Raw genomic sequence first — 57,149 nt, 5'->3', positions numbered from 1 at the left:
TTGTCGTGATGAACGCCAATGCCGGGACCGTCGACCTGTACCACCAGACGCTCACCGCGAAGGACGGCTGGGCGGCCTCCGGTACGGGGACCACCGGTGGCACGAAGGCTGACGCCGCCCACACCTTCACCGTCTCCAGCCGTGCGCAGCTTGTGAAGGCGCTGGGATCGGTCTCCGACACCACGCCCCGCATCATCAAGATCAACGGCATGATCGACGCCAACACCGATGACAGCGGAAAGAAGCTGACCTGCGCGGACTACGCCCTCGGTACCGGCTACTCGCTGTCGGCCTACCTCAAGGCCTACGACCCGGCCACCTACGGCCGCTCGAAGCTGCCCTCCGGCACCCAGGAGACGGCACGCGCCGCCGCCCAGGCCAAGCAGGGCAAGAACATCGTCTTCAAGGTCCCCGCCAACACGACCCTTGTGGGCGTCCCCGGCACGAACGCGGGCCTCACCGGGGCCATGCTCCAGATTCAGAACGTGGACAACGTCATCGTCCGCAACCTGACCTTCGCCGCCACTGAGGACTGCTTCCCGCAGTGGGACCCGACCGACGGCGACGACGGCAACTGGAACTCCAACTACGACTCGGTGTCACTGCGCGGCGCGACCCACGTATGGGCGGACCACAACACGTTCACCGACGCGCCGCACTTCGACACCGCCAACCCGAAGTACTTCGGCCGGGAGTACCAGATCCACGACGGAGCCCTCGACATCACCAAGGGATCCGACCTGGTGACCGTCTCGCGCAACCAGTTCACCAACCACGACAAGACGATGCTGATCGGCAGCAGCGACACCGACAGCGTCGGCAAGCTGCGCGTCTCCATCCACCACAACGTGTGGAAGGGCATCATGCAGCGTGCCCCGCTGGCCCGCATCGGCCAGATCCACATCTACAACAACTACTACGACGCCACGTCCCTCAACGGGTACACGCCGCAGTACAGCATCAACTCCCGCGCCAAGGCTCAGGTCGTCGCGGAGAACAACTACTGGAACCTGCCGTCCGGCGCGAAGGCCGCCAAGCTTCTCAGCGGTGACGGGACCGGCTCGGTCAAGGGCTCCGGCAACCTCGTCAACGGCACGGTGACCGACCTGGTCGCCGCCTACAACGCCGCCTCGTCCAAGGACCTGAAGACCACGGTCAACTGGACCCCGACCCTCACGACGGGCCTGGAGACTTCGGCGGGCAGCCTGCCGACGTCGCTGGCGACGACGACGGGCGCGGGCGTGCTCAAGTAGCACCCGAGACACGCGAGGGCCGGGGGGCCATGAGCCCGGGGCCTTCGCGTACTCGTGCCGCGCGGTCCGCCGCGCCACGGACCGTGAGGGGCCCGGGATGCGTTCCCGGGCCCCTCACGGCGTCTGCCGGGCATCAGCCCACAGGACGCTCCCGCAGGCCGCCTGCCCTCGTTCTCGGTGGCCAGAAGCGTAGATGCGCCACGAGCGTCGCCGGCCGCTGGACCAGCCGGGCCACGTGCTGGCGGCACCAGGAGCCGGATGTCGCCGGTTGGCCCCGGGTAGTCGCGCCGGCTCCGGTCCCGGCGGAACCGGATCGGCAACACGGCGCCGCGACGCCGGGGCGATGTTCACACGAGGCGATGGCCTGCGCAGCCCGGCTGTGCCGGGGACGAGTGCCGTCCTGCCGGGCCTGCGGTGTGGCGTCGTTACTGCGTCGTGGTGCGGCGGGCGTAGGCGCGGGCGGCGCGGGCGCGGTCGCCGCAGCGGGTGGAGCACCACTGGCGGCGGCCGTGCTTGAGCAGGAAGCGGTTGCAGGGCGGGGAGGCGCAGGCGGTCAGGCGGGCGGCGTCGGGGGCGGTGAGCAGGTCGGCGGTGTCGGTGGCGATGAGCGCCAGGGCGTGCTCGACGATCGCGGTGGTGGGGTGGGGCGTGGCGCGGTAAGGCCCGGTCTTCTCGTCCCACAGCAGGAGGGATGCGGTGGGGACGCGGCTCATCGCATCGTTGACCGCCCTGACGGCGGCGGGCAGGGCGGGCTGCCCGGCGACTCGGGAGGCCAGCAGCGACCTGACCTGTTCGCGCAACGAGCGCAGCTGCGTCGCGCATACCTCCGCCAAGCCGGCGTCGGCCGGGGCGAGGTCGCGCCGCGCCAGCCACTGCTCGGCCTGCGCCGGGGTGCCCAGCAGGTCGGCCGTGTGCCCGCCGGGCAGCGCGACAGCGCTGTTGGCCAGGGCCAGGGCGGGGTGCTCCGCCTCGCCCGGCGCCGACGGCAGGGCGGCTGCTTCCCTCACGAACTCTTCCATGCTTCTCATGGTACGGGTTGCATCCATCCGTGAGGTATGCCTACAGTCGAATCACGGTTAACACGCAATCTATCCGTGAGGAATCTACTTCGTGTCGTCCCCGACCCAGCAGACCGCCCCGTTCCCCGTCCGTGTCTTCGGCGGCCCGACCGCCCTCTTCGAGTACGGCGGCCTGCGCTTTCTCACCGACCCGACCTTCGACGGTCCCGGCGACCACCAGGCTCCGGGCGCCGTGCTGACCAAGACGGCGGCGGCTCACGGCAGCCCGAACGATCTCGGCCGCGTCGACGTGGTCCTGCTCTCGCACGACGAGCACGCCGACAATCTCGACACCTCCGGCCGGGCCCTGCTCGCCGATGTCCCGCTGACGCTCACCACCTCCGGCGGTGGGGAGCGTCTCGGAGAGGCGACGACCGGCCTCGCCGACTGGCGGTCGGTCGGGCTCGAGCGCCGGGACGGCGGGCCCGGCACGGTCACCGTGACCGGCGTGCCCGCCATCCACGGCCCCGGCCCGCGCGAGGAGGTCGAGCCGATCTGCGGCGAGGTCGTCGGGTTCGTTCTGACCGGCGAGGGCCTGCCCACCGTCTACGTCAGCGGCGACAACGCCTCGCTCGACGCGGTCAAGGACATCGCCGAGCGCTTCGCCCCGGTCGACACGGCCCTCCTCTTCGCCGGAGCACCCCGCTTCCCTGAGGTCTTCGACGGCGAGGTGATCGTCCTGGACAGCGCCCAGGCCGCAGAGGCCGCGAAGATCCTCGACGCCGGCCGCGTGGTCCCCGTCCACTACGACAGCTGGGCCCACTTCACCGAGGGCCGCACCGAGCTCGTCGCCGCCTTCGCCGCCGCCGGTCTCGCCGACCGCGTCGACTTCGGATTCCGCGGCTGACCCCACCTGCGTCGGGCGCGTGCGCCGGACACGGCCGGGCGCCGGACAGATGACCACCGCAGCTGTCGGCCGGTGCCCGGCCCCGCCCCACCCTCGCCTCCCGCACCACCAAGGACCGCACCACCAAGGACCGCACCACCAAGGACCGCACCACCATGACCGACCCGATCCGCGGCGCCCGCCAGGGCACCGCTCCCGCCGCCCTGTCCGTACTGGACTCCGCCATGACCGGCACCGGCCAGACCGCCGCGGAGGCGTTGGCCGGCAGCATCGAACTCGCCCGGCTCGCCGACCGGCGTGGCTTCAGCCGCTACTGGATGAACGAGCACCACGCCATGCCCGGCGTCTCCACCTCCAGCCCGCCCGTTCTGCTGTCCCGGCTCACCGCTGAGACCAGCAGGCTGCGGCTCGGCGCGGGCGGGATCATGCTGCCCAACCATCCGCCGCTGGTCGTCGCCGAACAGTTCGGCATGCTCAACGCCCTCGCCCCCGGCCGCATCGACCTGGGTCTGGGCCGCGCCCCGGGCACCGATCACGCCACGGCCACCGCCCTGCGCCGCGGCGCGAGCGACGCCGAGGACTTCCCCCAGCAGGTGGCCGAGCTGCTGCACTTCCTCGGCGACGACTTCCCCGCCGAGCACCCCTACGCCGACCGCGTGTACGCCGTGCCGGGGCCCGCCCAGGACCGGCTCAACGGCGTCACCTCGCGCACCGGACGCCTGCCGGTGTGGCTGCTCGGCTCGTCCGGCTACTCCGCGCAGCTCGCAGCCCGGCTCGGCCTGCCGTTCGCCTTCGCCGCGCACTTCAACCCGCGCGACGTCGTGGCCGCCCTGCGCCTGTACCGCGACCGGTTCGCTCCGTCCGAGGCCCTGGCCGAGCCGTACGCACTGGTCAGCTTCACCGTCGCGGCCTCCGACGACGAGGGGGAAGCCCGCCGCCAGGCCGGCACCCTCGCGCACGCCATGCTCCGCATGTTCCAGCGCAAGTCCTACCTGCTGCCGTCCCCCGAGGAAGTGGACGCCTACACCTACGACGCCCAGGAACGCCAGGCCGTCGACAGCTGGCTGAACCACGTCCCGCACGGCACCCCCGAGCAAGTCACCGCCCACCTGAACCAGGTCCAGCGGGACTCCGGCGCCGACGAGCTCATGATCGGGAGCGTCGGCCACTCCGTTCAGGCCCGGCTGCGTTCCACCGAGCTGATCGCCGACGCCTACGGCATGCCCGACAGCCCGCGCTGACCCGGGACCGGGCAGACCTCACCCGACCAACGCCGACCACCCTTCACCGCCAAGCCCCCTGATACTCAGGGTTCCCGAGGAGTCCTCGTGGCCACCGTCCTCGCCGTGTCCGGCAGTCCGTCCCGTACGTCCCGTACCGCACTCCTGGCCGAGCACACCGCCGCGGACCTCCGCTCCCGCGGCCACCGGACCCACCTGCTCGCCCTGCGCGACCTGCCCGCGACACCGCTGCTCACCGCGGACACCCACGACGCGTCCCTCGCCCGCGCCATGAGCCTGGTCGCGAAGGCCGACGCCCTCGTCGTGGCCACCCCCATCTACAAAGCCGCCTACTCCGGCCTGCTCAAGACCTTCCTCGACCTGCTGCCCCAGCACGCGTTCGCCGGGAAATCGGTGCTTCCCCTGGCCACCGGCGGCAGCCCGGCCCACGTCCTCGCCCTCGACTACGCCCTGCGCCCGGTTCTCACCGCGCTCGGCGCCCAGGTCTGTCAGGGCCGGTTCGTCCTGGACCGGCACATCACGACCGCCCCGGACGGCGCGATAGCCCTCGACCACGACGACGAGCGGCAACTGGCCCGCATCACCGACCAGTTCGCCCGCGCTCTCCCGTCCCGCACACACCTGACTGCCGCCTGACGAACACCGGACCGCCCCGCCCGGCAACCCGCCACCCCGGCCTCCCCCGAAAGTACGGATCACATGGGCCACTCGCCCCTCGCCTCCACACGCACCCCGCCCACCGCCGATTTCCCCTCCATATCCGCGGTGCAGAAGCGCACCCTGACCGTGCTGCTCGTCTCCCAGGTGCTCAGCGGCGTCGGCCTCGCTGCCGGTGTCACCGTCGCCGGGCTGCTGGCCGGGCAGATGCTCCACGACACCTCGCTGTCCGGACTGCCCGTCGCCCTGCTCACCGCGGGCTCCGCCGTCACCGCCGTCGCCGTCGGACGCGTCTCCCAGCGCCTCGGCCGCCGACCCGGACTGACCGCCGGATACCTCACCGGCGCCCTCGGCGGTGCCGGCGTCGTCGCCTCGGCCGCACTCGACAGCCCCGCGCTGCTGTTCGTCTCCCTCTTCCTCTACGGCGCCGGCACCACGTCCAACCTCCAAGCCCGCTACGCGGGAGCCGACCTCGCCGCACCCCGTCAGCGCGCCCGCGCCACCTCCACCGTCATCGTCGCCACCACCGCCGGCGGCATCGCCGGACCTCTGCTGACCACCCCCGCCGGGCACCTCGCGACCGCGCTCCACCTGCCCGTACTGACCGGTCTGTTCCTTCTCTCCACGGCCGCGTTCACCCTGGCCGCCCTCACCCTCCTCATATGGCTGCGCCCGGACCCGCTGGTGCTCGCCCGCACCCTGCCCGCGGCCTCGGACGAGGGCGCATCCGCGCACTCCTCGGCCCGGCCCGGCCCCGGCCTGCTCGTCGGCGTCGTGGTCCTCGTCCTCAGCCAGCTCGTCATGGTCGCCGTGATGACCATGACCCCCATCCACATGCATGCCCACGGCCTCGGCACCGCCGCATCCGGCCTGGTCATCGCCCTGCACACCGGTTCCATGTACTTGCCGTCGCCGCTGGCCGGCCGCCTCGTCGACCGCTTCGGCGCCACCGCCATGAGCGTGGTGACGGCCGGCACGCTGCTCACCGCGGGAGTAGTCGCCGCCCTCGCCCCCGGCCACTCCTTCACCCTGCTCACCCTCGCCCTCGTGCTGCTCGGCGTCGGCTGGAATTTCGGCCTGGTCACCGGCACCGCGATCGTCACCAACAGCACACCCCTGGCCACCCGCGCCAAGGTCCAGGGACTGGTCGACGTCGCCGTCGCCGTCGCGGGCGCCGTCGGCGGCCTGGCCTCCGGCATCGTCGTCGCCGCCACCGGCTACCCGATCCTCGCCGTCCTGTGCGGCGCCCTCGCCTTCGCGGCCGCTCCTGCGGCCGTCGTCGCGGCCCACAGGAGCCCGGCGCGCGCCTGGCCGACGTGGTCGGGATAGACCGGAATACGAGCGGAACGCACCACGCATCGGCGGCCCGGGCGATATCGGTCGCCGCGGGCCTTCACCACCCTGCCTCGATCGCACGGGCCTTGGGAGGTGTCGACGACCGTTCGCGGATTTGGCCGACGGTCTCGGTTGGACAGGGCTCGACGCGCGCGAGCTGGACTTCTCGGGCCCGACAGGGTCGGAGCGAAGGGACATCGAAACGCCATCGAGCCGCTCCCTCTCTTGTCCACGAGGGGCGGGGGTTCGGAGGCAGGCCGCACGAAGCGTGCGGAACAGCAGATGAAGAGGGCGACCGCTCCCTCCCCTGGCGTCGCGCGCGCATTCCCCCCAGATTCCCCCAGGGCCTCGAAACGACCCTCCCAGGTCATTCGTTATCGCGAATTTGATCAGTCGCGTCGGTCTGGCACCTACAGCCAGTCGCGCCGCTTGAAGATGACGTACAGACTCGAGCACACCACTGCCATCAGCAGGATCGCGAACGGATACCCGTAGACCCAGTGCAGCTCCGGCATGTGGTCGAAGTTCATGCCGTAGATGGTTCCCACCAGCGTGGGGGCGAAGAGGATGGCCGCCCACGACGAGATCTTCTTGATCTCCTCGTTCTGCTCGAAGCCCGCCTCCGCCAGCGCCCGCATCTCCGCGTTCTGCTGCTGCGTGACCAGGGTCGCGTTGACCGTGAGGATCTCGGTGAGGGCCTGGCGGAAACCGTCCACGCGCTCGCTGGTGTGGGTGACGTGGTCGGCGACGTCCCGCAGGTGCCGCTGGAGTTCCTCGTCCGTGCCGTACTTGGCGAAGCCGGCCATCAGGTTGTGCAGCATGCCGACCAATGGGCGGGTGGCGCGCTGGAACTCGACCATCTCGCGGGAGAGTTCGTAGATGCGGCGGGACACCTCCGGGTCGCCCCGGAAGACCTCGGTCTCGATCTCGTCGATGTCGTTCTGGACGCCCTCCACCACCGGGGCGTAGCCGTCGACGACCGCGTCGAGGATGGCGTACAGCACCGCCTCCGGGCCCAGGGCCAGGAGTTCCGGGGTCTCCTCCATGCGCCGGCGGACGGCGGAGAGGTCGGGGGCGGCGCCGTGCCGGACCGTGATGAGGAAATCCGGGCCGAGGAAGACGTGGAGTTCTCCGAAGTCGACCTCCTCCTGCGCGTCGAGGTACCGGGCGGCGCGCAGGACGACGAAGAGCGTGTCGCCGTACCGTTCCAGCTTGGGGCGCTGGTGGGCCTCCATGGCGTCCTCGACGGCCAGCTCGTGCAGGTCGAACTCCGCGGCCAGCGAGAGGAGTTCCTCCTCCGAGGGGCGGTGCAGCCCTATCCAGGCCATGCCGTCCGGCTCGTCGCGCAGCCGCCGGAACGTCTCGGCCAGGGAACTGGGGGAGGAGACCTTGCGGCCGTCCCGGTACAGCGACGCCTGCACCACGCTCCCCCGGTCGGGGGACGCGGCGGGCGGATCTGCGGGTACGCGGACGGGCTCGGGCGCCGTGGAGCGGCGCCGCCAGTTCGGCTTCTTCGAAGGCAGGGTCATCGGGGTCTCACCTCCCGGGTCGAACCATATACGTCCCGGTTTGCGGCGGCATGACCGGGCCGTGACGTCATCGAGGACGGTATCCGTCCTCAAGGGTGCGTAGCGTGCGGTGCATGGTCTCCCGGAACACGCCCGTGCTCTGCGCCCGCGCCCTCAACCGCGCCACTCTGGCACGGCAGCTCCTGCTGCGTCGTACCCCCATGCCGGCGAAGCAAGCCGTCGCCCACCTCGTCGGACTCCAGGCCCAGAACACCGCACCGCCCTACTACGCCCTCGCCGCCCGCCTCGCGGACTTCCGCCCCGAGCAGCTTTCGGCGGCGATGGAGTCGCGCGAGGTGGCGCGGATCGTCACCCTGCGGTCCACCCTCCACACGCACACCGCCGACGACGTCCTCGCGCTGCGCCCGTTCGCCCAGGCGGCCTGCGACCGGGAGCTCGGGGTGTTCCGTAAGGGGCTGGTGGGCGTGGACCTCCAGAGGCTCCGGGCGATCAGCCGCGACCTGGTGGAGGAGCGGCCCCGTACGCCGAAGGAGATCCGCCAGGCGCTGCTGAAGGAGTGGCCGGACGCCGATCCGCTCGGGCTGACCGTCGCCGCCCGCTGCCTGCTGCCCCTGGTGCAGGTCACCCCGCGCGGCCTGTGGGGGCGCAGCGGCCAGGTGGCCCTGACCACCGCCGAGGCGTGGCTCGGCAGGTCCGCCGAGCCGGCCGGCCAGGACGAAGCCGTCCTGCGCTATCTCGCCGCCTTCGGCCCCGCCTCCGTCAAGGACATGCAGACCTGGTCGGGCCTGACGGGGCTGCGCGCCGCCTTCGAACGGCTCCGGGCCCGGCTGACGGCCTTCCAGGACGAGTACGGTGCCGAGCTGTTCGACCTGCCCGACGCGCCCCGACCCGACCCGGACACCCCCGCGCCGCCGCGCCTCCTGCCCGAGTTCGACAACCTGCTGCTCTCGCACGCCGACCGCCGGCGCGTCGTGCCGCCGGAGTACAAGGACCGCACCTGGAAGGGCAACCAGGCGTACCGCACCTTCCTCGTCGACGGGTTCCTCGCCGGCGTCTGGCGCCCCGAGGAGACCACGAAGGGCCGGGTGACGGTGACGCTCCAGCCGTTCGGCACGCTTACCCGGGAGCAGCGCGCCGCCCTGGCGCAGGAGGCGGAACGGACGATGACGCTGCTGGCCCCGGAGAAGGCGAGCGACGTGCGGTACGGGACGGTCCAGGCGGCGGCACGGGGCTGACCCGGCGCACCGCGAGGAGCCCGGGACGACGTGTCCGGTGCGTCGGCCCGCCGCTCCGGCCCGGCGGGGGGTGTCGTCCCGGCCGGGGCCGGGGAGGTTGGGCGCCGCCGCACCTGCGCGGCCGGGCGGCCCGTACCGCCTCGGGCCGAACCCGTACCGCCCGCACGGCATCGGGGGCCGGCCCCCGGCCTTCCGGCCCCCGGCCTTCCGGCCGCCGGCCCCCGGCCTTCCGGCCGCCGGCCCCCGGCCTCCCGGCCTCCCGGCCCCCGGCCCCCGGCCCCCGGCCTCCCGGCCCCCGGCCTCCCGGCCCCCGGCCTCCCGGCCGCCGGCTCCCGGCCCCCGGCCTTCCGGCCGCCGGCTCCCGGCCGCCGGCTCCCGGCCGCCGGCTCCCGGCCGCCGGCTCCCGGCCGCCGGCCCCCGGCCTTCCGGCTCCCGGCCGCCGGCCCCCGGCCTTCCGGCCCCCGGCCTTCCGGCCGCCGGCCCCCGGCCTTCCGGCCCCCGGCCTCCCGGCCGCCGGCCCCCGGCCCCCACCCCCGGCCTCCCGGCCGCCCCGCATCGCCGACTCACGGCAGTAGGCCCGCCCGCCGGGCCGCCACCACCGCTTCCAGCCGTGTGTGCGCGCCCAGCTTCCGCATCGCGGAGCGGAGGTACCCCTTGACCGTCTCGGGCCGCAGACCCAGCCGTTCCGCCGCCCCCGCGTTCGTCGCTCCCGCCGCCACCGCCGTCAGCACGTCCACCTCCCTGGGCGCGAGCGGCGCGAGCGGCGCGAGTGGACCAGGGGACCCCAGAGCCGGACCCGTCGCCGCCCCCGGGGCCGGCGACGGCGCCTGCGAGCCGGCCAGCCGCTCGCACACCGCCAGCAGCTCCGCACGCAGCCGCGGGTCCCCGATCCGCGGCGCCAGCGCACGCAGCTCGCCGTGCGCCTCACGGACCGCCTCCCAGCGCGCCGGGTCACCCGGCGGGTGATCCGTCCCGGCCGCGGCGAGCCGCTGCGCCTCGTCGCGCACCGCCAGCGCCTGCTCCACGTCACGCGCGGCGGCCACCGCCGCGTCGAGGACCCGGTGTCCGAGCGGCACCGGCTCGCGCAACCCGCCGTACAGCACGCCGCGTACCCGCCGCCGGACGATCACCGGCACGGCGAGCACCGACCGCAGCCCCTCGGCCGCCACCGGACCGTCGTACTCGTGGCTGATGTGCCGCGCCGACGCGTAGTCGGTCACGGCGCACGGCCTGGCCAGCGCCATCGCCCTGCCACCGAGCCCGTTGCCCGCTCCGATCGCGAGCCCGCTCAGGGCGGTCGACAGCGCGCCGTTCACCTCGGCGATCCGCATCCGGCGACCGTCGCCCAGCAGCCCGCCGAAGGCGATGGGCAGCCCGGTCGTGCGGCGCAGACGCAGCAGCGCCGCGCGTATCTCCACAGCTTCCGCGTGCTCGGGCACGTGCACCGCCCCTTCACCCCCGTTCGGGGGTAGTGAGACCTGGGTCACCGATTACACGATGTCGGCGACGGGTCGGGCAATGAGGAGGACGCATGGCGGAGAGCGGCGCGACACGGGAGTTCCGGGAGGCGCGGGACTTCCTGCTGCGGCACCGGCAGGACTACGAGGCGGCGTACGCCGGCTTCACCTGGCCCCGGCCCGCCCGGTTCAACTGGGCGCTGGACTGGTTCGACGTCATCGCCGAGGGCAACGACCGCACCGCGCTGCACATCGTGGAGGAGGACGGCACCGAGACCCGGGTCGGCTTCGCCGAGATGCGCACCCGCTCCGACCGGGTCGCCGGCCGGCTGCGCGGGCTGGGGGTCCGGCCCGGTGACCGGATCCTGGTGATGCTCGGCAACCAGGTCGAGCTGTGGGAGACCGCCCTCGCGGCGATGAAGCTGCGGGCGGTCGTCATCCCCGCCACGCCGCTGCTCGGCCCGGCCGACCTCGCCGACCGCGTCGAGCGCGGCCGGGCGCGCCACGTGATCGTACGGTCCGAGGACACCGGCAAGTTCGACGCCGTACCCGGCGACTACACGCGGATCGCCGTCGGGGCGCGCGTCCCGGACTGGGTCGCCTACGAGGCCGGGGCCGAGGCCGGCGACGACCACACGGCCGGCCATCCGGACGACCACACGGCCGGCCATCCGGACGACCACGCGGCCGGGGACCCGGCCGGGGGCCGGGCCGCCCACGCGCCCTTCGTCCCCGACGGCGACACCGCCGCCGACGACCCCCTCATGCTGTACTTCACCTCGGGCACCACCGCCCGCCCCAAGCTCGTCGAGCACACCCACAGCTCGTACCCCATCGGTCATTTGTCGACGATGTACTGGATCGGGCTCCGGCCCGGCGACGTGCACCTCAACATCTCCTCGCCCGGCTGGGCCAAGCACGCCTGGTCCAACCTGTTCGCGCCCTGGAACGCCGAGGCGACCGTCTTCGTCCACAACTACACGCGCTTCGACGCCACCCGCCTGATGGCCGAGATGGACCGGCACGGCGTCACGAGTTTCTGCGCCCCACCCACCGTGTGGCGCATGCTGATCCAGGCGGACCTGTCCGCGCTGCGCACCCCGCCGCGCGAGGTCGTCGCGGCCGGTGAACCGCTGAACCCCGAGGTCATCGAGACGGTCCGCCGCGCCTGGGGCGTCACGATCCGGGACGGCTTCGGGCAGACGGAGACGGCCGTCCAGGTCTCCAACAGTCCCGGCCAACTGCTGAAGGCGGGCTCCATGGGGCGGCCGAGCCCCGGCTTCCGCATCGAACTGCTGGACCCGGTGACCGGGAAGCCGGGCGCGGACGAGGGCGAGATCGCCGTCGACCTGTCCACCGCCCCGGTGGGGGTGATGGCCGGCTACCACGGTGACCCGGAGCGTACGGCCGAGGCGATGGCCGGCGGCTACTACCGCACCGGTGACATCGGCTCGCGCGACGCCGACGGGTACGTGACGTACGTGGGCCGCGGCGACGACGTGTTCAAGGCGTCCGACTACAAGATCTCGCCGTTCGAGCTGGAGAGCGCACTACTGGAGCACGCGGCGGTGGCGGAGGCGGCGGTGGTCCCGGCGCCCGACCCGGTGCGGCTCGCGGTGCCGAAGGCGTACGTCGTCCTCGCCGACGGCTGGGAGCCGGGCCCCGAGACGGCCGAGGCGCTGTTCGCGCACTCCCGCGCGGTCCTCGCGCCGTACAAGCGCATCCGTCGCATCGAGTTCGCGGAGTTGCCGAAGACCGTGTCGGGGAAGATCCGCCGGATCGAGCTCCGCGAGCGTACGGCGGCGGGCTCGGCGGCCGAGTACACCGAGGGGCACCACGGGGACCGGGCGGACCGGGCGGACCGGGCGGACCGGGGGGACTCCGCATGAGCGCCGGGACGTCCTACGCGCACGGCACGAGCGACACGCCCCTGCTCGGCGACACCATCGGGGCGAACCTGGCGCGGGCGGTGGAGCGGTTCCCCGGCCGGGAGGCGCTGGTCGACGTCCCGTCGGGGCGGCGCTGGACGTACGCCGAGTTCGGCGCGGCCGTCGACCGGCTGGCGCGGGCACTCATGGCGGCGGGCACCGGCAGGGGCGACCGGGTCGGGATCTGGGCGGTGAACTGCCCGGAGTGGGTGCTCACGCAGTACGCCACCGCCCGGATCGGCGCGATCATGGTGAACATCAACCCGGCGTACCGGGCGCACGAGCTGGCGTACGTGCTGAACCAGGCGGGGGTGTCCCTGCTGATCGCGTCCCTTGCCCACAGGACGAGCGACTACCGGGACCTGGTGGACCGGGTGCGCGCCGACTGCCCACGGCTGCGGGCGGTGCACTACATCGGCGACCCGTCGTGGGACGAGCTGCTGGCGGGGACGGTCCCGGACGGCGAACTCGCCGCGCGGGAGGCGGAGCTGTCGTGCGACGACCCCATCAACATCCAGTACACCTCCGGCACCACCGGCTTCCCCAAGGGTGCCACCCTCACCCACCACAACATCCTCAACAACGGGTTCTTCGTGGGGGAGATGCTCGGCTACACCGAGCGCGACCGGATCTGCCTGCCCGTCCCCTTCTACCACTGCTTCGGCATGGTCATGGGGAACCTGGCCGCCACCTCCCACGGGGCGTGCGCGGTGATCCCCGCCCCCTCCTTCGACCCCGCCGCCACCCTGCGCGCCGTGCAGCGGGAGCGGTGCACCTCCCTGTACGGCGTGCCCACGATGTTCATCGCCGAGCTGAACCTGCCGGACTTCGCCGCGTACGACCTCTCCTCGCTGCGCACCGGCATCATGGCGGGCTCGCCCTGCCCGGTGGAGGTGATGAAACGGGTGGTGGCCGAGATGCACATGGCGGAGGTGTCCATTTGCTACGGCATGACGGAGACGTCCCCGGTCTCCACCCAGACCCGGCGCGACGACGACCTGGAGCGGCGCACCGGCACGGTGGGGCGGGTCATGCCGCACGTCGAGGTGAAGGTCGTCGACCCGGCCACCGGTACGACCCTGCCGCGCGGCGAGACGGGCGAGCTGCGCACGCGCGGCTACAGCGTGATGCTCGGCTACTGGGACGAGCCGGAGAGGACGGCCGAGGCGATCGACGCGGGCCGCTGGATGCACACGGGTGACCTCGCGGTGATGCGGGAGGACGGGTACGTCCGGATCGTCGGCCGGATCAAGGACATGATCATCAGGGGCGGTGAGAACGTCTACCCGCGCGAGATCGAGGAGTTCCTGCACGCCCACCCGAAGATCGCCGATGTGCAGGTCGTCGGGGTCCCGGACGAGCGGTACGGGGAGGAGGTCCTCGCCTGCGTGATCCCCCGCGACCCGGCCGACCCGCCGACCCTCGACGACATCACGGCCTTCTGCCGCGAACGGCTCGCGCACTACAAGGTCCCGCGCCGGCTGGAGGTCCTCGACGCCTTTCCGATGACGGTCAGCGGCAAGGTGCGAAAGGTCGAGCTCCGCCGCGTCCACGGCGGCTAGCGGAGCCCCCGCCGTCGCCCGGCCCGCTCGCGCCGGGCCGGCCCATCGCCCCGCCGGGCCGGTCCGGGCCGGCCCGGCAACCCGTGATGACGCGGTCCGGCGGTCAGGCGCCCCGGGCGACGAGTTCGTCCGCGGCGCCGTTGACCGGCTGCGGGGTGCCGGTGAGGTCCATGACGAACAGCGGCAGCCGCAGCCGGTCGGCACGGGCGCGGGCCCGGTCCTCGTACCCCGCCAGCGAGAACGACACGCTGGTCGCCGACGCGGCCAGGCCCGTCAGCCAGAGGCACTCGACGGCGCGCAGGGACGTGGGCCGGGTGGTCGGGTCCACCTGGGCGACCAGGCCGGCGCCGCGCAGGTCGACCCCCGAGCCGGAATCGGCGCCGGAGTGGTCCTCGGGCTGGACGACGTCCCGGAAGCCCAGCCACCGGAGGTACAGCGCGGCGGTGGTGACCGCGTCCCGAGCGGTGCGGATCGTCACCGGCCGGAAGGAGGGCCGGGGCACCGCCGCGGTGCGGGGCAGCGGTATGTGCGCGGGCACCGTCGACACCCCGGTCGTGGAGGCCGTGGCCGCGGGCGGCGGGCCCTGGGGATCGTTTCCGGCCGCGGGGGAGGGCTGCTGCGGTACGGCGGTCACCGGCCGCACCGGGACGCGCAGCACCGTGCCGCACGGACAGCCCAGCTCGGGCTGCGGCCACTGGTCCTGGCGCCCGCACTCCGCGCACCGCACGGTGACCCACTCGTCGGTCCAGGCGCGGTGGATGACCGGCTCGGCGGGGGCGCCCCTGAGCAGGGGCGGGACGACGGGGGCGCCGCAGGGGCACGGGTAGACGGGTGGCGCGTAGCCGTGGGTCCGGCGGCAGGCCGGGCAGCGTACCGGGACGTTCTCTCCCACGTATGACCCCCTTCGTTCCGTCACCCATCGTCCACCAACGGCGACGTCTTGGGGAGGGACTTCGGCCATCCCTTGACTGCGTCTCTCCCACACCCTAGATTGCTTCCGTATAGCAGAACTACACTTCCGCATTACGGAATCGAAGCTCTCAGGTGGCGCGACAGAGCCGAATCCGCTGGCCGAAGCAGGAGCACCCAATGCCTCGTATGACCGCCGCCCGAGCGGCAGTTGAGATCCTCAAGCGCGAAGGCGTCACCAACGCGTTCGGTGTGCCGGGCGCGGCGATCAACCCCTTCTACAAGGCCCTCAAGGAGGGTGGCGGGATCGACCACACCCTCGCCCGGCACGTCGAGGGCGCCTCGCACATGGCCGAGGGCTACACCCGCACCAGCCCCGGCAACATCGGCGTCTGCATCGGAACGTCCGGCCCCGCCGGCACCGACATGATCACCGGCCTGTACTCGGCCATCGGCGACTCGATCCCGATCCTGTGCATCACCGGCCAGGCACCGACCTCCGTGATCCACAAAGAGGACTTCCAGGCCGTCGACATCGCGTCGATCGCCAAGCCGGTCACCAAGGCCGCGACGACCGTCCTTGAGGCCGCGCAGGTCCCCGGCGTCTTCCAGCAGGCCTTCCACCTGATGCGCTCCGGCCGCCCCGGCCCGGTCCTCATCGACCTGCCGATCGACGTCCAGCTCACCGAGATCGAGTTCGACCCCGACACGTACGAGCCGCTGCCGGTCTACAAGCCGGCCGCGACCCGCGCGCAGATCGAGAAGGCGATCTCCTACCTCCTGGAGTCGCAGCGCCCGGTCATCGTCGCCGGCGGCGGCGTCATCAGCGCCGACGCCTCCGACCTGCTGGTCGAGTTCGCCGAGATCACCAACACCCCGGTCATCCCGACCCTCATGGGCTGGGGCACCCTGCCCGACGACCACGCGCTGAACGCCGGCATGGTCGGCGTCCAGACCTCGCACCGCTACGGCAACGCGAACTTCCTGGAGTCGGACTTCGTCCTCGGCATCGGCAACCGCTGGGCCAACCGCCACACGGGTTACAAGCTCGACGTCTACACCAAGGGCCGCACGTTCGTCCACGTCGACATCGAGCCCACCCAGATCGGCAAGATCTTCGCTCCCGACTACGGCATCGCGTCGGACGCCAAGGCCGCCCTGGGGCTGTTCGTCGAGGTCGCCAAGGAGCTGAAGGCGGCCGGCAGGCTGCCCGACCGTGCGGAGTGGGTCGCCTCCACGCAGGAGCGCAAGGCCACCCTCCAGCGGCGTACGCACTTCGACAACGTGCCGCTGAAGCCGCAGCGCGTCTACGAGGAGATGAACAAGGCCTTCGGCCCGGAGACGCGCTACGTCACCACCATCGGCCTCTCCCAGATCGCCGGCGCGCAGATGCTGCACGTCTACAAGCCGCGCCACTGGATCAACTGCGGCCAGGCCGGCCCGCTCGGCTGGACCATCCCGGCCGCGCTCGGTGTCGCCACCGCCGACCCGGAGGCCCAGGTCGTCGCGCTGTCGGGCGACTACGACTTCCAGTTCATGATCGAGGAGCTGGCGGTCGGCGCGCAGCACCGCATTCCGTACGTCCACGTCCTGGTGAACAACGCCTACCTGGGCCTGATCCGCCAGGCGCAGATCAACCTGGACATCAACTTCCAGGTCAACCTGGAGTTCGAGAACCAGAACTCGCCCGAGCTCGGGGTCTACGGCGTGGACCACGTCAAGGTCGCCGAGGGCCTGGGCTGCAAGGCCATCCGGGTCACCGAGCCGGACCAGCTGCTGCCCGCCTTCGAGGAGGCCAAGAAGCTGGCCGCCGAGTACCGCGTCCCGGTCGTCGTCGAGGCGATCCTGGAGCGGGTCACCAACATCTCCATGAGCAAGACCATGGACATCAGCGACATCTCCGAGTTCGAGGAACTCGCCACCGAGCCGGGCCACGCCCCCACGGCGATCCGCCCGCTCGTCTGACGCCCGCCCGCCCGGTGTCCGCTCGTCCGGTGACGGGCGGACGTCCGGCGCGTGCCGTGGACACGACCCCCTTCCCCGCAGCCCGGCCGCGGGGGAGGGGGCCGTCCTCGTGCGTGCCGGGCTCAGGCCGACCAGCGCAGGGCGCGCAGCACCCGCCAGGTGACGGAGGCGGCGCGATCGGCCAGGATCTCCACCCGTAACACCTCGTTGGTGTCCAGGACGCCGTTGCGGGTCACCGCGACGTTCAGCACCCCGTTCGCGCCGATCGTGCCGCAGTCGATGGGCAGGTCGTGCGAACGGTGCTTGGTGGTGAGGTGGTAGTCCTGGAAACGCATGGTGACGCGGGTGCCGGCCTGGCCCTTGACCGTGGCGTACGCGGTCGCGGAGTAGGCGCACGGCCCCTGGAGCAGCGCGGCGTCGTTCGCCATGGCCAACTGCTTGTACTTGCCCGCTTCGAGGACGGGCCCGCCCTCCTGGGTCTCGTTGATGACGGTCGGCATGGGGTCCTCCTGTGACTGGCCGCTCGCCCGGGCCACGATCCCCGGGAAGACGACGTTCTTGAACTGACGCACCCGGGCGTCGCCGGGGCAGGCCGTCCCGCCGCTGGACCAGGCCGCGTGCAGCCGGTGGTAGCCGTAACCGGGGTCGGACGCGGTGCGGCACATTCGCAGCGGTATGCCGTGCCGCTGGTGCAGCCACACCCCGAGCCGGATCAGCTGCTCGACCTGACGGTCGGTCCAGGGGTCGGTGTGCTGAAGGTTGGACGCCGTCTCGACGGACACCGCCCCGGTGCCGTCCGGGCGGCGGTTGGCCTGGTAGTTGGCGTCGGCGCGGGTCTCGGTGCCGATGTACTGCCCGAGGTCGCCGTCGTACCCCAGGCCGAAGTGGCTTTCCAGGTTCGAGGAGTCGCGCCAGTACTCGTACATCCGGCGCGCGGTCCAGGGAGCGGCGATGCTGTGCAGGATGAACTGGGTGGGCCGGATCGCCGCCTGGGCGTCCGACTCGGGCTGCAACTCCATGCGCGTCGCAGCGGGGTACCACGCCATGGCCCCCCTTTCCGGAGCTCTCACAGACACGTGGGGTGAACGTCCAGTGGGGTGATACCCACCGTGCGTAACCGGCACCCATGCGCGCAACTCCCGAATCCTGGGTACCCGTCCCCTATGGCAGACGTAGTGGACGCGGACGAACTGCTCCGCCGTATCCGGGTCACCCGCGACTGGGTGCACGGGCAGGAGCAGCAGGCACCGGACGAGATGACGGCGGCGGCGTACGAGGCGGTGAGGAGGGCTTTGGACAAGCTGATCGACCCTTCCTCCGGCTAGCCGGACGACCCGCGGGCGGCCCCGTCCGGGCGCTGTTCCGGGCGGGGCCGATCGGTCCGCAGCACGCAGCAGCCAGCAGCGCGGGTAAGGACGTGTCCCACGGTAGGGCCCACCACTGACAACGCCGGTCCCGGCCGCCGGGCCCGCCGGGGGCCGGGAGCGCCACGGTCGGCCCGTGCTCCCGGGCCCGTCCGCCCGGTGCGCGCCGGCACATGGAAGAGCGCGGAGTCGGGGGACCGTAAACCCCGACTCCGCGCTCTGGCTCTTCACTTGTCGTGCTCTTGCAGCCGTCCGACGGTGCGAGGCCGGTGAGACAGGACGTTCGCACCGCCGGACGGGAGTCCGGGGGGAGAGGGACCGCGGCGGTGGCGACGGAGATCCGGCTTGCCCTTCCTTCAGGTCAAGAAGGGGGCCGGAGGTCCTTACCACCGCACTGGCACGCGCACCGCCGCGGTCCTCACCTTGTCCGTACCGCCGGCCACCCCTCATCCGGGCCCGCGGTGCGGACTGCGTACGGCTGCCGACCTCCCGTCGGGAGCCGTACGCGGTCGGGGCGCTCAGTCCTCGCGCAGGGCGTGGACGGCTTCCTCGACGCGCTTGCCGTAGTCCGGGTCGGCGGCGTGGAAGTGAGCGAGGTTCTTCTCGATGACGTCCTCGCGGGAGACCTGGGACAGGCCGCCGGCGATGTTCGCCACGAGGCGGGACTTCTCCTCCTCCGACATCAGGCGGTACAGCTCGCCCGCCTGGAAGAAGTCGTCGTCCTTGACGTGCAGGGGGGCCACGTGGGTGCCCGTGTAGCCGGCGACGGCCAGCGGGGCGGAGAGGGCGGCGTCGGTCTGCGCCGGACCGGAGTACGAGTTGGGCTCGTAGTTCTTGTCGTGGCGCGAGCCGTTGCGGGTGGCCATGAGGCCGTCGCGGCCGTAGTTGTCGGCCACGGTCGCCTTCGGGGCGTTCACCGGCAGCTGGGTGTGGTTGACGCCCAGGCGGTAGCGGTGGGCGTCCGCGTAGGCGAAGAGGCGGCCCTGGAGCATCTTGTCCGGGGAGGGGCCGATGCCGGGCACGAAGTTGTTCGGCGAGAACGCGGCCTGCTCGACCTCGGCGAAGACGTTGTCCGGGTTGCGGTCGAGGACCAGGCGGCCCACGCGCTGGAGCGGGTAGTCGGCGTGCGGCCACACCTTGGTGAGGTCGAACGGGTTGAAGCGGTAGTCCGCCGCCTCGTGCGCCGGCATGATCTGCGCGTACAGGGTCCAGGAGGGGTTCACACCGCGCTCGATGGCCTGGAGCAGGTCGGTCTGGTGCGAGTTGGCGTCCTTGCCGACGACCTCGGCGGCCTGCTCGGACGACAGGCAGCGGATGCCCTGGTTCGTCTTGAAGTGGTACTTGACGAAGAAGGCCTCGCCCTGCGCGTTCGTCCACTGGTAGGTGTGCGAGCCGTAGCCGTTCATGTGGCGGTACGAGGCGGGGATGCCGCGGTCGCCCATCAGCCAGGTGATCTGGTGCGTGGCCTCGGGGGCGTGCGCCCAGAAGTCCCAGACGTTGTCCGGCTCCTGCTTGCCGGTGAACGGGTCGCGCTTCTGCGAGTGGATGAAGTCGGGGAACTTGATCGGGTCCTTGATGAAGAACACCGGGGTGTTGTTGCCGACGAGGTCGTAGTTGCCCTCCTCGGTGTAGAACTTCACCGCGAAGCCGCGCGGGTCGCGGACCGCGTCCGCGCCGCCGAGGGAGTCGGCCACGGTGGAGAAGCGGAGGAACAGGTCCGTGCGCTTGCCGACCTCGCCCAGGAAGGCCGCCTTGGTGTAGGCGGTGACGTCGTCGGTGACCTCGAAGTAGCCGTACGCACCGGAACCACGGGCGTGCACCACACGCTCCGGAATGCGCTCACGGTTGAAGCGGGCGAGCTTCTCCAGCAGGTGCTGGTCCTGGAGGAGGAGCGGGCCACCGACGCCGGCGGTGGCGGAGTTCTGGTTGTCGGCGACGGGGGCGCCGGACTCGGTCGTAAGCACGCGCTTCGACATCGTGACCTTCCGATACGTACGGGGCTGCTGGCGGTGCGAGGAGCGTAAGGACGCCTCCGAGCTCACGTCAACAGTTTGTTGAAAGTGAAGAAGGGGTGTTCCGGGCGGCGCCGCCGCCTGGGCGCGACAGGACAGGTGTCAGCGACGACGCCGCCCGGAGCTCTGGGGAGCCGGAAGGCTCAGACCTGCGAGCCGGAGAGGCGCTCGACGGCGCGCAGCAGGGCGGAGTGGTCCAGACCGCCGTCACCCTGCGCGCGCAGGGAGGCGACCAGCTGGGCCACCACGGCGCCGACCGGCAGCGCGGCACCCACGTTGCGGGCGGCGTCGGTCACGATGCCCATGTCCTTGTGGTGCAGGTCGATGCGGAAGCCGGGGGCGAAGTCCCGCTTGAGGAAGTTGTCCTTCTTGCGGGTCAGGACGGTCGAGCCGGCCAGGCCGCCGTTGAGGACGTCCAGCGCGGCCGTGAGGTCCACGCCGGACTTCTCCAGGAAGACCACGGCCTCGGCGCACGCCTGGATGTTGACCGCGACGATCAGCTGGTTGGCGGCCTTCACCGTCTGGCCGGAACCGTGCGGACCGCACAGGACGATGGTCTTGCCGAGCGCCTCGAGGATCGGCAGCGCCGCGTCGAAGTCGGCCTGCTCGCCGCCCACCATGATCGACAGTACGGCCTCGATGGCACCGGCCTCGCCGCCGGACACCGGGGCGTCCAGCACGCGGACGCCCTTGTCGGCCGCGGCCTTCGCCAGGTCGACGGAGGTCTGCGGGGTGATGGAGGACATGTCGATCAGCAGGGCGCCCCGCCTGGCGTTCTCGAGGATGCCCTCCGGGCCGTACGCGATGGCCTCGACCTGCGGGGACGCGGGGACCATGGTGATGATCACGTCCGCGTCGGCGACCGCCTCGGCGATCGACTTCGCGGCCGTGCCGCCGGCCTTCGCCAGCCGGTCCAGCTTGTCCTGCTCCAGCGTGTAGCCGGTGACGGAGTAACCGGCCTTCAGCAGGTTCTCGGACATGGGCGAACCCATGATGCCGAGGCCGATCCACGCGACCTTGGGGAGCGTGCTCATGAGGGTACCTCTCTCAAAGCTGTTGTACGTAAGGTCAGTTGGCCGCGCGCTGCGGCCGGGGAAGCCACTCGAAGCTCTCCGCGCTCGGGCGGTCGCCGGCCTTGTACTCCAGGCCGACCCAGCCCTCGTAACCGGCCTTCCTCAGGCGGTCGAGCAGGCCGGCGAGGTCGAGGTCCCCGGTGCCCGGCGCGCCACGGCCCGGGTTGTCGGCGATCTGGACGTGACCGGTCCTGTCGGTGTACTTCTCGATGACCTCGTGGAGGTCCTCGCCGTTCATCGACAGGTGGTACAGGTCCAGCAGGAACTTGGCGTTGCCGAGGCCCGTGGCCGCGTTGACCTTGTCGACGACCTCGATCGCGGCCGGGGCGCTCACCAGCGGGTAGCGCGGGGACTCCGGCTTGTTGAGGGCCTCGATCAGGAGGATGGCCCCGATCCGGTCGGCCGCGCGGGCCGCCAGGACCAGGTTCTCCAGGGCGAGCTCGTCCTGGGCGGCAGGGTCGACGCCGTCGACGCGGTTGCCGTACAGGGCGTTGAGCGCCTTGCAGCCGACGGAGGCGGCGAAGTCCGCGGCCACGTCGATGTTGGCGCGGAAGCGGTCCGACTCCTCGCCGGGGACGGACAGGGCGCCGCGGTCGGGGCCGGGCAGCTGCCCGGCGTAGAAGTTCAGGCCGACCAGCTGGGTGCCGGCGTCGTCCAGAGCCTTCTTGAGGGCGTCGAGTTCGCTCCGGTCTGGCGTCGGTGTCTCGATCCAGGGCCACCACAGCTCGACCGCGGTGAAGCCGGCCGCGGCGGCGGCCGCCGGGCGCTCCAGGAGCGGGAGTTCGGTGAAGAGGATCGACAGGTTCACATTGAAGCGCTGGTCCGGGTATCCCATGAGGGGTTCGGCGCTCCTTCCGTATTGCGGAAGTTCATTTCTGCTTAACGGAAGATTGCCTGGCGTGGGGGAGGGCTGTCAAGAGCGCCGCTCGAAAAAGGCACCTTCCGGGCGATGCCCCGAAACGGGCCCGCGCCGCTTGTACGCCGCTACAGCGGGGCCGCCGCCCGCACCCCTGTGACCAGCGCCTTCGCGATCGCCGTACACCGGTCCGGCCGGCGGGTCCGGTACGGCGGCACGCCGGTTCCGGTGCCGCCGTGCACCGGTTCCGCCGTACGTCCGCACCCCGCGCCCGTACGCCCCCGGAGCGTCCCCCGCCGCGCCGACCGCCGCCGCCGCGCCACCGAGCGGGCCCGGACCGGGCGCCCGCCCCGGCCATGCCGGGTGCCGGCCGTCGCGCGGCCCGGCCGGCATTGCTTACCGTGGGGGCATGCAGCGACTGAGAGTGGAGTTCACGACGGAACCCTTCGATCTCGACGAGGCGCCCGCCCACGCGGTGGTCGCCCGCGAGGTCATCCAGGCGGCCGAGTTGGACGCCGTGGACGTGGGTCCGTTCGGCAACACGGCCGAAGGCGGCGCGGACGCGGTGCTCACCGCGGTCGACGCCCTCCTCCGCCGGGCCCTGGGCGCGGGAGCCACCCGGGTGTCGTTGCAGGTCAACGTGATCGGCGCGTCCGGGCAGGGCCGGGAGGGCGAGAAGTGACCGAGCCGGGAGATCACCCTCTGGTCACCGCGGTGAAGCCGCTGGTGGACGCCATGGGCGCCACGCTGCTGGCCCCCGAACAGGCCGAGGCCGACGACGTCGTCCTCGCCTGGGAGGGCCAGGACGTCCTCGCCGTCCGGCTGCCGCAGCTCGCCGACTCGCTGGACCACATCCTTGCCGCCTTGGAGCGCCGCCACGGCAGGCCGCTGTCGGAGCTGGACCGCAAGACCAAGCAGGCGGTCGTCCGTACGCTGGAGGCGCGGGGCGCGTTCTCCGTACGCCATGGCGTGGAGACGGTCGCGGGCGCTCTCGGGGTCAGCCGCTTCACCGTGTACAACTACCTGAACAGGGAAAACGCCGCGAAGGGTGAGTAGCTGACCGCAGCGCGCAGTCGGCCGCCGTCCGTATGCCGGGACGGCGGCCTTTGTGTCACCGAAGTTTCAACAAAGTGTTGACGGGGCGTTGCGTCAGGGCGTTAGCTATCCGCAGCCCGTCCAAGCACAGGAAAACAGCCACGGAGGCTCCCGTGACTTCGAGTACACAGCGTCTTTCGGGGGAGGACCCCGAATCCCCCACGGGCCTCACCCGGTTCAACACCTCCGCGGAGGGCGACGCGCTCGCCGCCCTGCGTGAGGTGTGCGCCAGCTCGGCGTGGGGGAGCAAGCTGCTCGCCCAGCGCCCGTACGCCACCACCGAGGCCCTCCTTCTCGCCAGCGACGCCGCCACGGCCGAGCTGACCGCGGGGGACCTGGCCGAGGCCATGGCGGGGCACCCGCCGATCGGCCGCCCGAAGCCCGGCGACCCGACCTCCTCCCGCGAACAGAGCGGGATGGCCGGGGCCTCCGAGGACCTCAAGGCCGAGATGCTCGAACTGAACCTGGCCTACCAGGAGAAGTTCGGGCACGTCTTCCTCATCTGCGCCACCGGCCGGACCGGCGAGCAGATGCGCGACGCGGTCCGCACGCGGATCGGGAACTCGCCCGAGCAGGAGCGGGAGATCGTCCGCACCGAACTGGGCAAGATCAACCGCATCCGGCTGACCCGTCTCGTAGAGGAAGAGAGCGCCGCATGAGCACCGACACCACCGCTTCGGTGTCCACGCACATCCTGGACACCAGCATCGGCCGCCCCGCCGAGGGCGTCGCCGTCTCCCTGTCGGCCCGCAGCGGGTCCGCGGCGGGATGGGCGGAACTCGGCGCCTCGGCGACCGACGCGGACGGGCGCTGCAAGGACCTGCCGGCCCTGCCGGAAGGCACCACCCACGTACGCCTCGACTTCGAGACCGAGGCGTATTTCACGCGTTCGAACAAGACAGTGAAGCAAGCCGAGGCGCAGCAGGACGCCCCCCGCGTAAGGGACAGCGGCGCGTTCTTCCCGGAGGTGGCGATCACGTTCGCCGTCGTACCGGGCGAGCACTACCACGTACCGCTGCTGCTCAACCCGTTCGGCTACTCCGTTTACCGAGGGAGCTAGCAGACACATGCCCACGATTCTCGGCCAGAACCAGTACGGCAAAGCAGAGAACCGCGTCGTCAAGATCACGCGGGACGGCGACACCCACCACATCAAGGACCTGAACGTCTCGGTCGCCCTCTCCGGCGACATGGACGACGTCCACTACTCCGGCTCGAACGCCAACGTCCTGCCGACCGACACCACCAAGAACACGGTGTACGCGTTCGCCAAGGAGTACGGCATCGAGTCCGCCGAGCAGTTCGGCATCCACCTCGCCCGTCACTTCGTGACGTCGCAGGAGCCGATCCACCGGGCGCGCATCCGCATCGAGGAGTACGCCTGGGAGCGCATCGAGACCTCCGACGCCAACTCGAAGTTCATCGGCGCCGACGAGGTCAAGCACTCCTTCGTCCGCAAGGGCCAGGAGACCCGCGTCACGGAGATCACCTACGACGGTGAGAACTGGCAGGTCATCTCCGGTCTGAAGGACCTGGTCGTGATGAACTCCACCAACTCGGAGTTCTGGGGGTACGTGAAGGACAAGTACACCACCCTCCAGGAGGCGTACGACCGCATCCTCGCCACCCAGGTCTCCGGCCGCTGGCGGTTCAACTGGACCGACGACGAGCAGCGGATGCCCAACTGGGAGAAGTCCTACGAGCAGGTCAGGAAGCACATGCTCCAGGCCTTCGCCGAGACCTACTCCCTCTCGCTGCAGCAGACGCTGTACCAGATGGGCTCGCGCATCATCAACAACCGGTCGGAGATCGACGAGGTGCGCTTCTCTCTGCCGAACAAGCACCACTTCCTGGTCGACCTCGAGCCGTTCGGGCTGAAGAACGACAACGAGGTCTACTTCGCGGCGGACCGCCCCTACGGCCTCATCGAGGCCACCATCCTCCGGGACGGTGTGGAGCCGCAGATCCCGGTCGACATGACCAACCTCTGATTGCCAGGCCGATGACCGCCCCGCCCGCCCTCACGGAGGGCGGGGCGGCACCGGACCGGAGGGACCAGCAATGGCACAGCCCGCACCGGGGCCCGCACCAGAAGGCCCGTGTTCCACCCCACCGGAGAAGATCCCCTGTCACCCGGTGGACGAAAAGCTCCCCTTCTCGCGGCTCGTCCCCGCCGCGCTCCAGCACATCGCCGCCATGTACGCGGGCGTCGTCACCCCTCCGCTCATCATCGGCCAGGCCGCCGGCCTGGACACCGCCGGGATGACCCGGCTGATCGCGGCGAGCCTGCTCATCGCCGGCCTCGCCACCATCCTCCAGACCGTCGGCGTCGCGGACTTCGCCGGGAACCGGCTCCCGTTCGTCAACGCCGCGTCCTCCGCCGGCATCGCGCCCATGCTCGCCATCGCCGAGACCAGCGCCCCGGGCCGGCAACTCCCCGCCATCTACGGCGCCGTGATGGTCGCCGGGGTGTTCTGCCTGGTGGTCGGCCCCTTCTTCGGCCGGCTCCTGCGCTTCTTCCCGCCGCTCGTCACCGGAGTCGTCATCACCCTCATCGGGGTGACCCTGATGCCCGTACCGGTGAGCTGGGCGCAGGGCGGGGACGAACACGCCGCCGACTTCGGCGCCACGAGACACCTGGCGCTCGCCGCCTTCACCCTCGTCGTCATCCTGCTCTTCCAGCGCTTCGGCCGGGGATTCGTCAAGCAGATCGCCCTGCTGCTCGGCCTGTTCACCGGTACCCTCGCCGCGATCCCCTTCGGCATGGCGGACTTCACCGCCCTGAAGGAGGCGCCCGTCGCGGCCCTGCCCGCGCCCTTCGCCTTCGGCGCCCCCGAGTTCCAGCCCGCCGCGATCCTGTCGCTGTGCATCGTGATGCTGGTGCTGATGACCGAGTCCAGTGCCGGAATGCTCGCCCTCGGCGAGATCTGCGAACGCCGCACCGACGGCAGGACCATCACACGGGGCCTGCGCACGGACGGAGTCGCCACCCTGATCGGCCCCGTCTTCGGCGGCTTCCCCACCTCGGCCTTCGCACAGAACGTCGGCGTCGTCTCCCTCACCCGGGTGCGCAGCCGCTACGTCGTCGCCGTCGCCGGCGGCGCGCTCCTGGTCCTCGGGATCTTCCCGGTGCTCGGCGCGGTCGTCTCGCTCGTCCCCATGCCCGTCCTGGGGGGCGCCGGAATCGTCCTGTTCGGCTCGATCGCGGTCAGCGGCATCCGTACGCTGTCCGAGGCCGGGCTCGACGACAGCTCCAACATCATCCTGGTGGCCGTCGCCCTGGGAGCGGGCATCATCCCGCTCGCCGCCCCCACCTTCTACGCCCAGTTCCCGGCCTGGGCGCAGACCGTCCTCGGCTCCGGGATCAGCGCGGGAGCGCTGGTCGCGGTCCTGCTCAACCTGTTCTTCCACCACCTCGGCACCCGGAGCCGTCACCAGGCCCCGGCACTCAAATCCTCCTAGGGTCCTGCCGTGCCCTCCCCGGGACTTCCCGTCCGGGGGAACCCCCAGCCACCGCCACTGACAGAAGAAGGAAGCACCATGGCACCTTCGGCAGCCCAGAGCGCGCCCCAGCGCATCGTGATCGAGAACTGCGCGATCGCGACCGTCGACGCCCACGACACCGAGTACGCCTCGGGTCACCTGGTCATCGCGGACAACAGGATCGAGTCGATCGGAGCGGGCAAGGCCCCGGAGGGTCTGACGGGCGTCGTACGGCGCATCGACGGCACCGGCCACCTCGTCACCCCGGGCCTGATCAACACGCACCACCACTTCTACCAGTGGATCACCCGGGGTCTGGCCACCGACCACAACCTGTTCAACTGGCTGGTCGCCCTCTACCCGACGTGGGCGCGCATCGACGAGCAGATGGGGTACGCGGCCGCCCAGGGCTCCCTGGGCATGATGGCCCGCGGCGGCGTCACCACCGCCATGGACCACCACTACGTCTACCCGAAGGACTCCGGCGACCTGTCCGGCGCCATCATCAAGGCCGCTTCCGAGATGGGCGTCCGCTTCACCCTCGCCCGCGGTTCCATGGACCGCAGCGAGAAGGACGGCGGCCTGCCGCCGGACTTCGCCGTCGAGACCCTCGAAGGGGCCCTCGCCGCCACCGAGGAGACCGTCAAGAAGCACCACGACGCCTCCTTCGACGCCATGACGCAGGTCGCCGTCGCGCCCTGCTCACCGTTCTCCGTCTCCACCGAGCTGCTCAAGCAGGGTGCCGAGCTGGCCCGTCGCCTCGGCGTGCGCCTGCACACCCACGGCTCGGAGACCGTCGAGGAGGAGCAGTTCTGCAAGGAACTGTTCGGCATGGGCCCCACCGACTACTTCGAGTCCACCGGCTGGCTCGGCGAGGACGTGTGGATGGCGCACTGCGTCCACATGAACGACTCCGACATCGAGGCCTTCGCCCGGACGAAGACCGGCGTGGCGCACTGCCCGTCGTCCAACGCCCGCCTCGCCGCCGGCATCGCCCGCGTACCCGACATGCTCAAGGCCGGTGTACCGGTGGGCCTCGGCGTCGACGGCACCGCCTCCAACGAGTCCGGTGAACTCCACACCGAACTGCGCAACGCGCTGCTGATCAACCGCCTCAACCCGGTGCACCGCGAGGCCGCCCTGAACGCCCGCCAGGCCCTGCGCCTGGGGACGTACGGCGGCGCCCAGGTCCTGGGCCGCGCCTCGCAGATCGGCTCCCTGGAGGCGGGCAAGCTCGCCGACCTCGTGCTGTGGAAGCTGGACACGCTCGCCCACGCCTCCATCGCCGACCCGGTGACCGCGCTGGTCTTCGGCGCGGCGGCGCCGGTCACCGCGTCGTTCGTCAACGGCAGGCAGATCGTCGCGGACAACCGTCTGCTGACGGTCGACGAGGACGCCATCGCGCGCTCCACCCGGGACGAGGCCCAGCGCCTCGCCCGTATCGCCGCCCGGGGCTGACCTCCGGCGACGCACATCGCCGCCCGGGGCTGACCCCCCGGTGGCGCACATCGCCGCCCGCGCCTGACGCGGGTGGGCGATCCACGAAGTCCGGTCGAGGGGGACGGCCCTCGACCGGTCGCCGCGGACCCGAGCGGGGCCCGCGGCAGCCGGACCGGGGGGTGCCGTACCGCAAGGAGGTACGCACCCCCCGGAACGGTGAAGGGTGTCGGGATACGACGGCACACCCCCCCGGGCGCAACACCTGCACCACCTCCATGAAACCCACGTCCCCGAGCACGTGTAACCGACCGGAGGAACCCACGTGGCCGCCAAGCCCAGGTTTCGCAACGACGCAGACGCCACCGACGCCCCCGAGGGCGCCGACGCAGGAGCCGCCCCGGCGGACCGGAAGCACCCGGTCGACGAGACGCTCCCGCCCCTGAGGATGTTCACCAGCGGCCTCCAGCATGTGGCCGCCATGTACGCGGGCGTGGTGGCCCCGCCCCTGATAGTCGGAGCCGCCGTCGGGCTCTCGGGCACCGAACTCACCTTCCTCACCGGTGCCAGCCTCTTCACCGCCGGCCTCGCCACCTTCCTGCAGACCCTCGGCGTCTGGAAGATCGGCGCCCGGCTGCCGTTCGTCAACGGCGTCACCTTCGCCGGTGTCGCCCCGATGCTCGCCATCGTCGACACCACCGACGACAAGGCCGACGCCCTCCCGGTCATCTTCGGCGCGATCATCGTCGCCGGCCTGCTGGGGTTCATCGCCGCCCCGTACTTCAGCAAGCTCGTCCGGTTCTTCCCGCCGGTCGTCACCGGCACCGTCATCACCCTGATCGGGGTCTCCCTGCTGCCGGTCGCCTTCGGCTGGGCCCAGGGGCCCGATCCGGCGGCGAAGGACTACGGGTCGACGACCTACCTCACCCTCGCGGCGATCACCCTGGCCCTGGTCCTGGTGCTGCGGCGGTTCACCCGGGGGTTCGTCAAGCAGATCGCGGTCCTCATCGGGCTGGTCCTGGGCACGCTGATCGCCGTACCGTTCGGCGTCACCGACTTCACCCCCGTCATCGAGGCGGACGTCGTCGGCTTCCCGGCGCCGTTCCACTTCGGCGCACCGCAGTTCGCGCTCGCCGCGATCATCTCCATGTGCGTGGTGATGCTCGTGTCGATGACCGAGTCGACCGCCGACATGCTGGCGCTCGGCGAGATCGTCGAGCGGCCCGCCGACGAGAAGACCATCGCGGCCGGCCTGCGCGCCGACACCCTCGGCTCGGCCATCAGCCCGCTCTTCAACGGCTTCATGTGCAGCGCCTTCGCCCAGAACATCGGCCTCGTGGCGATGACCAGGATCCGCAGCAGGTTCGTGGTCGCGGCGGGCGGCGGCTTCCTGGTCCTCATGGGCCTGTCGCCGGTCGCCGCCTCCCTGATCTCGGTCGTCCCGCGCCCGGTGCTCGGCGGCGCCGGTGTCGTCCTGTTCGGATCGGTCGCGGCCAGCGGCATCCAGACCCTGGTCAAGGCCGGTCTGGAGAAGGACAACAACGTCCTGATCGTGGCGGTCTCGCTGGCCGTGGGCATCATCCCGATCACCGAGCCGGAGTTCTACCACGCCTTCCCGGAGACCGCGAAGATCATTCTGGACTCCGGCATCTCCACCGGCTGCGTCGCCGCCGTCCTGCTCAACCTGGTCTTCAACCACCTGGGCAAGGGAGGCCGCGACGCCGACGAGGTCACCGCCCCCATGGAACCGGGGGAGGAGATCTCCGAGACCCGCGCCGCCAGGCCGGCACCGGCGCGCTGACGGCCGCAGGGCCGGATCGGTGGGCGCGTACGGCACCGGCGGTGCCGTACGCGCCGTGCGCCCGTTCAGGCCCCGGCCACGCCGTCCGCCGCCGGCGCCCCGGGACGAACCCGTCGCCGGCGGAGTCGTACACGCCGGGCCGCGGACGGCGTGCCCCGGACCCGGTCCCGCCGCCATCCGGCGGGGGCATCGAGCCTCTCCGGGCACGAGCGGCGCTCGGGGGAGTCGCCTTCCGGCACGGCCTCTGAGGTGCCCGGGCCCCCGTCCGGCGCGCGGTACGGGGCCCAGGGGTGGGTGCCGACAGGGCGCACCGAGGTCAGGCGTTCGCCGAGGGGCTCCAGTCGGGGCGCCGGCCACTGAGGCCGACCACCTGGTCGAGCAGCGGAGCACCGTCCGGTACGGGGACGGGCCGGCCGAACGGGCTCTGCTCCGAGTCCTCGGCAGCGGAGCCGAGCAGGGCGCGGGAGGCCTCCAGGGACGCGTCGTCCGGCGCGTACTCCTGGCCGGTGGCCCGCGCCAGGTCCCACCCGTGGACCAGCACCTCGTTCAGCGCGACCAGCCCCGCCACCTCGCCCGGCAGGACGACCCCGCCCGCCCGGGTGGTGCCCGCCCAGGCGTCCGGCTCCCGCCACGCGGCGGCGAGCTCGTCGAGCCGGCGGGGGAGCGCGGCACGCCAGTCGTCGTCGAGTGGCGGCAGGCCGGACTGCGGGCTGGTGTCGGTGGTGGGCCCGAACGCCTTCCTCCCGGCGTCCCGGAAGGCGACCGCGAGGCCCGCCAGGTGGGCCAACAGGTCCCGGACGGTGTAGTCCGGGCAGGGCGTCGGGCCGTCGAGCCGGTCGTCGGCGACACCCTCCAGCAGGTCCGCCACCCGACGGGTCGCGGGTCCGAGATCGAGCATGGCTGCCTCCGTGTGCTTGTCCATGTGAGGGCAGACCGCCGGCGGCCCGGAAACTCATCGTTTCACCGGACCGGGGCGGGAGCCGCACGCGCGTGCCCGCCGTCGAGCGCCGCCTCCCCGCCCCGGGCCCGTCGAGCGCCGCAGCCGCGCGCCCACCGGGCGACGGCGTCGCCTGAACGGGCTAGCCACCCGGGCGCGCGACCGCCCCCGCGCGGGCGGGGCCCATACGCTCCCCGAGTGACCGTTCTCCGTACACCCGCCCCGAACACCGGACTCGCCGACTTCCTGGCCCGGGCGGACAAGGAACGCGAGGCCCGCGGCGAAGACCCCCTGCCCGCGCGCCCCGCGGACGCCGTCCTCACGCTGCTCGCCCTGCGCGGCGCCGACCGCAGGACCGGTGTGCCCGAGCCGACGGCGCGCCTGCTGGGCCCCGTGCTCCACGAGGACCTGCCCGTGCTGCTGTGGGGCACCCCTGAGGAGGTCGACGCGGTCCCGGAGATCCTCGCCGCGCTCGCCGGCCGGCTCCGGGCGGACGGCCGGCTGAACGCCAAGCGGCATGCCCGGCTGCTCACCGCGATCGAGGAGGCCGTACCGGAGTTCCGCCGTGCCATGGCCGATCCGTGGAACCTGACCTGGCCGCGCTGGTACGCGTCCCTGCTGCGCGCCGACGGCGTGGACGCCGGCGACCCCGACGCCGTACGGGCGTGGCTCGCCGCCCACGAGGACACCCCGCACGCCGACCGCCCGGCCCTCCCCGCGCCGCTGCACCGCTCCGACGTCGCCGCCCGCACGTTCGCGGTCCGCGTCCGGCTGGGCGAGGCGCTGCTCGCGGCCTTCGCGCGGGACGTGGAGGCGCCGTCCCCGGCCGGCCCGCTGCTGCCCGGCCTCCTCCTGGACGCCGACCGTCCCGACGAGGAGCTCCCCGCCGAGCTGGAGCGGGTCGCCGCAGCGCTCGGCGACCGCTGGACGGCCGCGGGCCTGGGCGAGGCGCTCGCCGAACCGGACGGCCCGCACGCCGCCCTCGCGCCCGGCCCCGAGTCGATCCCCCACTTCGCCCTCGCGGACCGGCTGCTCGGCGAGCAACTCGACTACTACGGCGACGCCACGAGGCCCCTCCCCCCGCCGCCCGAACCGCCCGCCCCGGACCGGATCCGGGCGCTGCTGCACGCCGCCCCCCTGCCGGCCGCGCTCGCGGCGGGCTCCGGCGACGTGCCGCCCGCGATCGCCGAGCGCTGCTTCACCGGACCGGCCGCCGCCGTCTGGGCCGACGGCACCCCCGAGGAGCTGACCGACCTGGCGGCGGACGTCCTGGCGGCGGTCGTCGAGGACGTCGGCGCCACCTCCGGCTCGGAGTACGCGCTGGACGCCGCGCACCTGCTGTACGCGCTGTACGAGCGGGGCGGCACCCCCGACTCCGTCGTCCGCAAGGCGGCCGAGAGCGGCGGGCTGCCGGTCGACCCGGACCTGGAGGACGCCCCCGTCCCGGTCCCGGACGGCGGGCCGGACGGGCGGCCGTACGCGATGCCGTCCCGCGACCGGCTCCCCGCCCTGCTGGGCGTCCCGGCCCCGGACCTGGACGACCTGGTGGAGCCGGCGGACCTGGAGGCCCACGCCCGGGCCCTGGCGGAGGTGGTCGACCGGCTGGCCGCGACGGGCTGCGTCTTCCGGGCGGGCGACGCCTACGGCCTCACCCCGCTGGGCGGCGCCGTCGTCCGGCGGGTCCTGACCGCCGGGCACGTCGCGGCCCCCGGCGACGAGGAGATCTCGGAGTGGGAGGCCGCCGAGGTGGTCGCCGCCGTCGGGAGCTGGCCGGAGCGGACGGCCGCCGACGCGCTGACCCGCTGGACGGCGGGCCGGGGCGTCACCGCCTGGGGCGAGCTGCTCGGCGCCGTCGAGGCGGCGAAGGCCGCGGACTTCCACGGCGTCGACACCGCCGGGCTGTTCGCCCGCCTCGCGCTCGCCGCCGTCCCCGCCGAGGCCCTGCGCGGCGCGCTCACCCACCCCGCCACCGGGGCCCGCGCCCACCGGCTGCTGGCCGCGCGGGGGGAGGCGGCCCCCCGGGACGCCGAGCGCGTGCCGCAGGACGCCCGCGCGGTGCTGACCCTTGAGGAGCTGGACGACCACCGCCACCGCGACCTGCGGGCCCGTCCGCCCGCCGCCGGCGCGGCGGAACCGGACGCCGGCGCCCGGGCGCTGCCCGGTGCCTTCGACGCCGCCGCCTCCCACTGGCCCGGCGGCGCCCGGGCCCTGGCCGGGGCACTGGTCCGGGCCGACCGGGACACCGCCCGCGACGTCATGGACGCCCTCGCCGCCCATCACCCCGACCCGGAGGTCGCGACCCTGGCCGAGCACACCGTGAAGGCGCTGCGACGGACGAACGCGGGGAAGCGCCGCGACCGATGGCGTCCGCGCTCTTGAAGCCTCCCCCCACGTATGCCATACAGGTCTGGACCAATACCCAGTCGTACGTGGAGGCCGACCGTGCAACGCCCGTTCACCGCCGCCGTGTCGACCATCGCCGCCGCCCTCCTGCTCGGCGGGTGCGGCGGTGGCGCGGACGCGGACGAGGCCAGGGACACCGAACGCCCCTCCACCCCCGCCGGGGTCACCGCCCAGGCCGGCAGCGCCACCTCCGTGCACGTCATGTGGGAGCGCTCGACGGACGACAGGGCGGTCACCGGCTACGACGTGCTCCAGGAGGGCCGGAAGGTCGCGGCGGTCCCCGCCGGCCGGACCATGGTCGACGTCGAGCGGCTGAAGCCCTCGACCGCGTACCGTTTCACCGTCCGCGCCCGGGACGCCGCGGGCAACCTGTCCGCGCCCGGCGCCGCCGTACCCGTGACCACCCCCGCGTCCGCCCCGGACGACACCACGCCGCCCACCCGCCCGCCGGCCCTGCGCGGCACGGTGGAGGGCAGCCGCGCGGTCACCCTCACCTGGGGGCGCGCCACCGACGCCGCCGGGGTCACCGCCTACGACGTCTACCAGGCCGGCTCCCGCGTCCACAGCGTCCCCGGCGACGCCACCTCCGCGCGCCTGGCCAACCTGCGCCCGGGCACCGTCTACACCTTCACCGTCCGGGCCCGCGACGCCGCCGACAACTCCTCGCCCGACAGCCCCCCGGTCGACCTCACGACCACCCCGGCCCCCGGCTCCGGCCCCAGCACCGCCCCCACCGGCCTCACCGCGACGGCCCGCAAGGGCGCGGTCGCGCTGACCTGGACGCCGCCGGCCACCGGCGCCCCCGTCAAGGAGCACCAGCTGTTCCTGAACGGCGCCTTCGCCACCACCATCGTCTGGGGCGCCCAGCCCCCGCCGGGCGAGGTGACCTACACCTTCACCGTCACCGACGCCCCCGGCACCCGCTACACCGTCAAACTCCGCGCCAAACTCCCGGACGGCACCTGGGGCGACTTCTCGGCCCAGCGCACGGTGGTGATGCCCTGACCCGCCCGTTCCCGGAGCCGAGGACCGGGGCGGGCAGGACTCCGCCCCCTGACGTCGTGCGTCGTCAGGGGGCGGAGCGGTCCTCGCGGCGGTGCGGGTCAGCCGACGAGGCGGTCGTACGCGGGGAGGGTGAGGAAGTCCGCGTAGTCCTCGTCGAGCGAGACCTGGAGGAGCAGGTCGTGGGCCTGCTGCCAGCGGCCGGCCGTGAAGGCGTCCTCGCCGATCTCCGCGCGGATCGCGGCCAGTTCCTCGGCCGCGATCCGGCGGGCGAGCTCGGGCGTGGCCGTCTCGCCGTTCTCGAAGACGACGCCCGCGTTGATCCACTGCCAGATCTGCGAGCGCGAGATCTCGGCCGTGGCCGCGTCCTCCATCAGGTTGAAGATCGCCACCGCGCCGAGGCCGCGCAGCCACGCCTCGATGTAGCGGATGCCGACCTGGACGGCGTTGCGCAGGCCCTCGTACGTCGGCTTCGCGTCGAGCGAGTCGATGGCGATGAGGTCGCCCGGGGCCACCGAGACGTCCTCGCGCAGGCGGTCCTTCTGGTGGGGGCGGTCGCCCAGGACGGCGTCGAAGGAGGCCATCGCGATCGGGACCAGGTCGGGGTGGGCGACCCAGGAGCCGTCGAAGCCGTCGTTCGCCTCGCGGTCCTTGTCGGCCTTCACCTTCTCGAAGGCGACCTTGTTGACCTCGGGGTCCTTGCGGGACGGGATGAAGGCCGCCATGCCGCCGATCGCGTGCGCGCCCCGCTTGTGGCAGGTGCGCACCAGCAGTTCGGTGTAGGCGCGCATGAACGGGGCCGTCATGGTCACCGCGTTGCGGTCCGGGAGGACGAACTTCCGCCCGCCGTCACGGAAGTTCTTGACGATCGAGAAGAGGTAGTCCCAGCGGCCGGCGTTGAGGCCCGCCGCGTGGTCGCGCAGCTCGTAGAGGATCTCCTCCATCTCGTACGCCGCCGTGATCGTCTCGATCAGCACGGTCGCGCGGACGGTGCCCTGCGGGATGCCGACGTAGTCCTGGGCGAAGACGAAGATGTCGTTCCAGAGACGGGCCTCCAGGTGGGACTCCGTCTTCGGCAGGTAGAAGTACGGGCCCTTGCCCAGGTCGATGAGGCGCTGGGCGTTGTGGAAGAAGTACAGGCCGAAGTCGACCAGTGCTCCGGGGACCGGGCGGCCGCCGAAGCGCAGGTGGCGCTCCTCCAGGTGCCAGCCGCGCGGGCGCATGACGACCGTCGCCAGCTGGTCTGCCGGCTTGAGGGCGTACGCCTTGCCGGTGCGCGGGTCGGTGAAGTCGATCTTCCGCTCGTAGGCGTCGATCAGGTTGAGCTGGCCGAGGACGACGTTCTCCCACGTGGGGGCGGACGCGTCTTCGAAGTCCGCGAGCCAGACCTTGGCGCCCGAGTTCAGGGCGTTGATGGTCATCTTGCGGTCGGTCGGGCCGGTGATCTCGACACGGCGGTCGTTCAGCGCGGCCGGGGCCGGCGCGACCTTCCAGCTGTCGTCCTCGCGGAGCTGTGCGGTCTCCGGGAGGAAGTCCAGGGTGCTGGTGCGGGCGATCTCGGCGCGGCGCTCGGCGCGGCGGGCGAGGAGCTCGTCACGCCGCGGCGTGAAGCGCCGGTGCAGCTCGGCCACGAAGGCCAGGGCCGCGTCGGTGAGGACCTCGTCCTGCCGGGGCAGGGGCTCGGCTTCGACGATGGCCAGCGGGGACGGCGCTGGTGCGGACATGAGCTGTCACTTCCTTCAGCGGGGACTGTGGCGCGGCGCGTGCAGCGGCCGCCGGGCGTACGCGCGCGGCACTGAGTGCCGCGGGTGCCGAGATACGGTCACGGGCGCCTTCTGACGATCGGGTGCTTCTGATCAGTGGATACTAGTTTCCTCATAGTGGAAGTTCAATGGTTTGTTGATGTCGAGATTCTCCGGGTCGACACAACATGGCGCTCGGTGCCATGCCGTTCACTCCAGGTGCGCCAGGTCCTGCGGGGTGTCGATGTCGTACGCCTCGGCCACGTCCCCGCACTCGACGAGGACGACCGCTCCCCGGTGCTCCCTCAGATAGGCGCGTGCCCCCCGGTCCCCCTCCGCACTCGCCCCCACGCCCGCCCACCGGTCCGCCCCGATCAGGACCGGATGCCCGCGCTTCCCCTCGTACGCGGCGGCCACCAGCGCGTCGCGCGTGCGGTACGCGGCGGCCACCCGCCGCACCGCCTCCGGCCCGATCCCGGGCTGGTCCACCAGCGACACGAGCGCCGCGTCCGCGGTGCCCGCCGCGGCGAGCGACGCCAGCCCCGCGCGCAGCGACGAGCCCATCCCCTCCGCCCAGTCCGGGTTGTCGACCAGGACGCAGCCGGGCAGCGAGGCCCTCTCCCGCACCGAGCCGGCGGCGGCGCCCAGCACCACGTGCACCACCTCGCAGCCCCCCGCCCGGAGGGCGCCCACCGCGTGCTCGACCAGTGGCCGCCCCCGGTGCTCCAGCAGGGCCTTGGGGCGGCCGCCGAGCCGCCGCCCGCCGCCCGCCGCGAGCAGGAGCCCGGCGATCCGCGGTCCCTCTGTCGTCGTATGTCCCATGTGGAGTGCATACCGCATGCGCACGTCCCCGCGCGCGGGTGAACAGGGGGCCGCGCCTTGGATAAGGTGCGGGTCCGGGATCGAATCGATCCGGCGGTGATCAGCGATGATCAGCAGGGACAGTGCGAAGTCCGTTACGGGGGACATGGGTTGATGAGTGGTGGTCCGGCACGCCAGGGAACGGTTTTCCAGCCGCTCGAGGACGACGACCCGCGATCGGTGGCCGGGTACCGGCTCGCCGCGCGGCTCGGCGCCGGCGGCATGGGCAAGGTGTACCTCTCGTACACCCCGGGCGGACGGCCGGTCGCCATCAAGGTGATCCGGCCCGACTTCGCCGAGGACGCCGAGTTCCGGCGCCGGTTCGCGCAGGAGGTGCAGGCCGCCCAGCGCGTCCAGGGCCTGTACACCGCGCCCGTCATCGACTCCGACACCGACGCCCGCCAGCCCTGGCTGGCCACCGCGTACGTCCCCGGCCCCTCCCTCGCCGACGCGGTGCAGGCCCACGGCCGGCTGCCCGTCGACACGGTGCTGCTCCTGGTGGCGGGCATCGCCGAGGCCCTCCAGGTCATCCACGGCGCCGGGATCGTCCACCGCGACCTCAAGCCCGCGAACGTCCTGCTCGCCGCCGACGGGCCCCGTGTGATCGACTTCGGTATCGCGCGCGCCGCCGACGCCACCTCGCTCACCGGCAGCGGGGTGACCATCGGCACCCCGTCGTTCATGTCGCCCGAACAGGCGGCCGGCCGCACGGTCACCGCCGCCACCGACATCTTCGCGCTCGGCCAGGTCACGGCGTACGCGGCGATCGGCAGCCCCGCCTTCGGCGAGGGCACCTCCCACGGCGTGCTGTACCGGATCGTCCACGAGGAGCCGCGCCTCGACGGACTCCCGGACCGGCTCCGCGAGTTGGTGAGCCGCTGCCTGGCGAAGGACCCGGCGGCGCGCCCCTCCGTCACCGACATCCTGGCGCTCTGCCAGGCCGCCAGCGACCAGACCGCGCTGCGCCGCCCGGAGGAGTGGCTGCCGGGCGCCGTCGCCGCCGACATCACCACCCGAGCGGCGGCGCCCGCCCCGGCGGCGGCCACCACGCCCCCGCCGCCCGCCCAGCCCCCGACCGCCCCGGCGACCCCGCCGCCCTTCCAGGCCGCCGCACCGGCGCCCCACCCCCCGACCGCTCACGCGGCCCCGGCGACCCCGCCGCCCGGCTTCGGCCCGCCGCCCGCCGCCCACGCCCCCACGCCGCCCCCGACCGCGAACCCGAACCCCGGCCCGAACCCGGCGTACGGCTACCCGCAGGCCCACGCCACGCCGCCGCCGTACGCCGTCACCGGACCGGCCCCGGTCACGGCCGCCGCCCCCGTCCCGCCCCGCAGGAAGACGAAGCGGAACCTGATGCTCGGCCTCACCGCCGCGCTGCTCGTCGCCGGGCTCACCGGCGGCGGCGTCTACGTGATGATGTCGGGCGACGACCCCAAGGACGGCGGCCGGACGGAGAGCCGCGACCAGCCCAGGACCGACCCCACCCCCCAGCCCCCGGCGACCGGGGACAGCGGGACCGGCGGAGCCGGCCCCACGCCCGACACGCCCGCCTCCCAGGAGCCGCCGGAGCCGGTCGCCAACCCGACGCCCGCCACGTACCAGGGCATCGACCTCACGGACGGCTACCACCTGACGCTGGGCGACGACCCCGTCAAGCCGCTCGGCGACGACGCCAACGTGGACGTCGCCTACGACTGGAACCTGGAGAAGATCTCCGTCGAGGACGGGCGGCTCATCCTGCTGCGCACGGGCCAGAAGGGCGACCTGGACACCTGCCGGACCGAGACCCGGTACGCCGACCGGGTCGACCTCGACTCCCTGTCCAAGGGATCCCAGCTGTGCGTCCTGACCAACGGCGGGCACGTCGGCCTCGTGACGTACCAGGGCAGGTCGCCCGAGTCCGACCCCAGTCACTACGTCACGCTCGACGTGACCGTGTGGCGCGGCGCGATCGCCCCGGAAGCCACCTCCTGAGTTTCGCCGCGGGAGTGGCGCGCGGTGGAACTCTTCAGCAACAGCCCCGCCAGGGAGTGTCCGGAACAGTGCTTCCCTCCCGCGTGTCCGTTTCTTCGAGCCGGTACAGCTCCGGCACGGAAACCTTGATCGGCTCCTGTGTGGTCCGGGCGATCACGACGACCGCGGGCTCGATCGGGTCGGGGTTCTCCTCCCTGTGCGGGACGAACGGCGGAACGAGGAAGAAGTCACCGGGTCCGGCGGCCAGCCGTACCTCCTGTGTGCCGTCGTGATAGACGAACACGGGGTGACCGCTGACCACGTAGACACCCGCCTCCGAGTCGCCGTGGTGGTGATTGTCCGTGGAACTCAGAGGCGGGTTCACCACCATGCCCATCCAGAGCTTCTCGGAGCCGACCGTGCCGCCGCTGATGGCGGCGTGACCGTCCAGCTCGCCGGCCCGGATGCGGTGGACCCGGTTGTTCGGCGGCGCGTCGTCACCGGCGCTCCGTTCGCTTCCGCTGGCTGCGTGAGTCGTCATGGTGCTGCCTCCCCATTTCGGCGGTCCGGGCGGGAACCAGGCTGCGCGCTCGTGCCCCGGGCGGCCAACGGACTTTGCGGGTACGGCAAGGCGCAGGCGTCCGGGACGACGACCGGCAGGACCGATCCGGCGCGCGACGCCCCCGGCCGGCCGCTCGGACACCATGCCTCCGACGACGTGCCCGGGGGCGGTCAGCGGCGGATCAGGCGGCGGGCCGTGGCCGCCGCCACCGCCGCCGTCCGCGAGTCGACGCCCAGCTTGGCGTAGACGTGCACCAGATGGGACTTCACCGTCGCCTGACTGAGGAAGAGCCGCTTGCTGATCTGCTGGTTGGACAGGCCCTCCCCGACCAGTCGCAGCACCTCCAGCTCCCGCTTGGTGAGCGCCTGCGCCGGCGTCCGCATCCGGTCCATCAACCGGTGCGCCACCGCGGGGGCGAGCGCGGACCGGCCCGCCGCCGCCGTGCGGACCGCCGCCGCCAGCTCCTCCGGCGGCGCGTCCTTGAGCAGGTAGCCGCTCGCGCCCGCCTCGACGGCCGCCAGGATGTCGGCGTCCGTGTCGTACGTGGTGAGCACCAGCACCCGCGGCGCCCCCGGACGGGCGGTGATCACGGCCGTCGCCTCCGAGCCGTGCATCCCGGCGCCGAACTGGAGGTCCATCAGTACGACGTCCACGCCTCCGGCCAGCTCGACCGCCCGCTCGGCGGTGGCGGCCTCGGCGACCACCGTGAAGTCCGGCTCCGTGTCCAGGACGGCGCGCAGCCCCGCGCGGACCACCGGGTGGTCGTCGGCCAGCAGCAGACGGACGGTCATCCGACCCCTCCCGAACGCAGCGGAAGGGCCACCGCCACGGCGGTGCCCTGGCCGGGCGCGGACTCGACGGTGAACGTGCCGCCCAGCGACTCCGCCCGCGACCGCATCGCCGGCAGGCCGAAACCGCCCGCCGGGGACGGCGTCCGGGACCCGGGGCCGAAGCCCCTGCCGTCGTCGACCACGTCCAGCGTGACGGAGGCGTCCATGAACGTCAGGGTGATCCCGGCGCGCTGCGCGCCCGCGTGCCGCACCGTGTTCGCCAGCGCCGACTGGGCGATCCGCAGCAGCGCCACCTCGTACGGCGTCGGCAGCGCGACCGGCGTGCCGCTCACCGCGAACCGGACCCGCGGCCCCGCCCCCGGCCCGCGCGTCTCGCACAGCCGCTCCAGCGCCGCCGCCAGCGAGCCGTGCTCCAAGTCGGCCGGGGCCAGCGCCCGGACGAACCGCCGTGCCTCCGCCAGGTTGTCCTGGGCGGTCCGCCGCGCCCGCTCGATGTGCCCGGCCGCGACCGGGGAGCTCTCCGGCAGGGCGCGCTCGGCGGCCCGCAGCAGCAGCTGGATCGACGACAGGCCCTGCGCCAGCGTGTCGTGGATCTCGCGGGCCAGCCGCTCCCGCTCGGCCAGGGTGCCCGCGTGCCGTTCGGCGGCGGCCAGCTCCGCCCGCGTCGAGGTCAGCTCCTCCACCAGCCGCCGGTGCCGCTCGCTCTCCCGGTACAGCGCCTGATAGCCGAGGACGGTGGCCACGGCGACGGCCGCGCCCAGCAGCGGGCCGATGAACGCCCCCGGGCTGAGCGGCGCGCCATGGTGTACGTACGACAGGATCGCCGCGCCCGCGGTGGCCGCGACGGCCGGCAGCGACCAGCGTACGGGCAGCAGGTGCAGGTGCAGGAAGTACAGCGGGAAGGCCAGCCACAGACCGTCCGGAGTGACCGCCAGCAGCACCAGCCACGACGCGGTCAGGGCACCCAGCCACAGCGCGGCGGCCGGCCGGGACTCCCGCACGGCACGCAGGGCGGACCCCACCGCGTACACCGCGCCCGTGGCGGCCGCCGCGGCGACGGCGGCCGGGGTCGCGGCCCGCAGCGCGGCCGGCGCCAGCAGCCCCGCCACCAGCAGGTGCGGACAGACGCGCAGGACGCGCAGGACAGGGGTGAGGGAACGGGGATCCATGACTCGTCCAGCGTAGGCGGACCCGGCGCCTGCGCCCTCAACCGAAAGGTTGACGCCGTGCCCGTCCGGCGTGCGATGCCGGCCCGGGGCGCTCGTCGGCAGGCTGGGCCGCATGTTCGTGGCATGGAGAGACCTGCGCTTCGCCAAGGGGCGATTCACGTTGATGGGCACGGTGATCGTGCTGATCACCCTGCTCGTCGGGCTGCTGTCCGGGCTGACGGCCGGGCTTGCCCGGGAGAACGTCTCGGCGATCACCGGACTGCCCGCCGACCGGCTGGCCTTCGCCGCCCCGCCGCCCGGCCGGCCGGTGTCCTTCACCGGCTCGGTGCTGGCGGAGGAGGCGTGGCGGACCTGGGCGCGGCAGCCGGGCGTCACCGCCGCCGAGCCCGTCGGCATCCGCACGCTGGACGCGGCGGCCGGTGACCGCACTGCGGCGGTCTCGGCGTTCGGCAGCGAGCCGGGCGCCGGGATCGGCCCCCGCAGCGCGGACCTGGCCCCCGGGCGCGTGGTGCTGTCGGCCCCGGCCGCCGGGGACCTGGGCGTGGGGCCCGGCGACCGGGTGCGGCTGGGCCGGCTGGAGGTGACGGTCGCCGCGGTCGCGGGCGACGCCTCGTACAGCCACACGCCGGTGGTGTGGACGTCCCTCGCCGACTGGTACGCCCTCGCGGGCACGGGGGCGACGGTCGTCGCGCTGCGGGGCGAGGGCATCGACCCGGCGGCGGGGGACCGGGCCGCCGGCACCCGGAGCACGACCGTCGACGAGGCACTCGACGCCATCGGGTCCTACCGCGCCGAGAACGGCAGCCTGCGCCTCATGCGCGGCTTCCTCTTCGCGATCTCGGCGCTCGTCATCGGGGCGTTCTTCACGGTGTGGACGATCCAGCGCAGCGGCGACGTGGCGGTGCTGAAGGCACTCGGCGCCTCCACCCCGTACCTCCTCAAGGACGCCCTCGGGCAGGCGGCTTCGATGCTGGCCGCCGGGATCCTGCTCGGGACCGGGCTGGCCGCCGGTGCCGGCGCGCTGGTGGGGCGGGGCGACGTGCCCTTCGCGCTCGAACCGCTCGCCCTGCTCGGCCCCGCCGCCGTGATGGCCCTGCTCGGGACGCTCGGCGCGGCCCTGGCCATCCGGCGGATCACCGCCGTCGACCCCCTCACCGCGCTCGGGAGCGCCCGATGAGCCTGCACCTGGTGGACGTGACCCTGACCTACCCGGACGGCGACGGGCGGCTGACCGCGCTGGACGACATGTCCCTGGAGGTCCCGCAGGGCGGCCTGACGGCGGTCGTCGGCCCGTCCGGCTCGGGCAAGTCCAGCCTGCTCGCGGTCGCCGCGACGCTGGTCGCACCGGACCGGGGGCGGGTGGTCGTGGCCGGCACGGACACCGGCACCCTGGACCGGGCCGACCGGGCGGCGCTGCGCCGCGAGCGGATCGGCATCGTCTTCCAGCAGCCGAACCTGCTGCCGTCGCTGACCGCCGCCGAGCAGCTCCGGGTGATGGCGCACCTGGCGGGGCGCGGGCACGGGGAGCGGCGGGCCATGGAGCTCCTCGACGCGGTCGGCCTCGCGGACCTCGCGCGGCGGCGACCCCACCAGCTCTCCGGCGGTCAGCGCCAGCGCGTCAACATCGCGCGGGCGCTGATGAACGACCCGGCCGTCCTGCTGGTCGACGAGCCGACCAGCGCGCTGGACCACGAGCGCGGGGCGGCGGTCCTCGACCTGCTGGCGGTGCTGACCCGGGAGCGCGGCACGGCCACGGTGCTGGTCACCCACGACCGCGCCCACCTGGAGCGGGCGGACCGCACGGTCACCGTCCGGGACGGCAGGCTCTCGGCGGCCGGCTCCGGCTGACCCACCCACCGGGACGGGGACCGGGCGGGCTCCGGGGTGGGTCAGGCGGTGCCGTTGTTGGCGGGGTTGGCCAGGGCCGTGGAGAGTTCGTTGGCGATGCCCTGGAGGATCGGGACGATCCTCTCCGTCGCGGCCTCCGTGACGCGGCCGGCCGGTCCGGAGATGGAGATGGCGGCGGCGGTGGGGGAGTCGGGCACCGAGACCGCGATGCAGCGGACGCCGATCTCCTGTTCGCTGTCGTCGACGGCGAACCCGGCCGCGCGGACCTGCTCCAGGGCCTCCAGGAAGCCGTCCGGAGTGGTGATCGTCTTCTCGGTCGCGGCGGGCATCCCGGTGCGGGCGAGCAGCGCCCGTACCTCCTCCGGCGGGGTGTGGGCCAGCAGCGCCTTGCCCACACCGGTGGAGTGCGGCAGCACGCGCCGGCCGACCTCGGTGAACATGCGCATGGAGTGCTTGGACGGCACCTGGGCGACGTACACGATCTCGTCGCCGTCCAGCAGCGCCATGTTCGCCGTCTCGCCGGTCTCCTCGACGAGCCGGGCCAGGTACGGCCGGGCCCAGGTGCCGAGCAGGCGGGCGGCGGACTCGCCGAGCCGGATGAGGCGGGGCCCGAGCGCGTACCGGCGGTTGGGCTGCTGGCGCACGTAGCCGCAGGCGACCAGCGTGCGCATCAGCCGGTGGATGGTCGGCAGCGGCAGGCCGCTGCTGGTGGAGAGCTCGCTCAGCCCGACCTCGCCCCCGGCGTCGGCCATCCGCTCCAGAAGGTCGAAGGCACGCTCCAGGGACTGGACGCCGCCGGTCGCGGCGGCGGGCTTGGCGGCGTCGGTGGTGCTGGCGCTGGACGTCGGCACGTCAACGGTCCTTTCGAGGCGGATGGGCAAGGCAGCAGCCTACCGGGCCCTTCCGCCGGGCACATCGCCCGCGAAGGGACGTCTTCGCCGGTCAGGCGCTGTTTGTCCGGGTGTCCGCGGGGTTCCGCGAAGGTATGCCGGTCCTCCGCATGTGGGGAGCTACGTTCTCCTGGGTGAAATTCTCTTTCCACTTCATGGAAACATCCAAGTCGCTCCTCCGCCACCCGCCGCCTCCTCGGGCGACCCTTGACGAGGGAGGTTCCGGAGTGAAGACTCCTTCAACAGTTCGTTGAAGAACGATGAGCCGACCGGCCCGCGCGGCCGATGAAGTGGAAGGCGATGTGGACGGGAACGTGGACCTGAACGCCAACGTGGACGACGTGGCCGCGACCGCCGAGGCGGACGCGGACGTGACCCTGGTACTGCGCTCGACGCGCGTCATCACCCCCGAGGGCACCCGCCCCGCCTCGGTCGCCGTCGCCGGCGGCCGCATCGCGGCGGTACTGCCCCACGACGCCGGGGTGCCGGCCGGCGCCCGGCTGGAGGACGTCGGCGACCACGTCGTCCTCCCCGGCCTCGTCGACACCCACGTCCATGTGAACGACCCCGGCCGCACCGAGTGGGAGGGCTTCTGGACCGCCACCCGCGCGGCCGCCGCCGGCGGCATCACCACGCTCATCGACATGCCGCTCAACTCCCTGCCCCCCACCACGACCGTCGACAACCTGCGCACCAAGCAGGACGTGGCCCGCTCCAAGGCCCACATCGACGTCGGGTTCTGGGGCGGCGCCCTGCCGGACAACGTCAAGGACCTCCGCCCCCTGCACGACGCCGGCGTCTTCGGCTTCAAGTGCTTCCTGTCGCCCTCCGGAGTGGAGGAGTTCCCCGAGCTCGACCAGGAGCAGCTGACCGCGTCCCTCGCCGAGATCGCCGGCTTCGGCGGCCTGATGATCGTGCACGCCGAGGACCCGCACCACCTCGCCGCCGCCCCGCAGAAGAGCTCGCCCAAGTACGCCGACTTCCTCGCCTCCCGGCCCCGCGACGCCGAGAACACCGCCATCCAGAACCTGATCGACCAGGCCAGGCGGCTCGACGCGCGCGTGCACGTCCTCCACCTGTCCTCCAGCGACGCGCTGCCGCTGATCGCCGCCGCCCGCCGCGACGGCGTACGGATCACCGTCGAGAGCTGCCCGCACTTCCTCACCCTCACCGCCGAGGAGGTCCCGGACGGCGCGACGGAGTTCAAGTGCTGCCCGCCCATCCGGGAGGCGGCCAACCAGGACGCGCTGTGGCAGGGCCTCGCCGACGGGACGATCGACTGCGTCGTCTCCGACCACTCGCCCTCCACCGCCGACCTCAAGACCCCCGACTTCTCCACCGCCTGGGGCGGCATCTCCTCGCTCCAGCTGGGCCTGCCCGCCATCTGGACCGAGGCCCGCCGCCGCGGCCACACCCTGGAGGACGTCGTCCGCTGGATGTCCACCGCCCCGGCGCGGCTCGCCGGCCTCGACCGCAAGGGCGCCATCGCACCCGGCCGGGACGCCGACTTCGCCGTCCTCGCGCCCGACGAGACCTTCACCGTCGACCCCGCCGCCCTCCACCACCGCAACCAGGTCACCGCGTACGCCGGCAGGACCCTGCACGGCGTCGTCAAGTCCACCTGGCTGCGCGGCACGCGCATCGCCGACAACGGCATCCCGGCCGAGCCGACCGGCCGGCTGCTCGAAAGGAACAAGTGACCCCCGTGACCGGCATACCCCGCTTCACCGGCGACGCCAGCCCCTACGGCGGCGGTGACCCGTACGCCGACCACCGCACCGCCGACTTCCCCTTCAGCGGCCTCGTCGACCTCGCCGACCGCCGGCTCGGCGCGGGCGTGATCGCCGCCAACGACGAGTTCTTCGCCGAGCGCGAGAACATGCTCAAGCCGGAGCCCGCCGAGTTCGACCCCGAGCACTTCGGGCACAAGGGCAAGATCATGGACGGCTGGGAGACCCGCCGCCGCCGCGGTGTCTCGGCCGACGAGCCCCACCCGGCCGACGAGGACCACGACTGGGCGCTGGTACGCCTGGGCGCGCCCGGTGTCGTCCGCGGCATCGTCGTCGACACCGCCCACTTCCGCGGCAACTACCCGCAGGCCGTCTCCGTGGAGGCGACCTCCGTGGCCGGCTCACCGTCCCCCGAGCGGCTCCTGGCCGACGACGTCGAGTGGACGACCCTCGTGCCGCGCACCGCCATCGGCGGCCACGCGGCGAACGGCTTCGCCGTCGACGCCGAGCGGCGCTTCACCCACCTGCGCGTCAAGCAGCACCCCGACGGCGGCATCGCCCGGCTGCGGGTGTACGGCGAGGTCGCCCCCGACCCCGCCTGGCTCGCCGCGCTCGGCACCTTCGACGTCGTCGCCCTGGAGAACGGCGGCCGGGTCGAGGACGCCTCCGACCGCTTCTACTCGCCGGCCACCAACACCATCCAGCCCGGCCGCTCCCGCAAGATGGACGACGGCTGGGAGACCCGCCGCCGCCGCGACAGGGGCAACGACTGGATCCGCTACCAGCTCGTCGAGCAGTCCGCGATCCGCGCGGTCGAGATCGACACCGCGTACCTCAAGGGCAACAGCGCCGGCTGGGCCGCCCTTTCGTCACGCGACGGCGAGAGCGGCGAGTGGACCGAGATCCTGCCGCGCACCCGCCTCCAGCCGGACACCAACCACCGGTTCGTCCTGCCGGAGCCCGCGGTCGGCACGCACGTGCGGATCGACATCTACCCGGACGGCGGCATCTCCCGCCTCCGCCTGTTCGGCTCGCTGACGGACGACGGGGCCAAGCGCCTGGCGGCCCGCCACGACGAGCTGAACTGACCGGCCCGGGCAGCACGACACCTGCCCGTACGCGAGGGGCGCACCGGCCCGACAGCACCGGTGCGCCCCGCGCCTTCCCCCCGTGCGGCCTACGCGGCGTGGCCGCCGTCCACCGCGTACTCGGCGCCCGTCACATACGCCGCGTCCTCCCCGGCCAGGTACGCCACCAGTGACGCCACCTCGTCCGGCACGCCGAAGCGGCCCAGCGCGGTCAGCGCCCGCTGGCCGTCCGCGAACGGGCCGTCCGCCGGGTTCATGTCGGTGTCGACCGGCCCCGGGTGGACGATGTTCGCGGTGATGCCCCGCCCGCCCAGTTCGCGGGCGAGCGCCCGGGTCAGGCCCACCAGCGCGGACTTGCTCATCGCGTAGAGCGTCCCGCCCGGACCCGGCACGCGCTGCGTCATGCAGCTCCCCACGGTGACGATCCGGCCGCCGCGCTCCATGTGCGCCGCCGCTTCCCTCGACGCCAGGAACACGCCCCGGACGTTCACCGCCAGGACCCGGTCGACATCGGCGGGCGTCAGGCTCTCCAGCGGGCCGAGCACCCCGATACCGGCGTTGTTGACCAGCACGTCCAGCCGCCCGCCGCCCAGCGTGCCCGCGGCCCGGCGCACCGCGTCCGCCGCCTCGGCCGCGTCGCCGGCGTCGGCCCGCAGGGCGACCCCGCGGCGGCCCGCCGCCTCGATCCTCCGTACGACCTCGCCGGCCGCCTCCCGGTCCCTCTCGTACGTGATCGCGACGTCCAAGCCCTGCTGGGCCAGCCGTGCCGCGATCGCGGCGCCGATACCGCGGCTGCCGCCGGTGACCAGAGCTGTCCTGCCGTTCATGGTGCCCTCCGTGCTTTCCGCCAAAGTGGTTGCGGGTTCAAGAACACCGGAAGGGCGGGCGTCGCACCGGCGGGAATCGGACGCGCACTCCGGCGCCCGGCCACCGATGAGTTCCGGACGCGGGCGAGGTCCTACCCGGTGACGCACGATGAAGAACGAACACGACGGAAACGGAAGGCACCGGCCATGGCCAAGCTCACCCTCACCACCTTCATGACGCTGGACGGCGTGATGCAGGCGCCCGGCGGCCCCGACGAGGACCGCACCGACGGCTTCGCCTACGGCGGCTGGAGCGTCCCCTTCGTGGACGAGGAATTCGGCCGCTTCATGGACGGGGTGTTCGGCCGGGTGGACGCCTTCCTGCTCGGCCGGCGGACGTACGAGATCTTCGCCGCGTACTGGCCGCACGTCACCGACGAGAACGACCCCGTCGCGAGCCGGCTCAACGCCCTGCCCAAGTACGTGGTGTCCCGGACCCTCGACAAGGCCGGCTGGAACAACTCCACCGTCCTCGGCGGCGACCTGGCCGAGGACGTCGGCCGCCTCAAGCAGGGGCCCGGCGAGGAGATCCAGGTCCACGGCAGCGCCCGGCTCGCCCAGAGCCTCATCGCGCTGGGCCTGGTCGACGAGCTCAACCTGCTGGTCTACCCGGTCTTCCTGGGCAAGGGCCGACGACTGTTCCCCGAGGGCGGCAGCCCGACCGCCTTCGAGCTGACCGGCCACCGGACCACGTCCACCGGCGTCGCCATCCACACCTACCGGGCGGCCGGCCCCGCACGCTTCGGCACGTTCGCCCTCGGCGAGTGAGGCGAGTGAGGCGGCTCGGTGCCGGCGCGGGTCACGCGGTCGCCGTGCCGGTCGCGCCGGTGCGGCCACCCGTCGCGTTCGCCCACGGCAGGGCGTACGCGTACGAGGCGGTGTGCCGGAAGGTGACCCCATGAAGTACGTCGTCGTGGCCTACGACAAGATCTCCGAGGCGGCCGAGGAGGAGACGGACCTCTCGGCCGTCGGTGCCGACCGCCTCGCGCGGTTGATCGGGATCCCCGTCGACCGGCTGGTCGACGTCTACCCGCTGGACGAGCGGCACCGGGCCGCGCTCGCCGGCTGGGCGGACCTCACGTTCGCGCCCGACACGTACGACTACTTCCTGGAGGCCGAGGCGTAGGGCCGGCGGCGGAGCGGCCACGCCACACGGCCGGCCCCCGCCGCTGACGCCGTCACGGGGCGCCGACCGGTCGGAAGGCCGGTCGGCGCCCCGTGCGTCCGGGGAGGGCGGCGGCCAGGCGAGCGCCCGCCGCGCCCTCCCCGGTCACCGAGGCGCCGACGGCACGCGGCGGGGCATCAGGGTCGGACGCCACTCGCCCGGTCATCCCCCCGGTCATCCGGCCTGATCGACCGGACTGCTCCTAACCGAAGTTCACGTCACTGCACAGGTAGTACGTCTGGTCCATGTGCGACGCCTTCCAGATCGTGTAGACGACGTGGTGGCCGGTGCGGCCCGGTGCGCTGACATCGCCGATCGTGTAGTTCTGGCTCGGGGCGTACCGGCCGGTCTGCTTGACCAGCTGGAGGTCGCTCCAGCTCAGCGCCTGCGTGGCGGGGTTGAAGCCCTGCCGGGTGACGTAGACCTGGAAGTAGTCGGCGCCGTGGCTCGCCTGGTCGTACAGCTTCACCGAGAAGGTGCCGGCGACGTTCGTGGTCTTCCACGGGCCCACCGCGTCCAGGGCGTTGTAGCGGCCGCCCTCGGCGCGCCCGCCGCTGCACAGCTGGCCGTTGGGGATCGCGGCCTGGTGGTTGCCGCCGACGCCGTTGCGGTAGAGGCCGTTCCAGTTCCACATGGCGTTGGGGTCCGCGCGCCACGCCTGCCAGCACATCGGGTCCTGCTGCTGCATGGCCGGGTTCAGGTGGTCGCTGCCCCAGCGTAACCAGCAGCCGTAGTTGCGGGAGGCCGGGTCGACGACCGACCCGTGCGCCGAGGCGGTGCCCGTCCACGGCAGCAGGCCGAGCAACGTCGCGCAGAGGAGGGTGAGCAGATGCGGCACCCAACGGGATCGGGGTGCGGTGCGGTCCTGACGGTTCATGTGCGGCTCCATCTTTCCGGGTGTGATCCTTACCCGCCTGATGGGAGCGCTCCCGCGAAGGGCTCTACCCAGCGCCACCGGACCGAAAACCACCACCGGTTCGCCTCTTCCACCCGTCGGCGGAGGGCTAGTCTGGCCCGGTGATCACGGTCGATCTGAGCGAGTACGGCGACGACTTCGTCGCCGACCCCTACCCGTACTACGCGAGACTCCGGGAGAGCGGCCCGGTCCACCATGTGCGCACGGCCCTCGGCAACGACGTCTGGCTGATCGTCGGCCACGCCGAGGCGCGGGCCGCGCTCGCCGACCCCCGGCTGTCGAAGGCGCCCTCGACGGCCGGACGGCGGATGCTCGACGAGGACGTCGTCGGCCCCTACCTGCTGGTGCTCGACCCGCCCGACCACACGCGGCTGCGCAAACTGGTCGCCCGCGAGTTCACCGGACGCCGCGTGGAGGCCCTGCGCCCGTGGGTGCGGCGCGTCACGGACGAGCTGATCGACGCCGTGGAGCCCAAGGGCCGTGCCGACCTCGTCGACGCCCTGGCCTTCCCGCTGCCCATCACGGTGATCTGCGAGCTGCTCGGCGTCCCCGCCGCCGACCGGGACGCGTTCCGCGCCTGGTCCACCGAGATCGTCGCACCGACGGGCGGCGCGTTCGAGACCTCCGCCGTGCACGCGCTGAGCGGCTATCTCGACGCGCTCATCGAGGACAAGCGGCGCTCCCGCCCCGCCGACGACCTGCTCTCCGCGCTGCTGCGCACCCGCGCCGAGGACGGCGACCGGCTGTCGGCCGCCGAACTGCGCGCGATGGCCTACCTGCTGCTGATCGCCGGGCACGAGACGACGGTCAACCTGATCTCGGGCGGTGTACGGGCGCTGCTCGCCCACCCGGACCAACTGGCCGCCCTGCGCGCCGACTTCGGCCTCCTCGACGGGGCGGTGGAGGAGATGCTGCGCTACGACGGGCCCGTGGAGACGGGCACGGCGCGCTTCGCCCGTGAGCCGGTCCAGGTCGGGGACACGGTCATCCCGGCGGGTGCCGCCGTGCTGGTCGGCATCGCGGCGGGCGACCGGGACCCGGCCCGGTTTCCGGACCCCGACCGCTTCGACATCCGGCGCGACACCACCGGGCACCTGGCGTTCGGGCATGGCATCCACCACTGCCTCGGCGCCCCGCTGGCCCGCATGGAGGGACGCATCGCGGTGCGCGCCCTGCTGGAGCGCTTCCCCGCGCTGGCCCTCGACCCCTCGGCCGGTCCGCCGGACTGGCTGCCAGGCCTCCTCATGCGCGGGGTCCGCCGCCTTCCCGTGACCTGGTGACCCCCTGACCCCTTGACCGGCCCCGGCCCCGCCCCGCCCCGGGCGCGGCCCGGGCGCGGCCGGCGCGCCCGGGAGCCGGGGGCGAGGCGCCTCAGAGCGCCGACGGCACCTCGTCGAGCCGCACCGGGCGGCGCTCCCGGCGGGACAGCTCGCACGCCTCGGCGACCCGCAGCGCCCGCAGCGCCTCGTGGCCGTCGCACGGGTTGGCCAGCTCGCCGCGCGCGAGGCGCACGAAGGCGTCCAGCTCCGCCTCGTACGCCGGGGCGAACCGCTCCAGGAAACCCGGCCACGGCTTGTCGGGCGGGGGAGGGCCGAGCGGTTCGGTGGACGTGATCGGCGTCCGGTCGGCGAGGCCCACCGCGATCTGGTCGCGCTCGCCCGCCAGCTCCATCCGTACGTCGTACCCGGCGCCGTTGCAGCGGGTGGCCGTGGCCGTGGCGAGGGTGCCGTCGTCGAGGGTCAGCAGCGCGGCCGCCGTACCGACGTCGCCCGCCTCGCGGAACATCCCGGGACCGCCGTCGGAGCCCGTCGCGTACACCTCGGTGACCTCCCGGCCGGTCACCCAGCGCAGGATGTCGAAGTCGTGGACCAGGCAGTCGCGGTACAGGCCGCCGGAGAGCGGGAGGTAGGCGGCGGGTGGCGGTGCCGGGTCGGAGGTGATGGCCCGGACGGTGTGCAGCCGGCCGATGCGCCCGGAGTGGACGACGGCCCGGGCGGCCCGGTAGCCGGCGTCGAAGCGGCGCATGAAGCCCAGCTGGAGCTGGGTGCCGGCCTCCTCGACCGCTCGGAGCGCGCCGAGGGTGCCGGGCAGGTCGAGGGCGATGGGTTTCTCGCAGAAGGCGGGCAGGCCCGCGCGGGCGGCGCGGGCGATGAGGCCGGCGTGGGAGGAGGTCGCCGAGGCGATGACCACCGCGTCGAGGCCCCCGGCGAAGAGGCCGTCGACGCTCGGCGCCGCCGTGGCGCCGGTGAGTTCGGCGACCTTCGCCGCCCGGCCGGGGTCGGCGTCGGTGACCACGAGGGCCCCCACCTCGGGGTGACGGCTGAGCACGCCCGCGTGGAAGGTCCCGATACGTCCCGTTCCGATGAGTCCGATGCGCATGGCCCCCAAGGTGATGCCGGGCCTGTCATTGTGTCAAGCTTTTGTCCTGACAACATGACTTCACAACTTCCCGTCATCATTTCCTGTGGATAGGCTCGGCCCGTGCCCAAGCAGACCCGAGCAGCCAGAGAAGAGACCGGTTCCGTCGTGCGCCTGCCTCTGAGCGTGGACCGCACCAGCCCGGTCCCGCTCTACTTCCAGCTCTCCCAGCAGCTGGAAGCCGCCATCGAGCGCGGGACGCTCACCCCGGGCAGCCTCCTCGGCAACGAGATCGAGCTGGCCGGACGGCTCGGCCTGTCCCGGCCCACCGTCCGCCAGGCCATCCAGGCCCTCGTCGAGAAGGGCCTGCTGGTGCGCCGGCGCGGCGTGGGCACCCAGGTGGTGCACAGCCAGGTCAAGCGCCCGCTGGAGCTCAGCAGCCTCTACGACGACCTGGAGGCCGCCGGCCAGCGCCCGGCCACGATCGTCCTGATCAACCGTGTCGAGCCCGCCCCCGCCGAGGTCGCCGCCGCCCTCGGCGTACCGGAGGGCACCGACGTCCGGTTCGTGGAGCGGCTGCGGTTCGCCCACGAAGAGCCGGTGGCGCGGCTGCGCAACCACCTGCCGCTCGGTCTGCTCGACCTGGACACCGAGCTGCTGGAGAGCACCGGCCTGTACCGGATGATGCGCGGCGCGGGCATCACGCTGCACAGCGCCCGCCAGAAGGTCGGGGCGCGGGCCGCCACCGCGCTGGAGGCGGAGCTGCTGACCGAGGAGAAGGGCGCCCCGCTGCTGACCATGGAGCGGACCACCTTCGACGACACCGGCCGGGCGGTGGAGTTCGGCTCGCACGTCTACCGGGCGTCGCGGTACGCCTTCGAGTTCCAGCTGCTGGTCCGGCCCTGACGCCGGTGAACCAGTCGTCCGAACGCGCCGCCCCTCGGCGCGTAAGAATGTTCGGACAAAGTATTGACGGGCTGGCCCCACCCCCGTAGAAACGCACCCAGCCGCAATCGGGCGGCGCCGGGGAGACAAGGCGGACCACGCATGCGTACCACCCGCACGGCGGCAGCGGCCCCGCCGGCCGCAGTCGCGCTCACCGTCACCGCCACCGGACGAGGCGGCTCGGGCGGCAGGACCACCGGGGGCCGGGGCGCCGGCGGCGGCCCCCGCGGCGGACCCGCCGCCACCCCGGTACCGGAGGAACCGACCGCCCGCGGTACCCGATGAAATCCGGGCACATCACCATGACCCATACTTGGCCAGTCGCACGACAGCGAGCACAACAGGCACAGCAGACACAACAGACACAGCAAGAGGGGCACGGCGTCGTGGCAACGGTTCGGACAGGAGTACGCGCGCTCCGCGCGGTGCTGGTGACGGTCCTCGGAGTGTCCCTGGCGGCAGCCGCCTCGGGATGCAGCGCGACCGGCGGGAAACGCGCCGAGGACGCCCGCAGGGCCGCCGCCGCCGAGGGCCGGTCCGCGGTGAACACCCCGAAGTGGACCATCGCCATGGTCACCCATTCCGGCGACGGCGACACCTTCTGGGACATCGTCCAGAGCGGCGCCAAGCAGGCGGCCGTGAAGGACAACATCAACTTCCTGTACGCCCACAGCGACGAGGGCCAGCAGCAGGCACAGCTGGTCGACTCGTACATCGACAAGAAGGTCGACGGGCTCATCGTCACCCTCGCCAAGCCCGACGCGATGAAGGCGGCCGTCGCCCGCGCCGTGAAGGCCGGCATCCCGGTGATCACGGTCAACTCCGGCTCCGCGCAGTCCAAGGGGTTCGGCGCCCTCACCCACATCGGGCAGGACGAGGGCGTGGCCGGCGAGGCCGTCGGCGACGAGCTGGACCAGCGCGGCCGGAAGAAGGCGCTGTGCGTCCTGCACGAGCAGGGCAACGTCGGCCACGAGCAGCGCTGCGCCGGGGTGGGGAAGACCTTCGGCGGCACCCTCCAGAACCTGTACGTCGACGGCACCAACATGCCCGACGTCCAGGCATCCATCGAGGCCAAGCTCCAGACGGACCCCTCGATCGACGCCGTCGTCACCCTCGGCGCGCCCTTCGCCGACGCCGCCGTCCAGGCGAAGAAGAGCGCCGGGTCCACAGCCGAGATCGACACCTTCGACCTCAACGCCAAGGTCGCCGCCGGTCTGAAGAGCAAGCAGCTCGGCTTCGCCGTCGACCAGCAGCCCTACCTCCAGGGCTACGAGGCGGTGGACCTGCTGTGGCTCTACCGGTACAACGCCGACGTCCTCGGTGGCGGCCGGCCGGTGCTGACCGGACCGCAGATCATCACCGAGAAGGACGCCGCCGCGCTGGCGGAATTCACGGAGCGAGGAACCCGATGACCGCGACCGCACCACCCGTGAAGGACGGCGCTCCCGCCGACGAGCGCCTGCTGCGCACCTCCCCGCTGCGCGCCCTTCTCGGCCGCCCCGAGCTGGGCTCGGTCGTCGGGGCCGTCGCCGTCTTCCTCTTCTTCTCGATCGTCGCCGACGGCTTCCTCCGGGCGTCCAGCTTCGGCACGGTCCTCTACGCCGCCTCGACGATCGGCATCATGGCCGTACCCGTCGCGCTGCTCATGATCGGCGGCGAGTTCGACCTGTCGGCCGGCGTGATGGTGACCAGCTCCGCGCTGATCTCCTCGATGTTCAGCTACCGGATGACCGCGAACGTCTGGGTCGGCGTCCTGGTGTCGCTCCTGGTCACCCTCGCCGTCGGCGTCTTCAACGGCGTCATGCTCACCCGGACCAAGCTACCGAGCTTCATCATCACGCTCGGTACGTTCCTGATGCTGACCGGCCTGAACCTGGGCCTCACCAAGCTGATCAGCGGCACCGTGTCGACGAAGACCATCGCCGACATGGAGGGCTTCTCCTCGGCCCGGACGCTGTTCGCCTCCCAGTTCTCCCTGGGCGGCCTCGACGTCAAGGTGACCATCCTGTGGTGGTTCGGCCTGGTGGCCCTCGCCACCTGGATCCTGCTGCGCACCCGCTTCGGCAACTGGATCTTCGCGGTGGGCGGCGGGGCGGACGCCGCCCGCGCGGTGGGCGTCCCGGTCCGCGCCACGAAGATCGGTCTCTACGCGGGCGTCGCCTTCTGCGCCTGGGTGTCCGGCCAGCACCTGCTCTTCTCGTTCGACGTCGTCCAGTCCGGCGAGGGCGTCGGCAACGAACTGATCTACATCATCGCCGCCGTCATCGGCGGCTGCCTGATCACCGGCGGATACGGCTCCGCCATCGGCTCGGCGGTCGGCGCGTTCATCTTCGGCATGACCAGCAAGGGCATCGTGTACGCCGAGTGGAACCCGGACTGGTTCAAGTTCTTCCTCGGAGCGATGCTCCTTCTCGCGACCCTGCTCAACGCCTGGGTCCGCAAGCGCGCGGAGGCGACCAAGTGACGGCACTGGTGGAGCTCGACGACGTCAGCAAGTACTACGGCAACATCCGCGCCCTCGAAGGCGTCTCCCTGGAGGTCCACGCGGGGGAGATCACCTGCGTCCTGGGCGACAACGGCGCCGGCAAGTCGACCCTCATCAAAATCATCTCCGGCCTGCACCCCCACGACGGCGGCGCCCTGCGCATCGACGGTGAGGAAGCCGGCCTCTCCTCGCCGCGCGAAGCCCTGGACCGCGGCATCGCCACCGTCTACCAGGACCTGGCCGTCGTACCGCTCATGCCGGTCTGGCGGAACTTCTTCCTCGGCTCCGAGCCCACCCGGGGCGCCGGCCCCTTCAAGCGCCTCGACGTCGGCCTCATGCGTGAGACGACCCGGGCCGAGCTGCTGCGCATGGGCATCGACCTGCGCGACGTCGACCAGCCGATCGGCACCCTCTCGGGCGGCGAGCGCCAGTGCGTGGCGATCGCCCGCGCGGTGTACTTCGGCGCCAAGGTCCTCGTCCTCGACGAGCCGACCGCCGCCCTCGGCGTCAAGCAGTCCGGGGTGGTGCTGAAGTATGTGGCCGCCGCCCGTGACGCCGGCCTCGGGGTGGTGTTGATCACCCACAACCCGCACCACGCGTATCTGGTGGGTGACCGGTTCGTGCTGCTGAAGCGCGGAGTGATGGCGGCGAGCCACACCAAGGAGTCCGTCACGCTCGACGAACTCACCCGCCAGATGGCGGGCGGCAGCGAGCTGGAGGACCTCCGTCACGAGCTGGGCCGCGCCCCCGCCCCGACCCGGGTGGGCGGCCACCACGTGCCGCCGGCCGAGGCTCCCTGACCACCGCGCGCCGCCGCCCCCGGCCACGTACCTGGCAGAATCGAGGGCGGCGGGCGCCGTCCGCCGCCGGGCCCCCACCTCCCGGCCCCCACCACCAGGGACGACAGGACTCGTGAGCACGTACCGCGACTTCCCCCACCGGGGCTCCGCCCGCGCCACCGTCCTGCGGACCGTGTCGGCCCGCGAGCGCCGCTCGCACCTGACCGCGCCGCGCGTCCCCACCGTCGGCATCGACATCGGCGGGACGAAGGTGATGGCGGGCGTCGTCGACGCCGACGGCCACATCCTGGAACAGATCAAGACCGAGACGCCCGACAAGTCCAAGAGCGCCAAGGTCGTCGAGGACACCATCACCGAACTGGTGCTGGACCTCTCCGACCGGCACGACGTGCACGCCGTGGGCATCGGCGCCGCCGGCTGGGTCGACGCCGACCGCAGCCGCGTGCTGTTCGCCCCCCACCTGGCCTGGCGCAACGAGCCGCTGCGCGACTCGCTCCAGGCCCGGCTCGCCGTGCCCGTCATGGTCGACAACGACGCCAAC

51 protein-coding genes (2 of these 51 cut by a window edge) are annotated in these 57,149 nt (G+C 72.8%); 33 read left to right on the top strand and 18 right to left on the bottom strand.

Annotated features, from left to right (window positions below):
• Window positions 1–1,253: the 3' portion of a pectate lyase family protein gene (locus IE109_RS04460; protein WP_189549256.1), read on the top strand. Its footprint begins 91 nt before the window's first position; 1,253 of the gene's 1,344 nt are visible here — the last part of the coding sequence; its start codon lies off the left edge, out of view; it ends in the stop codon at window positions 1,251–1,253.
• A gap of 425 nt (window positions 1,254–1,678) precedes the next feature.
• On the opposite strand, the gene IE109_RS04455 is transcribed toward IE109_RS04460, so the two are convergent.
• Window positions 1,679–2,272 carry a CGNR zinc finger domain-containing protein gene (locus tag IE109_RS04455; RefSeq protein ID WP_189549254.1) on the bottom strand — a complete coding sequence of 198 codons (594 nt, stop codon included), beginning with the start codon at window positions 2,270–2,272 and terminating at the stop codon, window positions 1,679–1,681.
• Window positions 2,273–2,363: 91 nt separating this feature from the next.
• Here IE109_RS04455 and IE109_RS04450 point away from each other — a divergent pair, with 91 nt between their 5' ends.
• The 4 genes from IE109_RS04450 (at window position 2,364) to IE109_RS04435 (ending at window position 6,385) form a co-directional block, all read left to right on the top strand.
• The gene (locus IE109_RS04450; protein ID WP_189549252.1) at window positions 2,364–3,158 is read left to right on the top strand and encodes an MBL fold metallo-hydrolase; all 795 of its coding nucleotides are present in this window, start codon (window positions 2,364–2,366) and stop codon (window positions 3,156–3,158) included.
• A 155-nt stretch (window positions 3,159–3,313) separates the two neighbouring features.
• Window positions 3,314–4,399, top strand: a complete 1,086-nt coding sequence (locus tag IE109_RS04445; protein ID WP_189549250.1) for an LLM class flavin-dependent oxidoreductase — start codon at window positions 3,314–3,316, stop codon at window positions 4,397–4,399.
• Between the two features lie 87 nt (window positions 4,400–4,486).
• Window positions 4,487–5,035 carry an NADPH-dependent FMN reductase gene (ssuE, locus tag IE109_RS04440; protein ID WP_189549248.1) on the top strand — a complete coding sequence of 183 codons (549 nt, stop codon included), beginning with the start codon at window positions 4,487–4,489 and terminating at the stop codon, window positions 5,033–5,035.
• A 63-nt stretch (window positions 5,036–5,098) separates the two neighbouring features.
• Window positions 5,099–6,385, top strand: coding sequence for an MFS transporter (locus IE109_RS04435; RefSeq protein WP_189549246.1), 1,287 nt, complete (start codon window positions 5,099–5,101; stop codon window positions 6,383–6,385).
• 416 nt (window positions 6,386–6,801) lie between these two features.
• On the opposite strand, the gene IE109_RS04430 is transcribed toward IE109_RS04435, so the two are convergent.
• On the bottom strand, window positions 6,802–7,920 hold the full coding sequence (locus IE109_RS04430; RefSeq protein ID WP_189549245.1) for a magnesium and cobalt transport protein CorA: 1,119 nt from the start codon (window positions 7,918–7,920) through the stop codon (window positions 6,802–6,804).
• Between the two features lie 113 nt (window positions 7,921–8,033).
• Here IE109_RS04430 and IE109_RS04425 point away from each other — a divergent pair, with 113 nt between their 5' ends.
• Window positions 8,034–9,155, top strand: coding sequence for a winged helix DNA-binding domain-containing protein (locus tag IE109_RS04425; protein ID WP_189549243.1), 1,122 nt, complete (start codon window positions 8,034–8,036; stop codon window positions 9,153–9,155).
• A gap of 563 nt (window positions 9,156–9,718) precedes the next feature.
• On the opposite strand, the gene IE109_RS04420 is transcribed toward IE109_RS04425, so the two are convergent.
• Complete coding sequence (locus IE109_RS04420; RefSeq protein ID WP_189549241.1) at window positions 9,719–10,594, bottom strand: LuxR C-terminal-related transcriptional regulator; 876 nt, start codon at window positions 10,592–10,594, stop codon at window positions 9,719–9,721.
• A gap of 92 nt (window positions 10,595–10,686) precedes the next feature.
• Here IE109_RS04420 and IE109_RS04415 point away from each other — a divergent pair, with 92 nt between their 5' ends.
• Both IE109_RS04415 and IE109_RS04410 read left to right on the top strand, forming a co-directional pair.
• Complete coding sequence (locus tag IE109_RS04415) at window positions 10,687–12,501, top strand: AMP-binding protein (protein ID WP_189549239.1); 1,815 nt, start codon at window positions 10,687–10,689, stop codon at window positions 12,499–12,501.
• Complete coding sequence (locus tag IE109_RS04410; protein WP_189549237.1) at window positions 12,498–14,102, top strand: AMP-binding protein; 1,605 nt, start codon at window positions 12,498–12,500, stop codon at window positions 14,100–14,102. Before IE109_RS04415 ends, IE109_RS04410 begins: the two co-directional genes overlap by 4 nt.
• 103 nt (window positions 14,103–14,205) lie before the next feature.
• Here IE109_RS04410 and IE109_RS04405 read toward each other — a convergent pair whose 3' ends face one another.
• Window positions 14,206–14,994, bottom strand: coding sequence for a hypothetical protein (locus IE109_RS04405; protein WP_189549235.1), 789 nt, complete (start codon window positions 14,992–14,994; stop codon window positions 14,206–14,208).
• Window positions 14,995–15,191: 197 nt separating this feature from the next.
• Between IE109_RS04405 and gcl the strand changes: the two genes are divergently transcribed.
• On the top strand, window positions 15,192–16,976 hold the full coding sequence (gene gcl / locus IE109_RS04400) for a glyoxylate carboligase (protein WP_189549233.1): 1,785 nt from the start codon (window positions 15,192–15,194) through the stop codon (window positions 16,974–16,976).
• A gap of 122 nt (window positions 16,977–17,098) precedes the next feature.
• Here gcl and IE109_RS04395 read toward each other — a convergent pair whose 3' ends face one another.
• Window positions 17,099–18,022: a peptidoglycan recognition protein family protein gene (locus IE109_RS04395; protein ID WP_189549231.1), complete on the bottom strand. Its 924-nt coding sequence runs from the start codon at window positions 18,020–18,022 to the stop codon at window positions 17,099–17,101.
• Window positions 18,023–18,139: 117 nt separating this feature from the next.
• On the opposite strand from IE109_RS04395, the gene IE109_RS04390 reads away from it, so the two are divergent.
• A complete protein-coding gene (locus IE109_RS04390) occupies window positions 18,140–18,301 on the top strand; it encodes a hypothetical protein (protein ID WP_189549229.1) in 162 nt (53 codons plus the stop codon).
• A 557-nt stretch (window positions 18,302–18,858) separates the two neighbouring features.
• On the opposite strand, the gene IE109_RS04385 is transcribed toward IE109_RS04390, so the two are convergent.
• The 3 genes from IE109_RS04385 to IE109_RS04375 all read right to left on the bottom strand — a co-directional run bounded on the left by IE109_RS04385 (window position 18,859) and on the right by IE109_RS04375 (window position 22,260).
• Window positions 18,859–20,316, bottom strand: coding sequence for a catalase (locus IE109_RS04385; RefSeq protein WP_189549227.1), 1,458 nt, complete (start codon window positions 20,314–20,316; stop codon window positions 18,859–18,861).
• Between the two features lie 179 nt (window positions 20,317–20,495).
• On the bottom strand, window positions 20,496–21,386 hold the full coding sequence (locus tag IE109_RS04380) for a 2-hydroxy-3-oxopropionate reductase (protein ID WP_189549225.1): 891 nt from the start codon (window positions 21,384–21,386) through the stop codon (window positions 20,496–20,498).
• Between the two features lie 34 nt (window positions 21,387–21,420).
• A complete protein-coding gene (locus tag IE109_RS04375; protein WP_189549223.1) occupies window positions 21,421–22,260 on the bottom strand; it encodes a TIM barrel protein in 840 nt (279 codons plus the stop codon).
• Window positions 22,261–22,690: 430 nt separating this feature from the next.
• Between IE109_RS04375 and IE109_RS04370 the strand changes: the two genes are divergently transcribed.
• The 8 genes from IE109_RS04370 (at window position 22,691) to IE109_RS04335 (ending at window position 30,097) form a co-directional block, all read left to right on the top strand.
• The gene (locus tag IE109_RS04370) at window positions 22,691–22,963 is read left to right on the top strand and encodes a YkoF family thiamine-binding protein (RefSeq protein ID WP_189549221.1); all 273 of its coding nucleotides are present in this window, start codon (window positions 22,691–22,693) and stop codon (window positions 22,961–22,963) included.
• Entirely contained in the window at window positions 22,960–23,337 is a 378-nt protein-coding gene (locus IE109_RS04365; protein ID WP_189549219.1) for a helix-turn-helix domain-containing protein, read from the top strand. The genes IE109_RS04370 and IE109_RS04365 overlap by 4 nt, the downstream gene beginning before the upstream one ends.
• Before the next feature lie 152 nt (window positions 23,338–23,489).
• The gene (gene uraD, locus IE109_RS04360; RefSeq protein ID WP_229890535.1) at window positions 23,490–24,035 is read left to right on the top strand and encodes a 2-oxo-4-hydroxy-4-carboxy-5-ureidoimidazoline decarboxylase; all 546 of its coding nucleotides are present in this window, start codon (window positions 23,490–23,492) and stop codon (window positions 24,033–24,035) included.
• Window positions 24,032–24,436 carry a hydroxyisourate hydrolase gene (gene uraH / locus IE109_RS04355; protein WP_189549215.1) on the top strand — a complete coding sequence of 135 codons (405 nt, stop codon included), beginning with the start codon at window positions 24,032–24,034 and terminating at the stop codon, window positions 24,434–24,436. The genes uraD and uraH overlap by 4 nt, the downstream gene beginning before the upstream one ends.
• Before the next feature lie 7 nt (window positions 24,437–24,443).
• Window positions 24,444–25,367 (top strand): factor-independent urate hydroxylase, encoded by a 924-nt coding sequence (gene pucL, locus IE109_RS04350; protein ID WP_189549213.1) that lies wholly within the window; start codon window positions 24,444–24,446, stop codon window positions 25,365–25,367.
• A 70-nt stretch (window positions 25,368–25,437) separates the two neighbouring features.
• Window positions 25,438–26,838: a nucleobase:cation symporter-2 family protein gene (locus IE109_RS04345; RefSeq protein ID WP_189549211.1), complete on the top strand. Its 1,401-nt coding sequence runs from the start codon at window positions 25,438–25,440 to the stop codon at window positions 26,836–26,838.
• Window positions 26,839–26,916: 78 nt separating this feature from the next.
• Window positions 26,917–28,317: an 8-oxoguanine deaminase gene (locus tag IE109_RS04340; protein ID WP_189549210.1), complete on the top strand. Its 1,401-nt coding sequence runs from the start codon at window positions 26,917–26,919 to the stop codon at window positions 28,315–28,317.
• Between the two features lie 304 nt (window positions 28,318–28,621).
• The gene (locus IE109_RS04335) at window positions 28,622–30,097 is read left to right on the top strand and encodes a nucleobase:cation symporter-2 family protein (protein WP_189549208.1); all 1,476 of its coding nucleotides are present in this window, start codon (window positions 28,622–28,624) and stop codon (window positions 30,095–30,097) included.
• Window positions 30,098–30,413: 316 nt separating this feature from the next.
• On the opposite strand, the gene IE109_RS04330 is transcribed toward IE109_RS04335, so the two are convergent.
• Window positions 30,414–30,995: a TIGR03086 family metal-binding protein gene (locus IE109_RS04330; RefSeq protein ID WP_189549206.1), complete on the bottom strand. Its 582-nt coding sequence runs from the start codon at window positions 30,993–30,995 to the stop codon at window positions 30,414–30,416.
• Window positions 30,996–31,232: 237 nt separating this feature from the next.
• Between IE109_RS04330 and IE109_RS04325 the strand changes: the two genes are divergently transcribed.
• Window positions 31,233–33,413, top strand: coding sequence for a hypothetical protein (locus tag IE109_RS04325; RefSeq protein ID WP_189549204.1), 2,181 nt, complete (start codon window positions 31,233–31,235; stop codon window positions 33,411–33,413).
• 63 nt (window positions 33,414–33,476) lie between these two features.
• A complete protein-coding gene (locus tag IE109_RS04320; protein ID WP_229890533.1) occupies window positions 33,477–34,442 on the top strand; it encodes a fibronectin type III domain-containing protein in 966 nt (321 codons plus the stop codon).
• A gap of 98 nt (window positions 34,443–34,540) precedes the next feature.
• On the opposite strand, the gene aceB is transcribed toward IE109_RS04320, so the two are convergent.
• Together aceB and IE109_RS04310 are read right to left on the bottom strand one after the other, a co-directional pair.
• Window positions 34,541–36,163 (bottom strand): malate synthase A, encoded by a 1,623-nt coding sequence (aceB, locus tag IE109_RS04315; RefSeq protein ID WP_189549200.1) that lies wholly within the window; start codon window positions 36,161–36,163, stop codon window positions 34,541–34,543.
• Between the two features lie 228 nt (window positions 36,164–36,391).
• Window positions 36,392–37,003, bottom strand: a complete 612-nt coding sequence (locus IE109_RS04310; protein WP_189549198.1) for a nucleotidyltransferase family protein — start codon at window positions 37,001–37,003, stop codon at window positions 36,392–36,394.
• A gap of 153 nt (window positions 37,004–37,156) precedes the next feature.
• Here IE109_RS04310 and IE109_RS04305 point away from each other — a divergent pair, with 153 nt between their 5' ends.
• A complete protein-coding gene (locus IE109_RS04305) occupies window positions 37,157–39,016 on the top strand; it encodes a protein kinase domain-containing protein (RefSeq protein ID WP_189549196.1) in 1,860 nt (619 codons plus the stop codon).
• A gap of 34 nt (window positions 39,017–39,050) precedes the next feature.
• Here the strand turns inward: IE109_RS04305 and IE109_RS04300 are convergent, their stop codons facing one another.
• The 3 genes from IE109_RS04300 to IE109_RS04290 form a co-directional block, all read right to left on the bottom strand.
• On the bottom strand, window positions 39,051–39,536 hold the full coding sequence (locus IE109_RS04300) for a cupin domain-containing protein (RefSeq protein ID WP_189549194.1): 486 nt from the start codon (window positions 39,534–39,536) through the stop codon (window positions 39,051–39,053).
• 191 nt (window positions 39,537–39,727) lie between these two features.
• Entirely contained in the window at window positions 39,728–40,348 is a 621-nt protein-coding gene (locus IE109_RS04295) for a response regulator (RefSeq protein ID WP_189549192.1), read from the bottom strand.
• Window positions 40,345–41,517, bottom strand: coding sequence for a sensor histidine kinase (locus tag IE109_RS04290; protein WP_189549190.1), 1,173 nt, complete (start codon window positions 41,515–41,517; stop codon window positions 40,345–40,347). Before IE109_RS04290 ends, IE109_RS04295 begins: the two co-directional genes overlap by 4 nt.
• Window positions 41,518–41,629: 112 nt before the next feature.
• Here IE109_RS04290 and IE109_RS04285 point away from each other — a divergent pair, with 112 nt between their 5' ends.
• Window positions 41,630–42,694: an ABC transporter permease gene (locus IE109_RS04285; protein ID WP_189549188.1), complete on the top strand. Its 1,065-nt coding sequence runs from the start codon at window positions 41,630–41,632 to the stop codon at window positions 42,692–42,694.
• Window positions 42,691–43,365: an ABC transporter ATP-binding protein gene (locus IE109_RS04280; RefSeq protein WP_189549187.1), complete on the top strand. Its 675-nt coding sequence runs from the start codon at window positions 42,691–42,693 to the stop codon at window positions 43,363–43,365. Before IE109_RS04285 ends, IE109_RS04280 begins: the two co-directional genes overlap by 4 nt.
• 41 nt (window positions 43,366–43,406) lie before the next feature.
• Here IE109_RS04280 and IE109_RS04275 read toward each other — a convergent pair whose 3' ends face one another.
• On the bottom strand, window positions 43,407–44,216 hold the full coding sequence (locus IE109_RS04275; RefSeq protein ID WP_189549186.1) for an IclR family transcriptional regulator: 810 nt from the start codon (window positions 44,214–44,216) through the stop codon (window positions 43,407–43,409).
• 380 nt (window positions 44,217–44,596) lie between these two features.
• Here IE109_RS04275 and allB point away from each other — a divergent pair, with 380 nt between their 5' ends.
• Both allB and alc read left to right on the top strand, forming a co-directional pair.
• Window positions 44,597–45,955 carry an allantoinase AllB gene (allB, locus tag IE109_RS04270; RefSeq protein WP_229890602.1) on the top strand — a complete coding sequence of 453 codons (1,359 nt, stop codon included), beginning with the start codon at window positions 44,597–44,599 and terminating at the stop codon, window positions 45,953–45,955.
• Window positions 45,956–45,960: 5 nt separating this feature from the next.
• Window positions 45,961–47,073: an allantoicase gene (alc, locus tag IE109_RS04265; RefSeq protein ID WP_189549182.1), complete on the top strand. Its 1,113-nt coding sequence runs from the start codon at window positions 45,961–45,963 to the stop codon at window positions 47,071–47,073.
• Between the two features lie 89 nt (window positions 47,074–47,162).
• Here the strand turns inward: alc and IE109_RS04260 are convergent, their stop codons facing one another.
• The gene (locus IE109_RS04260) at window positions 47,163–47,900 is read right to left on the bottom strand and encodes an SDR family oxidoreductase (protein WP_189549180.1); all 738 of its coding nucleotides are present in this window, start codon (window positions 47,898–47,900) and stop codon (window positions 47,163–47,165) included.
• Window positions 47,901–48,086: 186 nt separating this feature from the next.
• Here IE109_RS04260 and IE109_RS04255 point away from each other — a divergent pair, with 186 nt between their 5' ends.
• Complete coding sequence (locus IE109_RS04255) at window positions 48,087–48,707, top strand: dihydrofolate reductase family protein (RefSeq protein WP_189549178.1); 621 nt, start codon at window positions 48,087–48,089, stop codon at window positions 48,705–48,707.
• Between the two features lie 130 nt (window positions 48,708–48,837).
• Complete coding sequence (locus IE109_RS04250; RefSeq protein WP_189549175.1) at window positions 48,838–49,065, top strand: DUF7683 domain-containing protein; 228 nt, start codon at window positions 48,838–48,840, stop codon at window positions 49,063–49,065.
• 241 nt (window positions 49,066–49,306) lie between these two features.
• Here the strand turns inward: IE109_RS04250 and IE109_RS04245 are convergent, their stop codons facing one another.
• A complete protein-coding gene (locus tag IE109_RS04245; protein ID WP_189549173.1) occupies window positions 49,307–49,981 on the bottom strand; it encodes a lytic polysaccharide monooxygenase auxiliary activity family 9 protein in 675 nt (224 codons plus the stop codon).
• A 140-nt stretch (window positions 49,982–50,121) separates the two neighbouring features.
• Between IE109_RS04245 and IE109_RS04240 the strand changes: the two genes are divergently transcribed.
• Window positions 50,122–51,300: a cytochrome P450 family protein gene (locus tag IE109_RS04240; RefSeq protein WP_189549172.1), complete on the top strand. Its 1,179-nt coding sequence runs from the start codon at window positions 50,122–50,124 to the stop codon at window positions 51,298–51,300.
• Window positions 51,301–51,391: 91 nt separating this feature from the next.
• Here the strand turns inward: IE109_RS04240 and IE109_RS04235 are convergent, their stop codons facing one another.
• Window positions 51,392–52,399, bottom strand: coding sequence for a Gfo/Idh/MocA family protein (locus IE109_RS04235; RefSeq protein WP_189549170.1), 1,008 nt, complete (start codon window positions 52,397–52,399; stop codon window positions 51,392–51,394).
• Window positions 52,400–52,564: 165 nt separating this feature from the next.
• On the opposite strand from IE109_RS04235, the gene IE109_RS04230 reads away from it, so the two are divergent.
• The 5 genes from IE109_RS04230 to IE109_RS04210 all read left to right on the top strand — a co-directional run.
• The gene (locus IE109_RS04230) at window positions 52,565–53,284 is read left to right on the top strand and encodes a GntR family transcriptional regulator (protein ID WP_308431333.1); all 720 of its coding nucleotides are present in this window, start codon (window positions 52,565–52,567) and stop codon (window positions 53,282–53,284) included.
• 425 nt (window positions 53,285–53,709) lie between these two features.
• Window positions 53,710–54,735 carry a sugar ABC transporter substrate-binding protein gene (locus tag IE109_RS04225; protein WP_229890531.1) on the top strand — a complete coding sequence of 342 codons (1,026 nt, stop codon included), beginning with the start codon at window positions 53,710–53,712 and terminating at the stop codon, window positions 54,733–54,735.
• On the top strand, window positions 54,732–55,787 hold the full coding sequence (locus tag IE109_RS04220; RefSeq protein ID WP_189549166.1) for an ABC transporter permease: 1,056 nt from the start codon (window positions 54,732–54,734) through the stop codon (window positions 55,785–55,787). The genes IE109_RS04225 and IE109_RS04220 overlap by 4 nt, the downstream gene beginning before the upstream one ends.
• Window positions 55,784–56,608, top strand: a complete 825-nt coding sequence (locus tag IE109_RS04215) for an ATP-binding cassette domain-containing protein (protein WP_189549164.1) — start codon at window positions 55,784–55,786, stop codon at window positions 56,606–56,608. Before IE109_RS04220 ends, IE109_RS04215 begins: the two co-directional genes overlap by 4 nt.
• 112 nt (window positions 56,609–56,720) lie before the next feature.
• Window positions 56,721–57,149: the start of an ROK family glucokinase gene (locus tag IE109_RS04210; protein WP_189549162.1), read on the top strand. It continues 744 nt past the right edge of the window; 429 of the gene's 1,173 nt are visible here — the first part of the coding sequence; the start codon lies at window positions 56,721–56,723; its stop codon lies beyond the right edge, outside the window.

It is taken from the genome of Streptomyces lavendofoliae, from assembly GCF_014649735.1.
GTDB classification, from domain to species: Bacteria; Actinomycetota; Actinomycetes; order Streptomycetales; family Streptomycetaceae; genus Streptomyces; species Streptomyces lavendofoliae.
The sequence above is the reverse complement of the archived record's forward strand: the minus strand, read 5'-3'. Positions and strand labels throughout refer to the sequence as shown.

Coding starts and splice junctions, on each gene's coding strand:
- IE109_RS04455 (WP_189549254.1), bottom strand. CDS start 2,272: ATGGAAGAGTTCGTGAGGGAAGCAGCCGCCCTGCCGTCGGCGCCGGGC.
- IE109_RS04445 (WP_189549250.1), top strand. CDS start 3,314: ATGACCGACCCGATCCGCGGCGCCCGCCAGGGCACCGCTCCCGCCGCC.
- IE109_RS04435 (WP_189549246.1), top strand. CDS start 5,099: ATGGGCCACTCGCCCCTCGCCTCCACACGCACCCCGCCCACCGCCGAT.
- IE109_RS04430 (WP_189549245.1), bottom strand. CDS start 7,920: ATGACCCTGCCTTCGAAGAAGCCGAACTGGCGGCGCCGCTCCACGGCG.
- IE109_RS04425 (WP_189549243.1), top strand. CDS start 8,034: ATGGTCTCCCGGAACACGCCCGTGCTCTGCGCCCGCGCCCTCAACCGC.
- IE109_RS04415 (WP_189549239.1), top strand. CDS start 10,687: ATGGCGGAGAGCGGCGCGACACGGGAGTTCCGGGAGGCGCGGGACTTC.
- IE109_RS04410 (WP_189549237.1), top strand. CDS start 12,498: ATGAGCGCCGGGACGTCCTACGCGCACGGCACGAGCGACACGCCCCTG.
- gcl (WP_189549233.1), top strand. CDS start 15,192: ATGCCTCGTATGACCGCCGCCCGAGCGGCAGTTGAGATCCTCAAGCGC.
- IE109_RS04395 (WP_189549231.1), bottom strand. CDS start 18,022: ATGGCGTGGTACCCCGCTGCGACGCGCATGGAGTTGCAGCCCGAGTCG.
- IE109_RS04390 (WP_189549229.1), top strand. CDS start 18,140: ATGGCAGACGTAGTGGACGCGGACGAACTGCTCCGCCGTATCCGGGTC.
- IE109_RS04385 (WP_189549227.1), bottom strand. CDS start 20,316: ATGTCGAAGCGCGTGCTTACGACCGAGTCCGGCGCCCCCGTCGCCGAC.
- IE109_RS04380 (WP_189549225.1), bottom strand. CDS start 21,386: ATGAGCACGCTCCCCAAGGTCGCGTGGATCGGCCTCGGCATCATGGGT.
- IE109_RS04375 (WP_189549223.1), bottom strand. CDS start 22,260: ATGGGATACCCGGACCAGCGCTTCAATGTGAACCTGTCGATCCTCTTC.
- IE109_RS04370 (WP_189549221.1), top strand. CDS start 22,691: ATGCAGCGACTGAGAGTGGAGTTCACGACGGAACCCTTCGATCTCGAC.
- uraH (WP_189549215.1), top strand. CDS start 24,032: ATGAGCACCGACACCACCGCTTCGGTGTCCACGCACATCCTGGACACC.
- pucL (WP_189549213.1), top strand. CDS start 24,444: ATGCCCACGATTCTCGGCCAGAACCAGTACGGCAAAGCAGAGAACCGC.
- IE109_RS04345 (WP_189549211.1), top strand. CDS start 25,438: ATGGCACAGCCCGCACCGGGGCCCGCACCAGAAGGCCCGTGTTCCACC.
- IE109_RS04340 (WP_189549210.1), top strand. CDS start 26,917: ATGGCACCTTCGGCAGCCCAGAGCGCGCCCCAGCGCATCGTGATCGAG.
- IE109_RS04330 (WP_189549206.1), bottom strand. CDS start 30,995: ATGCTCGATCTCGGACCCGCGACCCGTCGGGTGGCGGACCTGCTGGAG.
- aceB (WP_189549200.1), bottom strand. CDS start 36,163: ATGTCCGCACCAGCGCCGTCCCCGCTGGCCATCGTCGAAGCCGAGCCC.
- IE109_RS04310 (WP_189549198.1), bottom strand. CDS start 37,003: ATGGGACATACGACGACAGAGGGACCGCGGATCGCCGGGCTCCTGCTC.
- IE109_RS04305 (WP_189549196.1), top strand. CDS start 37,157: ATGAGTGGTGGTCCGGCACGCCAGGGAACGGTTTTCCAGCCGCTCGAG.
- IE109_RS04300 (WP_189549194.1), bottom strand. CDS start 39,536: ATGACGACTCACGCAGCCAGCGGAAGCGAACGGAGCGCCGGTGACGAC.
- IE109_RS04295 (WP_189549192.1), bottom strand. CDS start 40,348: ATGACCGTCCGTCTGCTGCTGGCCGACGACCACCCGGTGGTCCGCGCG.
- IE109_RS04290 (WP_189549190.1), bottom strand. CDS start 41,517: ATGGATCCCCGTTCCCTCACCCCTGTCCTGCGCGTCCTGCGCGTCTGT.
- IE109_RS04285 (WP_189549188.1), top strand. CDS start 41,630: ATGTTCGTGGCATGGAGAGACCTGCGCTTCGCCAAGGGGCGATTCACG.
- IE109_RS04280 (WP_189549187.1), top strand. CDS start 42,691: ATGAGCCTGCACCTGGTGGACGTGACCCTGACCTACCCGGACGGCGAC.
- IE109_RS04260 (WP_189549180.1), bottom strand. CDS start 47,900: ATGAACGGCAGGACAGCTCTGGTCACCGGCGGCAGCCGCGGTATCGGC.
- IE109_RS04255 (WP_189549178.1), top strand. CDS start 48,087: ATGGCCAAGCTCACCCTCACCACCTTCATGACGCTGGACGGCGTGATG.
- IE109_RS04250 (WP_189549175.1), top strand. CDS start 48,838: ATGAAGTACGTCGTCGTGGCCTACGACAAGATCTCCGAGGCGGCCGAG.
- IE109_RS04245 (WP_189549173.1), bottom strand. CDS start 49,981: ATGAACCGTCAGGACCGCACCGCACCCCGATCCCGTTGGGTGCCGCAT.
- IE109_RS04235 (WP_189549170.1), bottom strand. CDS start 52,399: ATGCGCATCGGACTCATCGGAACGGGACGTATCGGGACCTTCCACGCG.
- IE109_RS04220 (WP_189549166.1), top strand. CDS start 54,732: ATGACCGCGACCGCACCACCCGTGAAGGACGGCGCTCCCGCCGACGAG.